Raw genomic sequence first — 57,671 nt, forward strand, 5'->3', positions numbered from 1 at the left:
CGAGATCGTTCGCTCAGAAAAAAAGCAAAGCGTGCAAAAAAGAGACTTTTTCTTCCCCTAAACAGGAATACGCAGACTATTGTCGACCTTTTCAGGGCCTCCAATCATTTCATCGTACGCAGATTGATGTTGTAACCAGGATTTTTTGATAGTTGCATCAGCCAAAGATTGTTTCACCTGCTCCACACTCAAAAAACGTTGAGGTCTGTTCTCAGCGTCAACCAAAAAGGCAACTCTGTCATCATAGTCTACCTGAGCCAAATAGATGCCCATTTCAACTGAATAGATCACAAGCTCGTTAATCACCACATCCTGACGGTTAAGGTGCTCCAGTCTGTGCATAATACAATCCTCATTAAAGTAACTTTATTACTCTACGAGGCAGGATTCAGTCTGGATTTATTTAGAAGTAGAAAGGACGACTAAAGTCGTCCTTTCTGTGGAGGGGTAATCAGAAATCGTATTTAGCACTAAACTGCACGCGATTTAGATCACCTTCGTCTCCTGACAGGATTTCGCGGGTAGCGTGACGCAGCTCTACACCGAACATCAACTTACTGGCTGCTTGATAGATAAGGTTGACTGCATAACTGCTGGTATTGTCTGTTACAGCTAAACCAGTTAATTGTGCGTCATTATCAATATGCTGAGCTGAATAAATCAGGCTTGAACGCCATTTATCGGCCCAGGCATGTTTATAAGCCAACGCATAACCCGTGACTTTAATCGCATCCAGTTTGCCTGCAGCGTCAAGCACTGCATCGTTGCTGGTGTTTAACCCTATATAACGCCCTAAACCTTCGCCACTATTAATAGTGAAACGAATATCGTCTGTGGCTGAGATATTGTATTTGCCTGACAAAGACACTGCATAACCATTAGTGCTGTCATCCAGACCAGCAGACTCAATAGACAGCTGGCGAGCCATCACAGCCAGCGCCACAGAACCCCAACTTGCTGCATGATGATATTTAACGACCACATCTGGCACTGAGTTATCGTCAGTTACTATACGGGCACCACCACCATTTGGAGTCACAGTTGTTTCAGGATTTTCCAACGCCACTTGCCAGCCGCCATTGGTATAACGGATCTGTGCTTGACGGTTGAAGATGGCACCATCCGTATTACCTACGAAATCCAGACTATCGGGTAAAGAAGCGACATCCATAAAGGTTGACCAGGTTTGTCCCATCAGCCAGTTCTCATAACTTAAAAAGGCATGGCGAATTTCCGGGGCATAACCATTACTAATACGTTCATCGCCAATAGGAGTCGACATCATGTCAAACTCGATCATGCCCGTCACCTTTTTACCATTATCTAAGGTTGTGGCCGTCTTAAAGAAGAAACGTGATTGGCGGGCATGAGTGTCGAATGTAGCGGACTCACCCTCTCCACCGACTGGCGTGAGGCTTGGAACATAAAAGTCACGGCCTATGCCTGTGGCAATTTGACCATCGGACGTATCTGTCCACATAGTGTCGAGTTTAATGTAACCACCATAAGTAAGTTCTGTGTCACCAAATGTCACTGCGGCCTGAGCCTGAGAGCAGAGCCCGGCTAAAGCTAAAGCGACTAAGCTGGCAAGAGTTTTTTTCGTCAGCATTGTTTTCTCCTGGTCCAAGTTAAAATGTTGTTATTGTCTGTACCACCGCTCAACTTTGGTTTGCTTTTGCCAAAGCGACAATTAGCCTTTAGTCGCAGATTGTTTTTTATTCAGTTGCAGCAAAGACGTCTGAGGTTGACTTGGCTAGACTAAGGTCTAATGTTGTTAGCAGCTTAAAAAAGGTAGAACAAGCACAGCCATAACAGGTGGTTGTCGCTATTGGACTAAGCCACCGAGCCTACAAGACAGGGGAATATTAAAATGAGTCACGCCCAGCTTTATCCGGTACCAGAGCACACCAAAGCAAAGACTTTGGTGACTAACGAACAGTATCTGGCGATGTACGAAGAGTCGGTGAATCAACCGGACCAATTTTGGGCTACACATGGCAAACGGATCAGTTGGTTTACTCCTTTTACCAAGGTAAAAGACACCAGCTTTGATTTAGGCAATGTGCATGTCAACTGGTTTAGCGATGGCAGCCTGAATGCGAGTTATAACTGTCTGGATCGCCATCTGCCAGAGAAAGCCAATCAGGTTGCGTATTATTGGGAAGGGGACGAGCCCGGCGTGCAAAAAGCCGTGACTTATCAGGAGCTATACGACGAGGTGTGTCAGCTTGCCAATGCAATGCGCACTTTAGGTGTGGGCAAAGGCGATCGGGTTACTATTTACTTGCCGATGATCCCGGCTGCAGTTGCCTCATTGTTGGCTTGCGCCCGTATTGGTGCTATTCACTCTGTCGTTTTTGCCGGATTTTCACCTGACGCTTTAGGCAGTCGTATTCAGGACTGTGATTCAAAATTAGTCATCACGTCCGATCAGGCCGCCCGTGGCAGCCGTCTAACTTATTTAAAAGACAATACAGATCAGGCATTAGCGCACTTGGGTGACGCTAACCCGGCTAAGCATGTGATAGTAGTTAAACATGTGGGTGAAAATATCGATTTTCATCAGGGCCGCGACTTGTGGTATCACGAAATTCTGGCAAAAGAGCCGAAGCACTCTGAACCTGAAGTCATGAACGCTGAAGATCCACTCTTTATTCTTTATACCTCAGGCTCAACCGGCAAACCTAAAGGTGTTCTGCACACGACAGGTGGTTATATGGTCTGGGCTTCGATGACACATCAGTATGTGTTCGACTATAAAGAAGGTGATATTTACTGGTGTGCCGCTGATATTGGCTGGGTCACAGGACACACTTATATAGTCTATGGCCCTCTGGCCAATGGCGCGACCAGTGTTTTATTTGAAGGCGTCCCCACTTACCCTAGTGTGAAACGTATTGCTCAGGTGGTTGATAAATACAAAGTAAATATCCTTTATACAGCGCCTACCGCTATTCGCGCTTTAATGGCGCACGGTACAGTGGCTGTAGACGGCGCTGATTTATCTTCACTCTCTATCTTAGGCAGTGTGGGTGAACCTATTAATCCGGAAGCCTGGAGCTGGTATCACGCCAGTTATGGCAAAAGCAACTGCCCTATTGTCGACACCTGGTGGCAAACAGAAACGGGCGGCATTTTAATTACCCCTCTGCCAGGAGCAACAGATTTAAAGCCTGGTTCTGCGACACGACCATTTTTTGGTGTCAAACCTGCGATTGTAACCAACGAAGGTGAATTGGTTGAAGGCGTGGCTGAAGGCAACCTGGTGATCCTGGACAGCTGGCCTGGTCAAATGCGTACTGTGTTTGGTGATCATGAACGTTTTGAACAGACGTACTTCAGCACCTATAAAGGTATGTATTTTACCGGCGATGGCGCTAAACGTGATGAAGACGGTTATTACTGGCTGACAGGCCGTGTCGATGACGTACTGAATATTTCAGGTCACCGTTTAGGCACAGCTGAAATAGAAAGTTGCCTGGTGGCTCATGATGCAATTGCAGAAGCCGCTGTAGTGGGTTATCCACATGACATCAAAGGCCAGGGTATTTATGTTTTTGTCGCCCCTCGTGTGGGAGTAGAGCCCAGTGACGAGCTGACTAAAGCAGTACGCGATTGGGTACGTCGTGAGATCTCCCCTATTGCTGCACCTGATATTATTCAATGGACCCCGAGCTTGCCAAAAACCCGTTCTGGTAAAATTATGCGCCGGATTCTGCGTAAAATTGCGGCCAACGAATACGATCAGTTAGGCGATATCTCGACTTTAGCCGATCCATCAGTTGTGGAACATTTGATCCAAAACAGATTAAACCGCTAATCTGTTGACAATAAGTTGCTAATGTTTAATTAATAGCAACAACACTTTAGCTGAACCCAGCCTATGCTTTTTAGCACAGGCTGGGTTAGGAGTTTTATATGGCAAAGTTAATTGTCGCAGATGACCATCCACTGTTTCGAAATGCACTGATCCATGCGATCAGTAATACCTTTGTGACCAAAGCTACTATAGAAACGGATAGCTTTGAGGCCACCTGTGAAGCCCTGCAGCAGCATCCGGATGCCGATCTGTTACTGCTGGATTTACATATGCCTGGTAACTGTGGTTTTTTGGGGCTGATCCAACTTCGTAAACAATACCCTACCCTGCCTATAGTCGTGATTTCAGCCAGTGACGATGTAGATGTGATCAAGCGCGTGATGGCTTTTGGTGCTTCCGCTTTTATCCCAAAATCGTCCCATCCTGCAGAAATTGGCAAAGCCTTAAGTGCGGTGATTGACGGAGAGCTCTGGGTTCCACCGGCCATTCGTAGTCAGGTGATGAACCAGCAACAACATCAGCCCGATTTAGATCTGGCCGCTAAGGTGGCGGAGCTCACCCCCCAACAATATAAAGTATTGTTTTATTTAACCGAAGGCTGGCTGAACAAACAGATTGCTTATGATCTACATATTTCTGAAGCGACTGTAAAAGCCCATATCACTGCTATATTCCGTAAGCTTGGCGTCACCAACAGAACACAAGTGGTGATCCAGGCCCAGCGTCTGCAACTGGAAGCCCCTGCTGACAAGACGCTGGTCGCTCAATAGTTTTTGAGCGACACCGGGTTCAACAGAAAGAACTCAAAACGCAACAGGCCTGATTATTCAGGAGTGTTGCTGTGGTGAGGTTGTTGGAACTCATCGATAAAAATCTGCCAGAACACTAAAAACAGCGCTGCCACCATAGGTCCTAACACAAAGCCGTTAATACCCATCAGGGTAATACCGCCTAACGTGGAAAACAGCACTAAATAGTCAGGCAGTTTAGTATCACGTCCAACCAGAATAGGTCGTAATATATTGTCAGCCAGACCAATGACTAAAGCTCCATAGGCCACCAGAATAGTAGCAATCACCCAATCACCTGTGGCATACCAATACAAAGAAACCGGCAACCAGACCAAAGCAGCACCTACCGCTGGCAATAACGACAAACATGCCATCACCACGCCCCACAAAATAGGTGCAGGCAAACCTAATAACCAAAAAATGAAGCCACCTAAAGCGCCCTGTACTATGGCTACCACCAGGTTGCCTTTGACTGTGGCACGGGTCACTTCAGCAAACTTAGCAAAAAGTATGCGTTCGCGCTCATCACCTAAAGGCAAAGCCTTGACCATTAACTCGACTAAACGAGGACCTTCACGCAGTAAGAAAAAACTCAGGTACAACATCAGACATAAGCTCAGGATAAAACCAAAAGTGTTTTGCCCAATGGCCAATGCCTCTTTTGCCAACAAGCGACTGGCCTCCACTGCACCTGAGGACATTTTTTCACGCAAGCCATCGGTTTGAATACCAAAGCGACTCAAAAACTCAGTGACTACCGGAAAAGCCTGACGTATAGCTTCAATAAAACCGTCCGGATTAATTTCACCACTTTCAATTTTTCCATAAAAGGCCACGCCTTCCTGAATAAAAGCGGCACCAATAGCAAGCACAGGCAGGATCACAACCAACATACAAAGCAGCAGAGTTAACAGAGCCGCTCTGTTGGGTTTATCTCCCATCAAACGTAAAATTTTGGTATGAACCGGATAAAAAATGACGGTCATGGCACAGGCCCAAAAAATACTGCCCCAAAAAGGTTCAAGCACCAAACCAAAAATCAGGGTCACAATGACCAACATCACTAAAAAAACCCGTTCTTCTAACTTAGCCAGCATAAAGCGCTCCATTGCTGTTTTTATTCTCTTTGGCTCATTTAATCACAAAGACGGCAAAGCACCTAGGGCGTGTTGACGTTTCGAGATTAAATTTTGTTCGTTCTGGCGCCGCCTTGAGCGCGAAAGGAGGAGCGAAGTTTAGTTATTCTAAATGAGCGACGAGTGACAAAGCTCAAGGCGCCGCCAGACGAACCCGAAGGGCAGCGCCTGGCCGGCCTTTCTGCTGCAAAAATAACCCTGAAACGTCAACACGCCCTAGAGACTGTATTACGAACGTTGATTTTTTAAATGATTAATACCAGCCCGCAGTGCCGCAGGTTTGATAGGTTTGGCTAAAAACAATAAACCCGCAGCTTTAGCCCGTAAGGCTAAATCAGGTTCTGGCGCTGCTGAGACTAAAATGCCAGGCACTTTGCCCCAGTACTGCTGCAGCTGTTGATACAATTCCAGACCATTTAGTCCCTGCCCCAATTGGAAGTCCAGAATCAATAAGTCTGGTTTAGCTAAGGCAGGAGCTTGCTCTAACAACTGCTCTGCACGGACATAACTCTTCACCTCCCCAAGCTGCCACTGCTCCAGTAATACCCGAAGTGCCGCCAGATTCGAGCTGTCATCGTCCACACAAAATACCTGCCATTGCGGTAAAACAGAGCTTTGAGTCTCTGCCACACTCTGCTCTGCTGCTATTGCCTGATCAGATGCCAGAGGCAAATACAAACTAAAAACGGTGCCTTTACCCACCACAGACCGAACCTCCAGTTTGTGGCCCAACAATTTGGTCATTCGTTGTACGACCGCAAGACCAAGGCCAACGCCCTGCTGCCCTCTGGCCGTGCTGTCGACTCGGTAAAAATCATCAAAAATACGTTTTAGTTCATGCTCTGCCACACCAGGGCCTGTATCCCATATTTGCAACAACAGCAGTGTCCCTCTTTTACGACAAGACACCAGAACCTGGCCAGATGGTGTGTATTTAATCGCATTACTTAAAATATTCTGCAGAATACGCCGCAGATAGGTCGCATCACTTTGCACTTGCCATTCGCCAAAATGAGTCCGAAGTTTCAGTTGCTTCTGATCAGCCAGCCAACTGAATTCATCTGCCAGCGGTTGCAAAATGCTGTTTAGCGCCACCACCTGAGTTTTTGGCTGTAAACGCCCGTCATCCAGCCGGGCTATATCCAGCAAAGTAGCAATAAGCTCCTCAGTGGCTTTCAGCGAATTATCTAACTGATGAATAATTTTTTGCTGACTTGTTTCTGCACTCTGATCCTGCAAAGCCGCAGTAAAAAGACGGGCAGCATTAAGCGGCTGTAAAATATCGTGGCTGGCTAAAGCCAGAAAACGGGTTTTTGATACATTGGCCGCTTCTGCCTCTGCCTTGGCTTGCAATAACTGCAACTCAGTCGCGCTGCGGCGTGTCACCTCTTCCACCAGTTCCTGATTCATTTCACTGATGCGCTGAGTCCGTTCCTGTACCCGCTGCTCCAGATGTTGTTTAGCCTCAGCCAATTGCTGCACAGCCCGCACATGTTCGGTAATGTCGGTAAAGCTGGTAACAAAACCCCCACCAGGTATTGGATTGCCACGCATTTCTATCACAGAGCCATCAGGCCTGACCCGCTGAAACACATGAGAAGTACCATTTTGCATATGAGCAATACGTTTGGCCACATGCTCTTCAGGTGCGCCTTCGCCAAAAAGTCCCCGCTCGGCGTTAAAGCGCACTATATCCGCCACAGGACGGCCAATACGGATCATGCCATCCGGGTAATCAAACATTTGCAGATAAGCTTTGTTCCAGGCCACCAGTTTCAAATCCCGGTCTACCACACTGACGCCCTGGCTTAAATGCTCCAGAGTTGAAAACAAAATTTTGCGGGAGAACTGGATCGCCTGAGTTGTATCATCAAACAGAGTAACAACATCTTCCAGCTCCAGTTGCCTGCCTTCTGTAGCAGCGCTCACCACGGCCAGCGCTGAAGCAGCACCTATCACCCCTGCCAGCTCCCGCTCAACAAAAGCAATAAGTTCAGGCCCTGCAATACTGTCTGTTAAGTCAAGGTCAGGAAAACGACGTTGGAATTCTGCCATAGCTTCGTTGCATCGTTGAGCCCCGATAAAACGTTCCAGCAGCATGGTAATATCGGCCCTGCGAACCCTTGCTCGCCTGACTGGTGTTTCTTTGTGTTCAAGTGGCAAGGTAGGTTTAACAAAAGCAGCAGCCTGCAGACGGTCTTTTAAATTCACGTTAACCAGCATGGAAAACAGCAGATAACAGGCCAGATTTAATCCTAAAGACCAGATCACGCCATGACTTAAGGTATCCAATTGCATACCAAACAGAGAGGTTGGTTTTAAAGCCTCAATACCAAATAAACCTTGTTGCAACACCGTCTGTTCAAGCACTCCTACAGCAGCCAATTGTGGCACCATCAGACAGAAAAACCACAAAGCAAAACCAACAGCCACTCCGGCGTAAACACCAAAGGCATTGCCGTGACGCCAATACAAACCACCGACAACGGCTGGAGCCAGCTGAATAGCCAAAGCAAAGGCTAATAATCCTGTTTCTGCCAATTCATAATTACGGGCAAATAAAGCGTAGTAGCCATACGCCAGTACCATCACCACAATAATCATGGTGCGGCGTACCAACAAAATCAGACCGCTGTAGTCTTTAATACGCTGACCATGGCCTGGACGACGTAAAATGGCGGGCATCACCACGTCATTACTGATCATGGTACTCAATGCCAGTGTAGAGATAATAATCATTGAAGTTGCTGCGGAAAAACCGCCAATAAACACCAGTACACTTAAAGTATGCCAACCGGATTTTTCCGGGATCAGCAATACAAAACTATCAGCCAGATGCTCCTGCCCTGGAAATAAATGCATGCCAGCCAAAGCAATGGGGATCACCACCAGTGTGACTAACAATAAGTAGCTGCTGTACCAGCGTTTGGCATGGCGTAAATGCCGGTGATCGACATTTTCGACAAAAGCGACATGAAACTGACGGGGAAGTAGAAAAATAGCCGTCATCGCCAGTAGTGTTTTAATAGCAAAAGAAAACCAGCTGTTATGTTGTGTGCTGTGTTGCAGGTGGCTGGCATGATCAACAAAGTCGCGGACTCCGACCTGATCAGGCAGTAGCAACCAATAGGCCATCAACGCCAGACAGAGCAGAGCAAATAACTTCACCACAGATTCGAAGGCAATAGCCACCATCACACCACGGTTTTGCTCCGTCAGTTGTACTTTGCGGGTGCCAAATAAAATAGCAAAGACAGTCATAGCCATAGCACTAAACCAGGCGGTGTCCTGCCACCAGGGCAGAGACTGATCAGATAAATCATGCCCCAGCAGCACCTGATAGGAACTGGCGACGGCTTTTAATTGCAAGGCAATATAGGGGATCACCACCACCAGACATAACAAGGCAGTGACTAAAGCAATGTTTTTACGTTTACCATAACGGGCACTGATAAAGTCAGTAATAGAAGCCACGTTTTGTTTTTTCGCCACATACAACAGCTTAAACAAAAACGGCTGAGCAAACAGAAACACCAGTACAGGTCCGAGATAAATCGGAATATAGTCCCAGCCCTGAGTCACAGCTGTACCTACAGCGCCGTAGTAGGTCCAGGAGGTGCAATACACAGCCAAAGCCAGGCTATACAGCAGCCCCCCATACTTTCGTAGTAGTTGATCGCCGGCATGGCGTTCGCCCCAGTTTGCGATAAAAAACAGTAAACCTACATACAACAAGGCCAATAAGGCGACTATCCAGGCTGACAAAGCGCACTCCCCTCTGATTTCTGAGGTTACTTTTGGCATAAAGCTGCAGAAAGTCAATGATCTGGCGTCTGAGGTTCGACTAAAGTCGGGCTATCGCTTCCCACACCTGCTGCTAGATTAAGCATGCTAGTCAACAGAATTTCTATAACAACCACAAAAAACAAACAACAAGAGGAAGACAACGATGGCATTTCAAAGCAATGAATTAGCCAAAGCCTATTGGCGGGAGAACGTCTCGCTGATGCTCAAACTGCTGGCGGTCTGGTTTACAGTATCCTTCGCTGCCGGGATTTTATTTGTAGACCAACTGAATATGGTGCAGTTTTTTGGCTTTAAGCTCGGATTTTGGTTCGCGCAGCAAGGCTCTATCTACACCTTCGTTCTGCTGATCTTTATTTACGTCATCAAGATGAATGCGCTTGATCGTAAATACGATGTCCACGAAGACTAAGGGGTAGATGATGGACTTACAGACTTTAACTTATTTAGTGGTCGGGGTGACTTTTGCCATCTATATTGGCATCGCCATCTGGGCTCGCGCAGGTTCAACACAGGAGTTCTACGTGGCTGGCGGCGGTGTATCGCCTTTAGCGAACGGTATGGCAACTGCTGCTGACTGGATGTCTGCCGCGTCATTTATCTCTATGGCCGGTTTAATTTCTTTTATGGGCTACGACGGTTCAGTGTATCTGATGGGCTGGACAGGTGGTTATGTGCTGCTGGCTTTATGTTTGGCCCCCTACCTGCGTAAGTTTGGTAAATTTACAGTACCTGACTTTATAGGTGACCGTTATTACTCTCAGACAGCTCGTACAGTGGCTGTTATTTGCGCCATCTTAATTTCCTTCACTTATGTGGCGGGTCAGATGCGTGGTGTAGGTGTAGTGTTCTCCCGTTTCCTTGAAGTAGATATCACTACTGGCGTTATCATCGGTATGGCCGTGGTATTTTTCTACGCTGTATTAGGTGGTATGAAAGGCATTACTTACACTCAGGTTGCTCAGTATTGTGTGCTGATTTTTGCTTACATGGTGCCGGCCATTTTCATTTCCATCATGATCACAGGTCATGTGTTCCCACAAACAGGTTTAGGTGCCACCTTGCTGGACGGCTCAGGTATGCACTTGCTTCAACGGCTGGACGGGCTTTCGGCTGAACTGGGTTTTGCTGCTTACACCGAAGGGACTAAATCCACAGCAGATATCTTTGCTATTACTGCTGCCTTAATGGTAGGTACAGCAGGTTTACCTCACGTTATCGTGCGTTTCTTCACAGTACCACGGGTAAAAGACGCCCGTATCTCTGCCGGCTGGGCCTTGATTTTCATCAGTATTTTGTACACAACTGCTCCAGCTATAGGTGCATTTGCCCGCTACAACATGATTGATACCATTAATGGTCCTGATGCTCAGGGTACTTTAATAGCAGAAGCTCCAACCTGGATCAAAAACTGGGAAAAAACCGGTCTGATTAAACATGAAGATAAAAACGGTGATGGTCGTATGTTCTACTCAGGTGATGAGCGCAACGAAATGACTATTGACCGTGACATCATGGTGTTAGCAAACCCGGAAATTGCTCAGTTACCCGATTGGGTGATTGCGCTGGTCGCCGCTGGTGGTATTGCAGCAGCATTATCTACAGCAGCAGGTTTGTTACTGGTGATCTCAACATCGATTTCGCACGATTTACTCAAACGAAATCTGATGCCCAATATCACGGATAAGCAGGAACTGTTAGCAGCACGCGGTGCAGCCGCTGTGGCTATAGTGATTGCAGGTTACCTGGGCATTAACCCGCCAGGTTTTGTCGCGGAGGTGGTGGCTTTTGCCTTCGGCTTAGCTGCGGCGAGTTTCTTCCCTGCTATTATTCTTGGTATTTTCTACAAGAAAATGAATAAGGAAGGAGCTATCGCCGGTATGTTGGCAGGTATCATTTTCACTGTGGGTTATATCCTGTACTTCAAGGGTATTTTCATCACCCCATTTGCTGAAAACAAACCTGAAAACTGGCTGTTTGGTATCTCTCCGGAAGGCATAGGTACAGTGGGTATGTTGGTGAACTTTGTGGTGGCCTATGCTGTCAGCAAATTCACTAAAGAAGTACCGCAGGATGTACAGGATATTGTTGAACAAATCCGTTTTCCAAAAGGTGCTGGTGAAGCTCAGTCTCACTAAGCTAACCTGGAAAAACAGACCCTGACAAGGCGTGGCAACACGCCTTGTTTTTTGACAAAGCAGGAAGGTTGTATGCAGGTTCAGGAAGTTGTGTCTTTTCTAAAGCAAACTCCCCCTTTTGACGATTTAGCCCCTCATGTGCTGGAGAGCGTTTGCAGGGATCTGAGTGTGGTGTACATTGCCTCTGGCGAACACTTGCTACCAGAACCTCAGTTGCTTCTGATCCGCTCCGGCTTATTTGCATTAAATACTGAACAACAACGTCTGACTCATTTACAAAGTGGCGATTTTTATGGCTACCAGTTACTGCTGACAGGCCTCGCTGACCCCGATACTATCCTTTGTGAAGAAGACGGACTGGTGTATTTTTTGCCCCAGCAGAGTTTTGATAAATTACGCCATCAATACAAAAACTTTGATTTGTTTTTCCAGCGCTTATTTAGCCGTCGTTTGCATTTGTATCAAAGCAATAAACAACAAAGTACCTCCACATTAAAAGTTGCAGACTTAGTGACCCGACGTAAAGTGTCGATTGCCAGCAGCAATACAGTGCAACAAGCCGCACTTCTGATGACAGAGCAACGGGTGTCTTGCCTGTTAATTGAGCAGGACGAACAGCTGGTAGGTATTCTGACCGACCGAGACTTACGTAGCAGAGTGGTGGCCAAAAGTTTACCAGCCTCTACGACTGTCAGCGAGGTCATGACCAAAACGCCACAAAGTATCGAAACAGACCGTTTTGCCTTCGAAGCCATTCAGCAAATGAGTCAATACAATATTCACCATTTACCAGTGGAACAGGATGGTAAAGCCATAGGGGTGTTAACCACCACAGATTTAATTCGCAGTCAGCAGGAACACCCTGTTTATCTGATCAGTCATATCCATCGTCAGCATCACTCTGAAGGTTTGAATGCCATTACACCTCAAGTGCAGCAACTGGCCATGCAGCTGGCAGAGCAACAAATTCCCTCCTATGAAGTCAGCAGTGTGCTCACCAGCATTATGGATGCTTTAGCACAAAGCTGGCTGCAGATCGCAGAACAACAACTGGGCCCTGCCCCTTGTGTCTACAGCTGGTTAGGCTTTGGCTCTCAGGCCAGACGGGATATGTTACCCAGCGCCGATCAGGACAATGCTCTGCTGCTGGAAAAAGAGCCTCTAGGTGCTGTAGCCGACTACTTTTCCGCTGTTGCAGAGATTGTCTGCAACGGCCTCGCCTCTTCAGGTCAGGCGCTTTGTGACGGCCATATTATGGCGTCCAACCCAGAATTACGATTAAGCCTTAAGGGCTGGTCGAATCGTTTTGCCAAATGGCTCAATACACCGGACCCGCAAGCGCTTTTAAGCAGCAGTATATTTTTTGATATGCGGCTTATTCATGGCAGTAAAGCCTTGTTTAATGTGCTGCAGCAGGACGTATTGGCGCGCTGTAAAAATAACGAATTGTTTTTATATCATCTGGCAAAAAATGCCACACAACGTCAGCCTCCTCTGGGCTTTTTTAAACACTTTTTATTAGAGCAGGATGGCAGGCAACGTAAAGGTCTGGATTTAAAAAAACGCGGTATCAGCCTGATCACAGATTTGGTTCGGGTGTATGCCTTATCTGCGGGTATCCATGCGGTCAATACCAGAGAGCGTTTAGCTTTATTGCAGCAACAGGCAGTACTGACTCAGCGCCAGCAACAAAATTTGCAGGGCGCTTTTGATGTACTGGCTCATTTACGCTGGCAGTTACAGGCAGAGGATCTGAAACGCGGCCGGCATTTATCTAATTTGCTGGATCCGTCCCAGTTAAACCTGCTGCAGCGCCATCAATTAAAAGACGCTTTTGCCGTGATCATTGACGAGCAGCAAGTGCTCAGACAACGTTTTTGCCGGGAAATTTAAATGTGGAACTGGCTGAGAAAACCAGTCGCTGTGCATCAGCGGGTATTGGATTATGAAAACGAGCACAGTATCGATAAACAATGCCTGGCCAGTAAAGCCAGTTATCTGGTGTTGGATTTTGAAACCACAGGCCTGGATGCAAAAAAACATCATATCGTCAGCGCTGGCTGGGTCAGGATTTCAGACTGCAGAATTCAGTTAAATTCGGCTGTGTATCAACTGGTGAAAAGCCCGGCTTCTGTCGGACAAAGTGCTGTGATCCATGGTCTTCATAACAGTCAGCTGCAACAAGGAATAGAGCTGGAGGAGTTATTAAGCCTTCTGCTACAGGAACTCAAAGGGTCAGTACTGGTGTCCCATCACAGCGCTTTAGAGCTGAACTTTTTAAAGCACAGCTGCCAGAACAGCTTTGGTCGCTCCCCGGCTTTTAAAGCAGTCGACACCTTAAAACTGGAGCTGTATAAAATGCAGCTCAAAGGTGGGCCTGTAGCACAAAATTCATTGAGTTTATCTGCCTGTCTGGCCCGCTATCATTTGCCTGAAGTGACAGAACATCACGCCTTATCCGACGCCTTTGGCTGTGCCCAATTATTACTGGCGCAGCTAAAAACCAGAGGAGCGTCCTGTACACTGGCGGAGCTTTTTCAACAAAGTCGTTAACTCGCGTAGAAGCACCCAAAAGCAGAAAAAAGGACGGGTGATTAGAATTTCAGGAACCAGAGCAGGCTGCACTCTGCTCTGGTGGGATTAAAAACTAATCACCCGGTTACACTCGTTGAACCTGAAGTTGCAGCTGCATTAACTGGTTGTTAATAGCTTACATTCAAGCGCGCACCATACATACGTGGGGGGTTAAAAGAGTTAAAGGTATAACCACCAGTTGCTCCCTGCCCCATCCAGTTTTTCACTATATTGTCACTTAAATTAGTGCCATAAAGCTCGACGTACCAGCTGCTGTCTGTTGGCGCAAATTTCACCGAAGCATTCACATTGGTATAGGCATCCTGGTAGTCGCCTATCACTTTGTTATCCAGATTACGTGGGGTGAAATACTGCTTGTCTTTCCAGCTTAACCCCAACCATGGTGTAACCACATAACCATCCATCTCAAAGTCATGGGACAGATTAACACCAACCGAATATTTAGGGGTGCGTGGCAAGCTGTGGCCCGTTACATCATAGATAGCCCGGCCTTTGATCTCCGGATCATCCCCCAGATACACAGGGGCACAAGCTTCAGCACCAAATTCAGCTCTGTAACCACAAAACCAGTTGTCGTTATAGGTTTTATAGGAGGTGATTTCACTGTCCAGCCAGGCCGCAAAACCTGAGAGACGGCCACCAGACCATGGGATAACTGTAAATTCCAGTTCCAGACCCTGAATATCAGCTTCACCAATATTTTCTGTTTTCCAGGCATTAACTATTTCACAGGCAGGGTTCCAGTCCGGACAAGCCTGGGCCGGAATATTCATACCCACAGCATGCATATCAGTGAAATGCATATCAGTGTATTTGGTCAGAAAGTACACAGCGCTGAAATTTAACCTCTGATCAAAATGATTGCCTTTGTAACCGACCTCAAAGTTTTTGGTGCGCTCTGGTTTGTAATCCAGGTAGCTGAAACGTTCTTCTGAATTTGTTAACTCAGGATCAGCACAAGGACGGCCACCACAGGTATCAAAGCGATCACCAAAACCACCAGGGCGGTAACCTGTAGCTACTGAGGTAAACAGCATCCGACGTTCATCAATGTCATACTGCAAACCTAAACGCCATGTACTGGCTGACCAGTCATTTTTGTAGGTATTGACTGTCATGCCTTCGTAGGCATCTTTACCTGCAAATGGACCCATATCAAAAGTCAGATCAGTACCGTTATGAGGGGCTGTCACACCTAAAGCACCCGGAGTGTAAGCGCCATTGTAATACCAGGTGCCCGCTGTCCAGCCGCCATAAGTAGCACCTGCATTGTCAGAGCGTTCATCCTGACTGTAACGATAACCTGCTGTTGCTGTTAGTTTGTCGGTCAGTAAAAAGTTAGCCTGAGTAAAAATAGCTTTAGAGTCAATCTGACGATCCGGCTGTTCATAAAACTGACCTACAGGTAAACCAAACTCTGCGCCGACCAGGTTATCCTGAGCAAAAGTAATGGCATTTTTTTCTTTTAACCAAAACAGGCCCGCTACGTAATTAAAACGGTCATAGCGTTGTTTTAGTTGTAACTCGTTGACATAAGAACGAAATTTGGAATCCAGCGTATAAGTGGCTCTGTCAACCACATGCTGCATACCCCAGTTACCCCACGGCTGCATAATACCCACGTCTTCTTCCAATGGATGCAAACCACCATCGTCGTCGTGATTCTGCGCCCTTTGCTGCACGGCATAGCCTAAGCGGTATTCCAGATTGGTGTGGTCATTCACCTGCCAGCCATATTTCAGCCGTACAGTGTCAATGCTCATATCAATCATGCCGGGCACGTTCACCAGAGCATACCACTGGCCTTTATCGCCACAGGAAAAACGTGTGCCCTCTACGGCTTCACAATCTTTCATACCCACTTCACCGGCACTACTATTCTGGTAATGCTCATAACCCAAGGTCAGGCTGTGATTGTCGGCAATAGCCCATAAACCGGTCAGACGCATGCCCCATTGATCCGAGTTGGTGTAATAGTCTTCCGGACCTATTTCTTTATTTAAACGCTGGTCGACATCAGGTAAACCGTCCGGAGTAAAGGAGCCGTCGCTTGTTTTGATGCCACGGTCTGTTAAATCTCGTTCCTGATCAATGTAACCGTCTCTTTTGTCGACCATCAAGGCCGCACGAAAGGCAAAAGTATCACTGACGCCAAAGTTATAGACACTGCGTAATTGTTTCGCGCTGTAGTTCCCCAACTGCACATTCGACCAGCCATAGTTTTCACCAAACTCAGGTTTAGCCGGGATCACGTTGACCACACCAGCCGTAGAGTTACGGCCAAATAAAGTGCCCTGAGCACCACGCAAGACTTCCACTTGTTCTAAGTCGAACATCAAGGCCAAAGACCCCTGAGGACGGGGTGAATAGATGCCATCAATATGCACACCTACAGCAGGATCACCAATTTCAGTGAAGTTGGTGGAAGTCACACCCCTAATACCTATTTGCACTCCCGAGTCTGCTGCCGATAAACCAAATTCAATATTGGGCATCATGCCGGTTAAATCGGATAACGACTTGACGTTTTCTCTGACCAGAGTCTCAGGATCCAGTGCTGTCACAGCCAAAGGTGTTTTCATTAAATTAGTGACATCGCGGGTTGCGGTCACATTAATCACTTCTAAAGTTTCTCTTTCTACCTCTTTTTCCTCGATGACACCGCTGTCATTTTGTGCCAAAACAAATAATGGGCTGGCTCCCAAAAGTGCGGCCGAAATGGCCAGACTCAGTTGTGCCCTTTTGATCCTGCTCTTGTTGCAACCGCTAAGTAATCCAGACATGGTTTTAGTCTCTTCTATTTTTGTATGTATGCCTTTGGTCAATGGTGACAGATACTGCAGACTGTCTTTTCACACCAAAGCTGTTCTTTTTGTCCCTGCGAAGTCGAAATCACTATCACAAATTCCGAACTCGAATGTTACTTTGTACCATCAAGTTTAAAAAGTAAACATTATTTGATGAAAAAACAGTTCGATATAGTATCTAATTCTAGACAAGCATCTCTTTATTGCTTATTAATATGTTACCAAGTAACAAGAACCCTTTGCACTTATGCGTACTTTGTATTGCCTCTGCCTTTCGTTTTTACTGCTCCAGCCTGTCTGGGCACAGCCATTGGCTTTATTACCTTATCCAAAACAGCTGAAACTGCACCAGGGTGAGTTTGTGTTTACTAATCAATTCAAGGTGCAACTCCCCGCTGGGCAACCGGAATTAAAAACCGCGGTGAAGCGATTTATTCAGCAAAGCGCTATTACTACCCACCTGGATTTCACAGCTCACAGCGAAGCGCAGCTGTTGATCCGGCTGGATTTGGCGAAAACAACTACGGCAAAGCAAACGGAAGCCTACCAACTGAAGATAAGCAGCAAGCAAATCCAGCTCAGTGCCCGTCATGCCACAGGCATAAAACATGGCCTGCACAGTCTGCAGCAGCTTATTCGACGTCAATCGGACAAGACTGTGCTGCCCGCCCTGCACATTGAAGATGAACCCCGGTTTAGCTGGCGGGGTTTATTGCTCGACCCCGCCAGACGTTTTTTACCTCTGACTGATATCAAACGTCAGTTGGATCTGATGGCGGCGGTAAAACTTAATGTGCTGCATTTGCACTTAACAGATGATCAGGGCTGGCGCTTTGAATCCAAAGTATTCCCAAAGCTGCAGCAAGTGGGCGGCAAAGACGGTTATTACACTCAGGATGAATTACGTGAACTGGTGTTGTATGCCAAAGAACGTGGCATACGAGTGGTGCCTGAAATAGATGTACCGGGCCATACCACGGCTTTGGGTCTGGCCTATCCGGAGTTAATGACAGCTCCGGCTCCCACTGCTGCTGAAATTCACTGGGGTGTGCATCCGGCGGTGTTAGATCCATCCAATGACCAAGTCTATGTTTTCTTACAACAACTTCTCTCTGAAGTAGCAGAGGTATTTCCGGACCCTTACCTGCATATAGGGGGCGATGAAGTGCTGCCGGATCGCTGGCAACAAAACCCAGAGGTTCAGGCCTTTATGCAACAGCAAAAGCTGACTGATGTGGGCGCTTTGCAGGCCTATTTTAATCGTCGTGTTGAGCTCATAGTAAAGAGCCTGGGCAAGACTATGATTGGCTGGGACGAAGTACTGGATGATGAGCTGCCTGACTCTGTGGTGGTGCAATCCTGGCGTGGTACTGAGTCTTTATTTCAAGCCGCCGAAAAAGGTCATGCCGCCATTTTATCAACAGGCTTTTATCTGGATCAGCCACAAAGCGCAGCTTTCCATTATCGCAATGACCCCTTGCCTGATGCTGTTTTAGCACCAGAGCCTAAGCAGATAAAAAGCTGGTCTGGCTGGAATTTCCAGTTTGAACGTAAAAGAGGCTCGCCAGTCACAGGTACTTTGTATCTGCTGCAGTTCATATCTGGCTCAGAGCGTGCTTTTATTCAGTTTCCAGACAAAATGCTGATTGAAGCCCAAGCTGTGAAAGTAAACTCGGGCCAAACAAACTTTCAGTTTGATAGCTGGATGGGACCAGTCAAAGCCCAGCTGCAGCTGACTAACACTGTTCAGGGTAAATTTGTTGTAGGCAATGCGCCTTATCAGCTAACAGGCAAAGCTTTAGCAAAATCAGAGCAGCGATCTTTACCATTCAACTTTGGCAGAACACTGAGTACCCAGGCGCAACAACAGATTTTAGGTGGCGAAATCGCTTTATGGGGCGAATTGATCACGCCAGAACTTATAGATATTCGCTTATGGCCTAACGGTTTTGCTGTCGCTGAGCGGCTGTGGTCAGCAAAAAGCCGCGACGATGAGCAGGATTTTTACCAGCGTATGGAACTGGTGCAACTATGGGCCCAGGACTTTATCGGTTTAAAAAGCCGGCAACAACAAATTCAGGGCTTTAAGCAACTGGTACCCTCATCCCATCTGGCCGATTTGCTGACGCTGGCTGAAACTCTGGAGCCTGCCCATTATTACCACCGTTTGCATGAAAAATCTGTGGCAGGGCTTTACCATCAGCAGGCTCCGCTTAATCAACTGGTGGATTTTTTGCCGGCAGAGCACAAAACCATGCGCCAGTTTGAGCAGGATCTTGTGTTGTGGCTGCAGCAGAAAAAGCCTGAACAACTCAGGCAGCTGCACGATAAGCTTCGCCACTGGCAACTGGCCGCGCAACGTCTTGTAAAAGCACCAGAGATAACAGCAAGCCCCTTATTTCAGCAGATCGAAGACTTATGTCAGGCGGGTTTGGACTTATCGACCAGTATTGACGCTCAGCAACCACTTTCTTTGGCAAAGCTGCAAAAGATCGAACTACAACTGGATAAAGCAGAAGCTATACAGCAGGAGATGATAATAGCGCTGCACAGAGCCATCACGACTTTGCTTCAGGCAACGGCAGCAGTGCACTACTAATCAAAAGGTGAAGCAACAATAGGCCATATAGGGCGGCTTAGTTTTTTATAAGCATTACGTGTCGGATCGCTGGGGTAAGGTGCTCCGGCATCCACATAAATAATATGCGACGCCAAAGGGGCAAAACCCTGATAAAAATGGTTGGTTGATTTGATCAGCAACACTTTGTAATGGCTGGGTTCAATGCCTAAAGCCCGGAATAAACTGGGATCAAAAGACTGGCATCTGTTGCTGTTGAGGATCACCTCAATACCATCAAAGCTTATCAAGGCGCAATCGCCCATAGGCACCAGACTGTCAGCAAAGTCTTGTTGTGCATCGGCTTTTAATCGCAGCACTTTGACCCTTTTATCTATTGGATCTCCTGCTGTGGCACAACTTTTACCACCAAAACGCAGGTCGATGTCAGATCCTTCACCAGCAGCAAAACAGAGTTTGACTGCCATCGGATCCCAGATAGTCCCCACAGCCACTTGCTGCATCTGACGTCTGATCACCTGATGCAAAATTAAAGTGCCGTCCCCCGCCACACCACCACCAGGGTTATCCCAAACATCGGCCAGCACCAAAGTACCCTGCAGTTGTCCGGCTTGATCCAAAGCTGTAGCTATATCATAAAATTGCGGTAAGGTTTGACCGCGATAGGAAAACAGCTCTAACCCTAACTGCCGTGCCAAAGCCTCGCCCTGTTGTGCGTCGTTATTTGTGATCACCAGCAGTTTAGAGCCCATATCCGGCACATCACCGGCCATAAAACCGTGGATCACCGAAATAGACAAGGCCTGTTGGTCTTGTTCCAACTGGCAAATTTTTTCAATAAAAGACTTCATAGGTTCATGACTGGTGGGCAATACATCAATCATGCGGCAATCAAAACAGCTCATTACAGGTTTAATATCGCCCCGGGCTGCGGCTACAGCTAAGTAAACCAGCTCTCGGGCTCTGGCCATAAAATCCAGATGAGGAAATTCTTTAAAGGCAATCAGCAAGTCGGCCGAGGCTAAACGTAAGTCAGTCAGATGACTATGGGGGTCCAGTGTTGCACCAACAATGGCGTCCGGCCCCACTATTGAGCGCACTCTGCTTAACAAGTCGCCTTCACAATCATCATAGCCCTGAGCCACCATAGCACCATGCAGACCCAATATAACCAATTGCACTGGCATAGCGGCTTCGAGCTGGGACAAAATTTCATCGCGTAAGTGCTCGTATGACAAACGGTTTAACAAACCGCCAGGTTCAGCCCAGGCGCAGCTTCCTTCAATCACCTCCACAGCCGAATGCTGCTGCGCATATTCGCGACACGCAACCAAAGGTGCGCTGCATAAGGTGGGTGTTGCAGGATGCTGGCCGGGCGCAGCATAAAAACTTTGGTAAAAACTCACTAAGTCGGTGTACATAGGAGAGAAAGTATTGGTTTCTGTCGCCAGCGACGCCGTAAAAATACGCATAAAGCCTCTGTTACTTAAGGTGACTTAAGATTGCCGGGAAAATGGAGAAGAACTGCTTTTTTCCACAAATTCAGAGCCTGAAAGCTCAGGCAGTCCTTCCCGCTGTCTGGTGATCCTGTCCAAGCCTTGTTGCCTGCTCACTGCTGATGGCTTGCTGAGCAGACTGACAATACAAGCCAGGCTTAAAGACACGGCCATTGCTGGTAAACAAGGATTGCCCCAAAACGCCAACCAGTAAGGGTGATTTAAAATCACAATTGAAGTAAACACAGCACCACACAAAGCGGCTAAAGCGCCTTGCCAGCTCAATCGCAACCAGAAGCGCCCCAGCACCGCAATAACAAAGATGCCAGACATTAAAGTCGCAATCATGCCAGTGATATAACGTATTAAATCATTCGACATCAGCGCCAGCAGCAAGGCCAATACAGACACCATCATCACAGCGATGCGGGAATATAAAATCGCGGACTCCGCTTTTGGCATACGCCCTGTGACCGTCTGATATAAATCACGGATCAATACAGAGACTGCGGCAATAGAGTCAGAGCTGGCCGAGGATAAAGTGGCAGATAAGCCAGCCAGCAGCACCAGCATGGCAAAGACTGCAGGCAAGGTCATCACAGCTACAGTGGTAAAAGCAAACTGATGATTGGTTAAGTCAGGGGCCAGAATTCGGGCTGAAATACCAATCAAAGCTGGCAAAGCAGCAAACAGCAGATATAAAACTCCGGCAAACACAAATGAGCGCCGCACACTTTGTACACTGCGTCCTGAATAAATACGCTGTCGGAATGAAGGTGTGGCCAGCACACCAACGGCCACTACGGCAGCTAACGAAATGGCAGGTAACAGTTCCATTTGTTTCATCTGCCCTTTTTGCTGAGCCGTAATCACACTTTGCCAAACCTGGTTCAGGCCACCAACGGCTTCCAGGGCAAAATAACTCATCAGTAAAAAACCGCTGAACAGCACTATCGCCATCAGGCTGTCAGTCCAGACTACGGCTTTATAGCCACCTATCATTACATAGAAGGTAAAAGCTAAAGCAATTAATAATTTGGCATAGAACATATCAATGCCAGTGGCCCAGGATAAATACAAAGCACCACCAATAATATGAGCGCCCAACCAGCCTAAAGACGCGAGGAAAATCAGTACTGCGCTGCCATTTTTCACCCAGGTATTAGCGCCGACGTAATAACTCAGCTCTTCGCTCATGGTCATAAAACGCATTTGCCGCAACGGCGCAAACCACCAGGCGGTTAATAAAATACCAACAGCACCACCTATGCCATACAGCATGCCACTCCAGCCATGGGTATAAGCAAAACCCACAGCGCCCATACTGGTGCCTGTGCCAATCATGGTAGCCACTGTGGTCCCAAAGGTCAGGCCACCTGATACTTTGCGCCCTGCCAGTAAAAAATCTTCGCTGCTCTGTTGGCGACGGGAGACCAGATAACTGATGCCAATCATGATCAGCAGATATAACGCAAATCCCGCTAAGAAATATCTGCTGTCCATCTTAGCTCCGGTCTTTGCGATAGCAGGTTAAATCCACTTCCACTTTGCAATCGACCACTAAGTCGGTTACTGCACACACCCTGGCTGGTGGCGCGTCAGCAAACACCTGACGGAACACCTGATTAAAGCTGCTGAAATAACGTGCGTCGGTCAGATAGACTTTGACATGCACCACATCAGCCAGCTCATAACCTGCACTGTGCATAATGTCGATGCAGTTTTGGATAGCAAGTTTTGATTGCTCCACTATGCCACCTTCCACCACTTCACCATCACGCATAGGGGTCTGGCCTGACACATACAACCAGCCACCCGCTTCAACCGCTTTGGCAAAAGGTAAGCGCTGGCCTCCTGTGCCTGTGCTTTCGTCAATACCGTATCGCTTAATCGTCATATTTTGTTACTTCCGCTGTTCATCACACTGTTAATCACCCAGAGGCTGACGTTCATCGCCACCACGGCTACTGTCGAGCGACAATTTCACCCGGCGTAATTTATCCCGTGATTTGCGTTTATTCAGCTTGGCCACTTCAGTGGCCAGCACATCAATAATGGCCAGCATGGCGTAACGTGAGGCTGAGGGTTTGTAGATAAAATCGGTTTCAGGAGCCTGCAAGCCCAGTACTATGTCGGCGTTGTTAGCCAAAGCAGAACCCGGTTTGGTAATAGCTATCACCTTGGCGCCGTACTGGCGGGCAATAGCTGCTGAATCAATAATTTCACCTGTGTTGCCTGTCAGTGAAATAGCCACCATCACATCCTGTGGCTCGACCGCAGCTGCCACCATGCGGGTTAATAAACCATCCTGATAACTGCAGACCGGCATACCAAAACGGAATAAACGGTATTGCAACTCTTGTGAACCAATGGACGAGCCACCACCCATACCTATACAAAAAATCATTCTGGCATTTTGTAAATAACTGACCGCCAGTTTAATGTCTGCTTCAACCAGCAATTTACGGCTTAAATCCAGGGTGTTTTTAATAGCTTCGTACACGCCCTGAATACCATCCAGATCCGGAGTCTCTTCGACAAAACGTTGCCCTACAGCTAAAGACTGCGCCAGCTTCACTTTGAGTTGCCGCACATCTTTACAATCCACAGTGCGGGCAAAACGGGTGACTGTGGCCTGGCTGACACCAGCCTGCTCAGATAATTTTGCAATACTCATTTCGGTGGCAGCTTTTACATTGTCGAGGATCAACTGTGCCACCCGCTGCTCCGACTCACTCATCTCAACAAAACGTTCAGAGATCCGCGATAACACATCAATTTCATAACTCATATTTTTATCCCGACCACTTTAATTCAGAGGCTTTTGTTCTGGCGAAACAGTTACTATGTAACGCCACAAAAAGTAACAAAATACCGAACAATGAAGTTACTTTGTACCAAATTAAAATGAAAGTAAATATCAATATGGCGCTATTACAGTAATTTACCCGCAATGCTATAGTGAAAAAATTACATAACTTACAGGTGAATGTTATGAAGTACCAAAGTATCAAGCATAAATCAGCCAGTCCCTTGCCTCAATCAAACGGGCTAAATCTATTGCAACAAGATATATGTCTGCCTGCTGCAGTGCTGAAACAGCAAGCCATCCAACACAACCTGAACTGGATGCAAAGCTTTGCTAATCAAAGCCAAGTGCTGCTGGCGCCTCATGGTAAAACCAGCATGACGCCCTGGTTATTTCAGCAACAACTTGCAGCAGGTGCATGGGGCTTAACAGTAGCGACAGCCTATCAGGCGCAAATTGCTGCCGATGCAGGAGCCAGTCATATTATTCTTGCCAATCAATTGGTGGGTAAAGCCAATATGGCGGTAGTAGCAAAGCTGCTGCAGCAAGGGACTGAGCTCTTTGTCTGTGTCGACCATCCGGCTCAGGTACAAGCGCTGTCGGATTTTTTCCAGCCGCTGCAGTTGGATTTAGCACTGCTGATCGAGCTTGGTGTACAAGGTGGCCGTTGTGGTTGCCGCACAGAAAAAGACGTGATGGCTTTGGCGCATCAGATCAACACCTTACCTGCAGTTCAACTGGCAGGAATTGAGTTTTATGAAGGCGTCATTAAAGGGCCTGAACCTGAACAGGCGGTCCGGCACTTGGTCAGACAAGCAGCACAGCTGATGCACCACTTTATAAAACACCAGTTGCTGCAACATGCCACGCAACTCGTCAGCGGCGCAGGTTCAGTCTGGTATGACGTAGTGGCCGAAGAGCTAAAAGCAGCAGCTTTGCCGGAGCAGGTCAAACTGGTGTTAAGGCCAGGTTGTTACATCAGTCACGACCAGGGGATTTATCAGCAAGCGCAAAAGCAGGTACTGGCACGCAGCAGTCTTGCTTGTTCGCTTGGAGAGGATTTACACAATGCGCTGGAACTGGCGGTTTATGTAAAGTCTCTGCCAGAACCTGGCCTTGCAGTCCTGGGTTTTGGCAAAAGAGACGCGGCTTTTGATGCGGGTTTGCCTCAAGCCGTAGCTTTGTATCGGGACGGAGCTTTAATTACAACATCATTGCAAAACTGCGAAACTATCAAAGTGATGGACCAACATGCGTTCTGGCGCTATGACGAAACAGTTCAACCACAGATTGGCGATATAGTGCTTCTGAGCACGTCACATCCTTGCTTAACTTTTGATAAGTGGCGAACTTTGTGGTTGGTCGACGAGAACTATAACTTGCTGGAAGAGGTGGATACGTTTTTTTAATACAAAAAAGCCAGTCATTTACGACTGGCTTTTTATCTAAAGCTACAGCTTATAAAGAGTGTTTGGACAACACACCTGGCTTGAAGCTGTCGACACTGATAGAACTGAAACGTAATTCGTTCATGCGAACCAGTTGCTTAGCTTCATCTGCAGTAATCACATTGATCTCCAAGGCTTTAGCAATCAGCTGCTCCATTGGAATTTTACGTGGTACTGTGCCTTGTTTTTGTGCGGCGTAAATCTTCTTCATGACTGGCTGAGCCTGATGCACAGCAATAAAGGCAGATTCCATTAAACCTGTTGGGTCGTCATCGCCTTCACCAATAAAACACAAGTGAGTTAAACGGTCACGAATAACACCAGGTTTTAACAGCGCATCAGAAATGTCCTGAGTCACCGCATCGGCTGGCATTTTGTAACCAATACCAAAAGGGAATACCAGAGTTTTTAATAAACGGGCAACCACAGCACTTGGGAAGTTCTGGAAGAAACCTGAAAAAGCTTTGCCAATTTCAAACAGGTTACGTTCGATGGAGTAACGTACAAAAGGTAAGTCTGCCACCTGACGGCCATTGTCTTCATAAAACTTAAGTACAGCAGAGGCGATATACAAGTGGCTTAACACGTCGCCTAAACGGGCCGACAGCATTTCTTTACGTTTTAAATCACCACCTAACATCAGCATGGAAAAATCAGCACTTAAGGCCAAAGCACGGCTCATACGGCTTAACTGTTTGTAATATTTAGCTGTTTCGCCAGAGACAGGGCTGGAGTTAAAGCAACCCAGCGTTACACCCTGCCACAAGGCACCAAAAGTATTACCTAAGGCAAAACCAATATGCTTGATCAGCAGGCTGTCGAATTGCTGTAAACCTTCTTCCGCATTTGGATTCGCTGCAGCTTCTAACTCCTGCAATACATAGGGGTGACAACGGGTTGCACCCTGACCAAAAATCATCAGGTTACGGGTTAAGATATTGGCACCTTCTACAGTGATAGAAATAGGAATACCCATATAACCGTGCGCCAGATAGTTTTTTGGACCGACCTGAATAGCGCGGCCTGAGTGAATATCAAAAGCGTCGTTTAACAAAGTACGGGACATTTCCGTCATATGGTACTTAGCAATAGCCGTCACTACTGAAGGACTCAGGTTTAAGTCGATAGCACCGGCAGTCATCACCCGCATCGCTTCTAAGCTGTAGGTATAAGCACCAATACGGCCTAAACTTTCCTGCACACCTTCAAACTTGCCAATGGCCATACCAAACTGCTGACGCACATAAGAATAAGCACCTGTCATACGGGTGGCTAAATGGCCTGTGGCTGTCGCCAGAGCAGGCAGGGAAATACCACGGCCTGCTGACAAACATTCCACCAGCATACGCCAGCCGCGGCCTGCGTAATCCGGGCCACCTATGATCCAGTCGATAGGAATAAATACGTCTTTACCGTAAGTCGTACCATTCATAAAGGCCATATTCATTGGAAAATGACGGTCACCAATTTCAACACCTTCATGGCTGGTTGGGATCAAAGCACAAGTGATACCCAATTCAGTTTTTGCGCCTAACAGGTTTTCAGGGTCATACAGCTTAAAGGCGAGACCTAATACAGTCGCCACTGGTGCCAGCGTGATATAACGCTTATCCCAGTTCAGGCGGATACCTAATACTTCCTGACCTTCAAACTGGCCTTTACAAATCACGCCTGTATCCGGAATACCACCTGCATCAGAACCAGCTTCCGGGCCTGTTAAAGCAAAACAAGGCACTTCTTTACCAGCAGCTAAGCCTGGCAACCAACGGTCTTTTTGCTCTTGGGTACCGTAGTGCATTAAAAGCTCACCCGGCCCTAAAGAGTTGGGCACCATCACGGTCACTGCAGCAGTTAAGCTGCGGGTGGCAATGCGGGACACAATAGTTGAGTTAGCAATAGCTGAGAACTCGCGGCCACCGTAGCTTTTTGGAATAATCATCGCAAAAAAGCCGTTGTCCTTGATGTATTGCCATACTTCAGGCGGTAAATCACGTTGTTCCTGCACAATTTTGTAGTCATCCAGCATCTTCAGCAAGGTGTCTACTTCATTGTCCATAAAGGCTTGCTCTTCTGCAGACAATTGTGCTTTTGGAATAGCGTGCAGCTTTTTCCAGTCTGGTTTACCCTGGAATAAGTCACCATCCCACCATACATCGCCCGCTTCCATCGCTTCGCGTTCAGTGTCAGACAGTGGCGGTAAAATTTTCTTAAAAATACCAAACACAGGTTTGGTAATAAGGTTACGTCGAATGTCAGCTACACCGAGCACAACAATCAACACCACCAGCAGCAGGATCAAAATTGACATATAAAGGTCCTTTCCAAAAAGATTAGTGAGTTTGACCGGATAAAGTTAAAGGTGACGCAATACCAGCGGCTAAATAAGGGATCAGCCTGTGGATCACGCCTTCTATTTCTACATTTTCATTAAAATCTGCCGCTGCAATCTCCTGTAAAGCCTGATTGGATGCCATGGTAAACACCACAGTGCCGAGGGAAAAATGCAAACGCCAGAAGATTTCACTGGCTGGTAAATCAGGGCAAGCCTGCTGCACCAGCAACACAAATTTATCCAGAGTACGGCCATAATGATGATTAAAAAACCAGCGCAAGTGGCCCTGTACATCGGTATAACCCCGGCCTAGCAATTGCAGAAACATGCGGGTGCCGTGATGCTGAACTTTATTTAATTCCAGCAAAGGTTTGATAAACACCGACAGCACTGCTGTTAAATCATTTTGTTTCTGACAGGCCAGTAACTGGCTGAACTCCTGATCCAATCGTGGCATTAACACCGATAAATAGCGTTGCAATACCGACTGGATCAGCTCTTTCTTTGAACCAAAATGATAGTTTACAGCCGCCAGATTCACTTGTGCCATACCGGTAATTTGCCGAAGTGAGGTATCAGCAAAACCGGTAGAAGCAAAAAGCTGCTCAGCGGCATCCAGAATTTTGTCCTGAGTTGTTGTTTTATTAACCATAGCCCTGACTAAATTAAAACACTTGTTTGAAATGTACGTTTGAAAAAAAACACTGTCAAGCAAGCAAGAGATAAAAAGGCCAATCTGGTCAGATGAGCGGCAAAGATCACCTAAAATTTACAAGAGTCCAACATATTAACCGCAAATTTAGCCCCTTAAAGGTGCAAAAACTGTTGCTTACAGATTGGTTAAAAAAAGCGCTTGACATCAATGACGGGATCAGACAATTTTGAGGCATCCAAAAGCCACTCAATCAATAGGAGAGTAAAATGCAACGTTGTGCTGCTAACCCAAACAGCTACTACTGCTCTACCTATTACCTTTCCGAGTGGTTCAATAATTAGAACAACTTCTGCCATAGCCAGAAGTGTGTTCGTTTGGCCCCTGTTTTACAGCCATCACTAACACCCTACTTACTTGCATGCTGACAGTATTTTTCAGGCCTTGATCCGTCTGTTTTTTGCTGTCGCTGCCTTATTTGCTGCGCTTCTTGCTCTGGCACGCCCTTTTTTTATTCGAAAAAAACAGATTGCCAAAAGGCAACATCAACACCAGAGGAAGCAAAATGTCACAACATAAAAAAATGAAGCTCAGTAAAATTGGATTAGCAACCTTGTGTGCGCTGTTTGGCGTATCACAAGGCTATGCACAACAGGCTGAAGCAACAGAGCAAAATAACGAAGCAAACATAGAAAAAATTGAAGTTACAGGTTCACGTCTTAAAGGTGTGGACATGGAAGGCGCCAACCCGCTGCAAATATTCAGCCGGGATGATTTAGCAAGAAAAGGCTATGATAGTGTCAGCGCCTTTTTACGGGATTTACCTCAAGCCTCAAGCGCTGGTACCTTCACTGAAAACGGTGGTGTTGCAGGCAATGACGGCACACCGGCAGGCGCAGCAGGTGTCAGTTTACGGGGTTTAGGTTCAAGCTCCACTCTGGTTCTGGTGAACGGCCGTCGTGTCGCAGTAGATTCATTCACCAATGGTTTTGACTCTTTTGTCAACGTCAATGCCATTCCAATGTCAGCACTGGAGCGGGTTGAAATTCTGACTGACGGCGCTTCATCCGTCTATGGCTCAGACGCTATAGCTGGTGTGATTAACTTTATTCTGCGTAAAGACTACGAAGGTCAGGAACTTACTGCCTCTTACGGTGATGACACGGCAAGCAGCGATTTCCGTAAATACAACCTGACCTATACAGGTGGTTTCAGCACCGCCAACAGCAATACCACAGTGGTGATCGACTACTTTGATAAGGACGCACTGTTTAACTCAGACCGCCCTATCGACGTCACTTTTAAGTCCAATACCCGCGTCACCATAGACGGCAACGATTACGCCGAGCCTTGGTGTGGCACTGCGACCAGCAACGGCGGTACGCGTTGTTCGTACGACTATGTCAACGAGCGCGCTATCCAGCCGGACAGTAAAACAATAGGTGCAACGCTGAATCATATCTATCGCCTTAGCAATGACCGCGAGTTTTTTGCTGAAGCTATGCTGCAACAAAATACAGGTTCAGCCTACGATTCAGCCGCAGCTTTTGATGTGCGTGTAGCAGGAAACTCAGCTTTTGTACCTCAATGGGCCGCAGATCTTGATGCAGAAGATGGCGAAATCAATCAAATCCGGATTCGTTCGCGTTTTCCAGAGCGCCGTATTCAGGACTATGACAGCCAAAGCTACAGATTATTGGCAGGCTTACGTGGTGAACTGGGCGACTGGTCATGGGAAACGGCAGCAAGCTACGGCAAAACAGACAATGAAATTACGCATGTCCAGGGTTATATGGGCAGAGACAAAGTTGCTGACGCCCTGGCTAACGGTAGCTTCAACCCTTTTAACCTCGGCCGAGACAACTCAGCCTCTGTGATTGCAGGATTACGTGAAATTGCACCACGTATCGGTGAGTCAGATGTTTATTCCGTAGACTTCAACTTCTCGGGCATGTTGTTTGACGATATCAGCGCAGTATTTGGTGGTGAATTCCGTGGTGAAGAAATTTCCGACAACCCGGCTGAAGTGGCGCAAAGCGGTGGCATTTTTGCGTTAGGTGCCAGTGATGCAGCAGCAGATCGCACTCAATATGCACTTTACAGCGAGTTTAATATCCCGCTGACTGAGAAACTGGATGCTATTGCAGCTTTACGTTACGACCATTACAGCGATTTTGGTGGTGCCGTCAATCCGAAGCTGTCATTACGTTACCGTGCTACTGAAGATTTAATCTTACGCAGCTCCTGGAGTACAGGCTTCCGTGCACCTTCTTTGTCACAATTAGGCGCTGGTACTTCGTTAACAGCCAACTATATCGACTGTGGTTCTGGTCAGCCATTTGATGCACTCTGCGGTGATTTTGGTACTACCACAGGTGAACTGGAATTTGATCAGGAAACCTTAGGTAATAAAAATCTGGATGCAGAAAGTTCAGAAGCCATCAATATTGGCGCTTCCTGGAACCTGACCGATGACTTGCAGTTCACTATCGATTACTGGCATTACAGCCATGAAGATATTGTTGATGTAGACGCTAACACGACGTTACGCGCCTGTATCGCAGGTTCTGCACCTGTGGTTGATGACGAGGCCGATCTGAACGGTGAATTTGGTTGTGTGATTGATGCAGGTAACGACTTAACCTTCTTACGCACAGGCTTCTTTAACGTAGGCAGCCAGGAAACGGACGGGGTCGACTTTAAACTGAACTACAAATTGGCCACCAGCAATGCAGGTGATTTTAAGTTCACTGTCGCTGGTACCCGCACTTTATCTTATGAGCGTCAAATCACTGCAGATAGTCCGGCTGAAGATTTGTTAGGCAAACTCAGTGGTGCAGCTGAAATCGCCCGCCCTGAATTTGTCGCAGATGCCGGCACTGAATGGCGCTTAGAGAACTGGAATGCCAGCATTGGCGCGCATTACATCAGTTCCTTAGGTGATGGTGACTTTAAGTTTGACAATGAAACTGTCGACTCATGGCTGACTTATAACGCCAGTCTGGGCTATGACATTACAGATAATCAGAGCGTTTTACTGAGTATCCGTAACCTGACAGACAAAGAGCCACCTTATGCCTCATCGCCCACTAATGGTTACGCCAGCTCAGTACACGACTGGTTAGGCCGTCACTGGACTTTGCGTTATTCAGTGAAATTCTAAGTTTTCTTCTACCTGGATGGAGTTAAGGGCCTGCGCTTATGCAGTGCCCTGTTTTTTTCCGGTTATTTCTGACAGCAAGCTTCGGCTTGCTGCTTCCTGCCGCAAACTTTGCACTGTATAACGGAAGATCCTGTGCCACTCTATCCACCAGCATTATAATGAGAACTATTCTTGTTAAATGATTTAAGTAGATAAATGATGGGCTTTCGTGTTGTTGTTTCTTTGGTCAGCCTGCTGGCCTTGCCTGCTGTTGCTTCAGATAAATTAATCCAATACATCGAATATATAGGGGCTGATTACAGTGCTGCTGTAGTGGATGGCACTATTGTAAGCGCCGCTGAATATGCCGAAATGCAGGAGTTTTCGTCGCTGATTGCCGAAGAAGTCACCACAGCACCCACAGCCTTACAACAGCAATCCGCTCAGTTAAAACAGCTGATTGCTGACAAAGCAGACGAGCAGGATATTCAGGCCTTAACTGCAGCTATGCGACAAAATGTCATTTCAGCTATGCCTTCCATTCCAGTGCCCAAACAAAGTCCGGATCTCAAACGAGGTGAAGCTTTATTTGCTGCCAATTGCGCGGCTTGTCATGGCGCTACAGCTAAAGGTGATGGCCCGGCTGGCGCACAACTGGACCCAGCCCCCACCAATTTCCATGAAGTGGAACGTTATCAGGCCCGTAGTGTTTATGGTTTATTTAATACTATCAGCTTAGGTGTGGCGGATACGGGCATGGCTTCTTTTGCTTTTTTAGATGAACAAAGCCGCTGGGATCTGGCGTTTTATGTCGGTCATATTGCCAGTAAAGAGCTGAATACCAGCACAGTGCCGGATGCACTGATTGAAAGCTCAGCGGTAAAAGACTTATTAACCGCGACACCTAAAGATGTGATTCAGCTTTACCCTGACTTTGGTGAAGCCCTGATGAGTGAGTTTCGCAGTCACCCGGAGCGTTTTTTCCAGGCCAAAAGTAAAAATCCACTAGTGATAGCGCAGCAAAAATTACAACTCTCGGCTGATTTATTCAGCCAAAACCCACAAGCTGCTTACGATCAGGCCGTATCAGCTTATCTGGATGGTTTTGAACTGGTAGAAAACCCTTTAGGCACAATCAACGCCCCACTTCGCGACCAAATTGAACACAGCATGATGGGGCTACGTCAGTTACTGAAAGACCCGAAACAAAAAGCTGCGGTTGCACCTCGTATCGCTGAAATCCAAATACTATTAAAGCAAGCTCAGGCTGAACTGTCAGACACTCAATTAAGTGGCATGAATGTGTTTTTAGCCGCACTATTAATTTTATTACGTGAAGGTTTAGAGGCCTTATTAGTCGTGGCCGCTATTTATAGCGTTGCGGTAAAAACCGACAAAGCAGCGCTGCGTCAGACTGTACATATTGGCTGGATCAGCGCTTTGGTTTTAGGGGCTGCCACCTGGTTTATTGCAAGCTATGTCATTGATATATCGGGTGCGTCCCGTGAACTGACTGAAGGCTACACAGCACTGATTGCAGCCGTTATTCTGTTTTATATGGGCTTTTGGATGCACAGTAAAACCAGCGCCAAAGAGTGGAGCCACTTTATTCAGAGCACAGTACAAAACGCAGTGTCAGGCGGTGCTTATTTTGGTTTAGGTCTGGTGGTGTTTTTAGCGGTATACCGTGAAGCCTTTGAAACTATCCTGTTTTATCAGGCCTTATGGTTACAGGGCGGCGAACAGGCAGAGCAAAGTTTTATCGCTGGTATAGCTTCGGCTCTGGTGTTGTTAGCTATTGTAGCTGTGGCTATGTTTAAATTCGCACTGAAGTTGCCTCTGAAAACCTTCTTTGGCAGCACAGCGCTGCTGATGCTGGTTCTGGCTATAGTGATGGCGGGCAAAGGCATAGCAGCACTTCAGGAAGCTGGTACTTTAGCTGTGAGCCAGTTGAACCTGCCTACCATCAGTTGGTTAGGCTTTTACCCTAATACTCAGGGTGTGTTGGTACAAACGGCCCTGCTGCTGATCGCTTTGGTGTATCTGGTTCGCAGTCGTAAAGGTTAAGTTTGATCACTGAATGTAAAAAAGCCGCTTCATGAAGCGGCTTTTCTGATGAATCTTACAAAGAATACTGCGCCATACATTCCACTTCCACTTTAGCACCCAGCGCCAGACCGCTGGAGGCAAAAGCGCTTCTGGCTGGCAAAGGAGTTTTCATATACTGAAGATAGACAGTGTTGGCCGCTGGCCAGTCTTTAATATCTGCCAGCATTAAAGTGCATTTAAACACCGCATCAAAACCGAGTTTATGCTCTTGTAACACAGAACCAATATTCTGCATTGTTTGTTGCATCTGGCTTTCGATACTGGTTCCATTGAGCACCATAGTGCCGGGGAAATTGCCCAACTGCCCGGACAGATACAAAACGCCGTTCACGGCGCGCGCATTGCTGAACGGCAAGCGACTATCATCGCCTCTGTATACAAAACGGCCATTTTTAATCACATGAGCTATCTGACGACTATTGCTGATGGCATCCGCAGGGTTCGCCGACAGGATCATTAAGTTCGCTTTTTTCCCTGGTTCGATGCTGCCCACCTGCTCCGCTATACCTATGGCTTCTGCACCATGTAAAGTCGCAGCCTGAATAGCTTGCAGTGGCGTTAGTCCGGCTTGTTCAACCAATAACTGCATTTCCTGGTGCACCATAGGGTAATCCAGCCCTGCTTTATCACTTAGAAAATCTGTGCCTGCAACAATTTTAATACCATGCTGATGCGCTAACTTTGTGAATAATAGTCCATGCTGGTAGATGGTGGCAGCGTTAAGATTGCGTTGTTGCAGTTGATGAAAAATAGTTAAAGTGGCATCCAGCATGGTGCCCTGTTGCTTCATTTGTGTCAGTAAGCTTTGATAACTGGCAGGCTCAAAAGACGCCTTTTTAACCTCTGCGGACACAGGTAAGTCTTTGCGCCGCCAGTTTTCGTAAGAGGAAATAACAGTAGCGGCTAAATCAGGCGCATGAGAAATCACTTCTACCCCGGCTTGCACTGCATCATCAGGTTTAGCAGGCCCAACATAAGCATGAGCCCATACTTTTACGCCATGTTTTTTCGCCGCAGCCGAAAGTTTTGGCATCAGATCCGCAGGTACTTTGGCATAAATTTTAATACCTGTTGCGCCAGTCCCTAAGGTACGTAACATCAAGGCATCAAAGTCTGTCTGAGCATTCACCGAACGCATCCAGTCGGTATCCCCAGGGGTTTTGCCCCTGGCAGAAGCTACAGTTCTGGGATCGCTGAAAAATTCTTGCCCACCAATAATGACCGAATAATAAATATCAGGCGACTGAATTAAATCCAGCTCAGCCTGACGCTTTAAGCCTGTCAGCACCCGTACATCACCGCCCATATCCCGAACTGAAGTCACGCCACCTCTTAACAAGGCACTCAAGCGTTTTTGTGTGGCCGAAGCGTTATCGCCGCCTTCTGGTTCAGTGGCATGATGCACATGAGCATCGATCAGTCCTGGCAACAGATACAAACCTTTCATATCCAGCACTGTACCGTCAGCCGGACGTTTTTTACTGCCGGTTGCATACACAGCGCTGATGCTGTCTCCATCCAGTACCACAGTCTGACCCGGCTTGAGCTGTAAATTTTTTACATCCACCAGTGTGATATTTTCTAACAACACAGGCTGCGCACAGACAACAAAACTAAACAGGCTAAACAGCAGTGCAACAGGACGGGAACATGGAGTGCGCATATTTTTCTCTTTATTGTTATTTTTATGATGTGCTTAACTCTGGTTATACCTAAACTGCCCCAAAGCAACCAGTCACAGCAGTAAAACCTGACGCTAAAATTCCGCCTTTGAACGCATTTGTTACGGAATGCACTCTGGAGAAAGCCCAGAGGCAAATAAAAAGGCTGCTAAGAAGGCAGCCTTGATGCAAAAACTGATTTATCTCTCCAGCACTATACGGTAACGGGCTTTGCCACTTTCCAAATGCGCTATGGCCTCGTTGATTTGATCAAACTTAAAAGTCTCAACAACTGGCTTAATGTCATGTTGCACGGCAAAATCCAGCATTTTCTTAATGGTTGCAGGGCTGCCAACAGGTGAACCTGAGACAGAACGCTGCGCCATAATCAGACTAAATACGTTCAGATCCAAGGGTTCCAAAGTGGCTCCAACAAAATGCAGACGGCCTTTAGGCTTAAGAGTGGACAGGTACAAATTCCAGTCCAGTTTTACATTGACCGTCGTTAAAATAAAATCAAAACGCCCGGCAGCTGCAGCTATGTCATCGGCATCTCTGGAATTAATGCAGTGATGTGCGCCTAATTCTTTGGCTTCGGCGGTTTTGCTTTCGCTGGAGGTAAAAGCTGTGACTTCACAACCAAAAGCCCGTAAAAACTGCAACGCTATATGGCCTAAACCACCTATGCCTATCACAGCCACTTTGTCGGTCGCTTTGACATCAAACTGCAGCATAGGGTTAAACACCGTAATACCACCACAAAACAAAGGGCCAGCAGTTTTTGCATCCATACCTTCAGGCAAAGCCACCACACTGGCTGCATTAGCCCGTACTTTGTCAGCAAAACCACCGTGGCGACCGACAATAGTGCCTTGGGCCGAAGCACATAAATTATGATCGCCGCTGCCACAACTGCTGCACACCTGACAATACCCCGAATGCCAGCCCAGCCCTACCACCTGCCCGGCTTTTAAATGACTGACATCGGCACCTACAGCGGCAATACGGCCAACAACTTCGTGGCCAGCCACTAAGGGATAAGACGACATGCCCCATTCGTTATTGATCATGGATAAATCAGAGTGGCAAATACCACAATAATCCACATCAATTTCAACATCCTGTCGCCCTAAAGAGCCCGGATCGAACTCAATCACAGATAAAGGCGAGTGAGGTTTTAATGCTGCATAAGCTTTGATCATAGGAATTCCTGTAAAAAAGAAAGATGAAGTGAAACAGCTACGCCAAGAGTATTGGTCAGGATCAACAAAGTTACAGTGCAGTTGACCGCATAAGGCCATCTGTTTAATCACTTTCTGCAGATCCTGTTGCTTTAGCCGAAGATAACGCCCTCTTGTTGAGTGTTTTTTATACAGCAAGCACTGTTTCTTCCGGTCGATTCAGGTATAATCCGCGCACTTTTTTTCCGGCCCTTTTACTTTGCAGGATTTACATGACAGTCGAAACCTTTGACCCATCACAAACCACCACACTGGAAACTCCAGTGAAAAGTCTGACAGCACAGGCGCAAGCCAATGGCTCAGGCGCAAAAATCGGGTTTGTAAGTTTAGGTTGCCCAAAAAACCTGGTGGACTCAGAGCGTATTCTGACTCAGTTAAAAACTGAAGGTTATCAAATAGTTCCAAGCTATGACGATGCAGCTTTAGTGATAGTCAATACCTGTGGTTTTATCGACAGCGCGGTGCAGGAATCTTTAGACACCATAGGCGAAGCTTTGGCTGAAAACGGCAAAGTGATAGTCACAGGCTGTTTAGGTGCCCGTGAAGATGAAATCCGTGAAGTACACCCTAATGTATTAGGTATCACAGGCCCTCATGCCTATGAAAACGTACTAAAGCAGGTGCATGAGTTTGTGCCTAAGCCAAAATACGACCCGTTTTTGCAATTGGTGCCGGATCACGGCATTAAATTAACACCTAAACATTACGCCTACTTAAAAATTTCTGAAGGCTGTAACCACCGCTGTACTTTCTGCATTATCCCGTCGATGCGTGGCGACTTAGTCAGCCGTCCAATTGGCGAAGTGCTGGATGAAGCTGGCCGTTTACAAAAAGCCGGCGTCAAAGAGCTGTTGATTATTTCTCAGGACACCAGCGCTTATGGTGTGGATGTAAAACACCGCACTGGTTTCTGGAATGGTCAGCCGGTCAAAACCTCTATGTTGTCTTTATGTGAAGCCTTAGCCGATTTAGGCATTTGGGTTCGCTTGCATTATGTGTATCCGTACCCGCATGTGGATGATGTAATTCCTTTGATGGCGCAAGGTAAGTTATTGCCTTATCTGGATATTCCATTCCAGCATGCCAGCCCGCGTATTCTAAAGCTGATGAAACGCCCTGGTCAGTCTGACCGTGTATTAGAGCGTATCAAAAAATGGCGTGAAATCTGCCCTGAACTGACGATACGTTCTACCTTTATCGTTGGCTTCCCTGGCGAGACAGAAGAAGAGTTCCAGGAATTATTAAACTGGCTGGAAGAAGCTCAGTTAGACCGCGTAGGCTGCTTTAAATACAGCCCGGTCGAAGGCGCTAAAGCCAACGATTTGCCAGATCAAATTGCGGAAGAAGTCAAAGATGAACGGTACCACCGCTTTATGGAAACTCAGCAACGCATCAGCGCCGCTCGTTTACAAGCCAAAATTGGTCGCACTATTAAAGTGCTCATTGACGAAGTAGACGACGAAGGCGCCATTGGCCGCAGCTTCGCTGATGCTCCTGAAATTGACGGTGCTGTGTATTTAAACGGCGAAACGTCATTAAAACCAGGCGATTTGGTGGATGTAGTGATTGAAGAAGCGGACGAATACGACTTATGGGGCAGCTTAGTCGAATAAGTGAGCTGAGTAAGTTGCAGCTATTGTTTCAGTAGATAAAAAAAACGGCCTTCAGTTATATACAGTAACCTAAAGTGTGTATAACGTGTACAAAGGCAGAGAAATCTGCCTTTTTCTTGTCAAATATTTATCTCAGATATACAGTGGTTTCAATGTATGACATGTACAAAGAAAGCATAACTTGGCGTCAGTAAAAGTCAGAGCAACGATCGTAGAAGACAACACAGGCATCAAAAGCCAGCTCCCTATTTTGCTCACAGAGCAAGGAGAGTTGAGTGTAGTAACTGATTACTTGCTTATATTAGAGGCTGACGGTGTGAGTAACTCTGTCATGAATGGTTTTCTTCAAGCTGTTTCCTTGTTGTTGGATTATATGGAAGCAAATAGAGGACTGTTTGAAGATCCGAAGTTGCTCTTTCAGACCTTTTCTAAGCGTTTATATACAGGAACGATTGGCGAGGATGGGATTGACCCTTCTGGTTTGTATTGGGTTCCAAGTTCAACCAGTAACGTCAATAAGCATATTCATCGACTGACGGCATTCACCGATTGGCTGGCAGACAAGCAAGGCACTGCGCCGATGAATCCATTGCGTGATGCTACCCCGCATGAGAAACGATTAAATTACGCCGCATGGTTTCGGAAAAACCAGAATGATTTTCTGGGTCATATCGCAGATAAAACCATCAACAAAACAATCCGTAAGGCGCGAACCATCAAAGGCCGCACGCCGCTCACTAAAACCGAAGATGACGCTATCGCTTTTCCTGAAAAACATTGGGAAGATTTTTATCTGAATGGCATTGGTGGTGCGAAAGATCCGCGAGTGGCACTCAGGGATAAGCTAATACTGCTACTCATGCACGGTGGTGGGTTACGTGAAAGTGAGGCATTAACGCTTTGGGTGACAGATGTATTTGAAGATCCCTATACTGCAGACAACGCTGTTGTTCGAATTTACAACGAAATCAATGGCAAAGCCCCTAATGGTTGGCGCGGCCGTTCTGGTCCCTCCAACAGAGAGGCATATTTAAAAGAGCAGTATGCTCGCATACCACGCCAACGTATGAAAGGCACTGCTTATCTTGGTTGGAAGAACCGAGTAGTTGATCATAAAGATAACTACATACAAGTTCAGTGGTTTCCAACCGACTATAGCAAAGTGTTTATGTCGCTTTGGAAAAATTATCAAAAGTACCGCGCCAGTATCGACTGTCACCATCCTTATGCGTTTATTTCTTTTCATCACAGCGCCATAGGTAAGCCTTACACGATATCCGCTTTCCATGACAACTACGCCAATGGCTTAAAGCGCATAGGCTTAGAGCCGCAAAAAGCGGAAGGTCTAGATCCTCACGGGCATCGACATAATTACGGCAGACGATTAGAGCGTTCAGGGCTGAATCCTTTAGTCATCCGCCGTTGTATGCACCACAAATCACTAGAGTCTCAAGTTCCCTATACGGGCAAAGGACAACAAGAAATCTCTGATGAACTGACCAAAGCCACACTGCAATTGGCAAACCCTGAATCGAAAGCCAAAGCCCTTGACTGGAAAACGCTTGTAGAAGATGGCTTTGATGATATCGACCCACAAGGTTACTTCACTGGCAAGCATCCAAAATTGAGAGGCAAATAATGGCAAAAAAACAAGATGGACGTTCATCAGATTTAACTTTCTCTTGGATGCTCACCACACTTGGAGTCGAGTGGCAGCAATGGCAGGAACTAGCAGCAGAGTGGATGGCGATACAAACTAACGGTATTGATGAAAAACAGCAGGCTTTATCACGTTTTTTTGAATCATATCTTTTTGAATACGCATCTTACGCAGTCGATTTACCGCTATTTTTTAAAGGTTACAAAGGGCATCTTTGCTCTAGCAAAGAGTTAGAGAAAGTTACTCGGATAAAAGTCAATAGCTCCAAAAAAATTCAAAAATGCGTCAATTACTCGACTAGTTTAATTGATTTTGTTATTAAAAAGGCCTTCTCCGAAGAAGATGATCACGACAACCTTGTCCCGCTAGTTCAAAACCCACTAAGTAAAATATCACTACAAGATGGCTTAACCGAGACCGTCCGTATTCCCTTGCCATATCGCTACATTCAGGGCTTGCGCCAAATCTTATGCCCGCTTCCTGATAAAATCGAACTCAACGTCATAGGAAAAGAACTCAAGCAAGGTGAAGCCTTGCTTCCTGCTTATCACTACCGTCATTTTAAACACTGGATGTGGGCTCAGCGGCAGCCAGGGGGCGACTGGTTTTACGTTGAGCCAGAGCTGATTGATAAATCTGACCCTGACTGCGTGTGGCGCACCAAACAAGTGAACCGCAACGTTGACGGCGAAGGGATGAAGAAAATTACCCTTCATCAAATCTGGTCTCCTACGAAAGCGATGGTGATTTTCATGAAACTTCATCTGCCACTTCGCACTTATCAGGTGCGTATGTTGGACTGTGGTGAAGCAGATACATGGCGCTACGAGCAAGGACAGTGGAAGTTTAACGACAAGCATGATTTTGTGCTTGGAAGTGAAAAGCGCCCGTTCAGAAAGGGGGTCTTTCGCCGCATCCACGACACCATGACAGGGCTGTCTTCAACAGGTCTTTACATCAACACTAACAAGACCGCCGACCAAAACAAAGATGAACTAGAGCAGGGATATGTCATTCCTTGGCAGAACGAGGAAGTGCTTTACTGGCTAGAAAAGCTGCGTAACTGGCAAGAAAAGTACAATCCGATTACAAAACCCACCGACTGCACCACACTGCTTGTAAAGCACATTGGTAAGCAAAAATCCAACAAACAGCTAGAAAACATGGGCGAAATTGCCTTTCTGTTTCGTGATGCTTCAGCAAAAGGCGAAGACAGATATAAGCCAATTTCAGGCAATTCAAACTTAGCGCTTTTCTGGTATCAACTGTTACTTGAATTGGAAAACCAGCTGGCAGAACGAGGTGACACACTGGAGAACGGCGATCGTTTGAAACTGGTTACAGATTATCCAGAAGGTGCAGGACAAAGTGTTAAGGTTGCCACGCTCTTTCCATTACATAGCTTGCGTGTATCGCTGATTACAGCGTACACGATGGATACACAATTGCCACTGCCTGTCATATCTAAACTATTGGCTGGTCATACGCGCCTGTTGATGACGATTTACTACAACAAAATAACACCTTCGGTCATGGCAGAAAAGATGGGCGAAGCACATGATGCGCTAGATGCAAAATCGAAACAATCGGTGCGTAACTTCCTCAAAGATGCCTCGATGGAGCAAATACAATGCAAGATGGTGTATCACAACCAAGACAGCATCGAGTCGGTACTGGTCAATCGCAATCCCATTGGTTGGGAGGAGCGTTCATATGGCTTGTGCTTGGTCGGTGGCAACACAGTGAAATCTGATGAGGTCAGTACCCTTGGTGGGTGCTGGAATGGTGGTGAGTTGATTAGAGACGGAAATGTGGCCCATAATCGCATCTACGACAGCGTGCCACATGGCCCCGAAAACTGCATTCGTTGCCGTTGGTTTATCACCGAAGCTCGCTACCTACCTGCACTCAATGCCCAGTTCAATCAACTGAGCTACAAAGCGCATCAAGCCGCCAATCTATCAGTTGAAATTGAAGGTGAACTGGAAGCCCTGAAAGACGAACAGTTCTTCTGTGAAGAACAAGACGGGCCGTTTATCAAGCAAAATGAATTGCAGGCACTACAGCGCCGTTATGAAAAGCAACAAGTTGAAGCCGATGAATACGCCAAAGACTGGGTAGCCTGCTTTGAACTTATTAACAAAATCATTCGTGTCGAGGAAACAAGGGGTGAAAGCGACACCAAAGATAAGCTGATTGCGGTTGGCTCCGAGAAAGATGTCATTCATGCCTTGAAGTTTGTCGAGACCGATTCGGAATTGCTGCATCTATCCCTTCTTTGTGAAGATGCAGAATTTTATCCCGACTTACAGGACGAATTGCGTAAAACTCCTGCCATTCAAAAACGATCCATACAACTTAGTCGCGTACTAATAAAAAAAGGCTTTGAGCCGATTTTCATGGAGATGGACGATAAGCAACAGCTTATTGCGGCAAACGCCATGATGCGTCAAATGGCAAAAATCGCTGACCCAGATGATAAATTGGAAGGATATCGAAAAGTTGCCAACTACATTGAGGCGGGTGCATACCTTGAAGATAACAACCTGCTTCGTGCTGGCATGACAGCAATCACAGACAAGGCGCTATACCTCGGAAACCTTATTCAACCAGCGCTATTGGAGGACTAATGGATATCAATATCGACGTCATACTGGCTGATTTAAAAGACGGCAAAGTGCCTAGAACTCAGCAAAATCTAGATAAACTCAACGATATCCTAAAAACCTATGCTGAATCAGGTCAGCGCGATTTCTCCATCACGCAAATGGGGCGTGTATCGGCAGCAGAAGGTGGCCCTGGCTATGAAGCGTTACGGGCAACAAGAAACGGCCACTATCGAACCCTAATTGAAGCGTGGGCACAAAAGTGTAAAACCAACACAAAAAAGCCGTTATCGCCAACCTCTCGCTCTAAGTCTGTCCCGCAGGATTACAAGCTCCTGGAGCGTATTCCAGACCCTGCGGTACGCGCTTTGTTTGGTCAAATAATTGCTGAGCGCAATCGTTACCGTAATGAGGTCAACCTACTCAAACAACATGCGAACATCACCATCGATAAGCGTCCTGTACGTCAGTTTGACGCGAGCGCAGAGCCAAGCATTGAATTTTTGCCCTCGTTATCCGGCATATTGACGGAATCCGAGAAGAAAGCATTAGCCTACGCCATTTCTGATGAGTGCATGGAAAAGAATGATTGGCAAACCACACAGGCAGGACAAGTCAAAGATATGGAATATAACGCAGAAGTCTTTCCACGAGGCTTTGTCACAGGACTTCGTAAGGTATTAGGTGAGGTAGACAGCTAATGGCAAGCTGTCAAAAAGAGGCGCAACAAAAGCTCGAAGCATTTGAAGTATGGCAAGCAACCCAGTCTGACGATGACTTTAAGTAAATTATATTTAGAGGCCAGCTAAATCGCATGGAAGTGATAAAAGGTATTAGCTGCGGCAAGTCTGCAATTAACCACAACTCTGCTTTCAGAAAGGCGATCACTACACAACATCATGCAGGGAAAGATATTTACATATTATATAATATTGTAAGCCCTTAACTTGATAGTAGTATCAACAAGGATTACACCTTGTACTTTGTGGTTCTTGTGCTTGTGTTTAACATACGCATTATTAGTGTATTTAGCTTCGAGTTTCGTATTCTCAAGTAAGGTTTGTACGTACTCCTCGTAGCTATTTATTTTCCTGGCTGTGGAGTTTTCAGCACTAAAATAGTTCAATAGTTTCGTTGTATATTCTTCATTAACTTCGTAAAGGCTATTGTTTCGAGTAAGAACAAGATACACTCTGAACGTAGACGAGAGCTCATTAAATACTGATTCTGAGACCTGCAGAACAATTGCTTTGTTTAGCTTATTATCTAATTTAAACTTGTCCATATAGCAGTTCAAAGCTAAGGGATTGTGCGTAAAAGAAATGATTTTGAGAAAGTCATCATCAGATATACCTAAGTCTCGGTAAATCAGATAGGTAACCAACATTCTTAACTTCCAGTATAATTCACTTACGTAATCTGTAGTGAGTTTCTCTATTTCACCATGAGCAGCCCTATCTCTGACTTCCTTAATTGGATGTAGGTCACTATTTGACAGAAATACCTCTGTAACATGCTTACCTATGTGATTTAGGTACTTCTTAACTTTTTGAATAAAGGTCGCATTAGAATTATTAGGGAAGACTTTTCTAAGCACGTCAACGTCTCTTAGATTAGCCAGAATTCCTTTCGAAAAAGTTTTGACCAGATCTTCATCGGCAGCTATCAAGGCTGAGATTTTATGTGTTAGCTCGGTATACTCACCTTGAGCAAGCTTGGTATCAAGGTCCAGTTCCTCTACTTTGTGGCTGCAATACTTGTCGAGAATCGCGGCATAGAGCATGGTTTCATACTCTAAAACGCCATTGAAATTGTATAACGGTATTGTTCGTGACCAGATATTCTCAAATTCAAACGTGTTTCTTTCAAAGTATGACTCACAAATTTTTACGAAGTGTTCTCTCAAGTGTTTGACCAGCATGAAGCTGTTCGGATGTGATAGGTCATGTACAGAAGTGTCTTTTACTGTTGGAATGTATAACGTCCCTCTATTTTCACCATCTGACACTTCGATTTTTGACACTTTAATTGGAAAACCGGTAATCCAAGTGAAAAGGTTTTGCGATTTATAAAGGTAATTTTCTATTTCGTTGAATGTTAGGGCTTTTTCAAATTCAAAAAACCAGAGCAATGGAGCTTGTGAACGTAAAACCATCTTTGGCTGGAGTGTTAGCTAATCGATAGCATTGATGCAATCCAATTTTGATGACTTGGTCTTCTTTCAATACAGTAGCTTCCAATGGTTCTATAGTAACATTTCCAGTCAGGTCGCCATTTTGTTCTAGGCTTCTAGAAATTTCATTGTTGAAATACGCCGCTAGTTCAGGGAACGTGAAATATACTTTTTTTAGCTTGGTTATTTCTGCTTTCCCGGAATATACATATCGAAACAACCTTGATGATTGAGTTTCAGAATTAATAGCACCAGATAAAAGATACTTTGGGGTTAGCTGTTCTGCAAAATCCTCTACCTGAATAGCATCATCATTATGTCCATAAAAATAAAAATGCTTACTGACATGAGATAACAAAGGAATCTGACCGTACTTAATATTAAGTTTACAGTACTCACCTTCTGTAATTCGAACATTTAATTCTAAGTCTTCAGCTAGTAGTAGCTCCAAAATTTCACCAGATATCCAGCCATACACAGGCATATATTACCGAACTTAGTGTCTTTAGCCATCCATTTCCGAGAGTAACTTTAGTGGGCAACGATTTTTGGGTATCACATTGTAAGTTGGAATACGTATTGTTATCTGTACTTGTCTAATTTAGAAAAAGTAGGTCAGCGCAGCCGTCCGCTATGACTTATATAACTGGATGATTCCTGATGCTGGTGGGTCAATGAAAGTACAACGGGTGGTAAGAAGCAATTAATCGTAGTGGTAAATTAGGACGACGATTTGCACTCTAGTTTTTTGACCAAAATCAGCAAGTAACATGATTAGTCATTTAGTAATAAAAAAACGTACACACCAATATACATAGTGTGTACGTTTAAACATAAAACCCTAGAGTATGAAAACCTTGGCCATCCACTCACTCACTCGCAAATAGACATGATTTTTACTCTATACTCCAATTTGGCCGTTTTTTTATTTTTTGCTTGGCTTTGGGTTCGCGAAAGCCATTAAGTACCATCAGCACCAAATACAATTCGGTTTCGTCCATCCGCTTTGGCCTGATACATAGCATCATCAGCGTCTTTCAGCAATTCGGTCAAATCACGCAGCGCATCCACACAACTGGTGCCACCCACACTAACCGTCAGTTTCACAGGTCGGGCTTCTATTTCCCAGGCATGATGAGCAATACGATCACATAAACGCTGACCAATAAAAGCTGCTTGTTCGACACTGGTATTGGGCATCAGTACCGCAAATTCTTCACCGCCCAGCCGCCCTATTAAATCAGAGGTACGTAACCCTACTTTGAGTAAATCTGCTACTTTTTTCAGCGCAAGATCGCCAATCGCATGACCCCATCTGTCGTTGATTAACTTGAAATGGTCCAGATCTATCATCAGCACCACCACACTATGCTGCTGGCGTCTGCTGTTTAACAAGGTCTGATTGGCTCTTTTCAAAAATTCACGACGGTTCAGTAACTGAGTTAAATCATCCAGTTCGGTCAGCCGCAAAAGCTGATTTTCGGTAAGAGAAAATGACAAAAGTGGCAACATAAAACCAGTACCAGTGGTTAACAATACATGACCAAGCAATACCCATTGCAGGCTGGGTAAAACGAAAGCTTTGTAATCTTCACCAATTAAAGGCATCACCAGCAGAAACTGCAGTAGCATTAACGCAGAGTGCAACGCAAAAAATAGTTGCAGCACATACACAGGAAAAACCGGGGTTAAACGGGCTTTTTTTAACAGCACCACCGCATAAATAAATACCACGGCGATACTTAAAGAGGTTAACGCAGTTGAGGCATTATTAACCTGATACAACATGCTTAACAGCAGCAGGTACAAAGTAAGCAATAAAGCCGCTTGTTGTCTGGAACGGGCGCTCAGTTGCCCCCTTAAAAACAACACTAAACCAGTCACCACTAATGCCGGTGACAATAAGAATAACAAGTCAGCCAGCAGGTAAGTCAGCAAGGGCTGGTCGATATAAGCTCTGGCACCCGCAGCACAACCGCCGGCCACAAACACAAAACAAGCGATGGACCAGACTAAAAAACTTTTATCATGGCGGCGCAACAGATACACCATAGCCAGATAAAGGCCAATCATCAGATTAACCAGCAGGGTTAACAGCATCAGTGTGGGTAAATGCAGTTCAAATCCATGAAAATTAATAACTAATTACTCCATAGTTCCATTCTTGTTGCAGTATAGCCCTTGTAGTTCCCATCACACAAACAGCTTAAACCGGCGTTTTATACCGTCTAACTCTCATTGTTTAATTGGATCTCTTCATCAATAGAGGGTAATCGTGGCACAGGCAATACCCCGTCCAGTTCAATCAGGCGTTCACTTAATTGCGCCACTCTTTGGGTTAAACCAAAAATAATTTTGTCTTTAATGGCTGAGCGAACTCTGTCAGGTAAACGCTGGAAACTATCGCTGTCTATTTTCATCAGCACCATATCGGTTTCAGCTATGACTGTTGCACTGCGCGGTTCATTGCAAATAAAACCCACTTCCCCAACAAACTGGCTGGGCAAAAGCTGCCCTATCTGATGCTGGCGATGATAAACCAGAGCTTGTCCCGATAAAATAATATAAAAAAACGGCTCGTAGCCCCCTTCTTTAATCAACGCCTTGCCCTGATTACAGACTTCAAAAGCTTTTGGCATTTGCAACACCAATTCTCTGTCAGCAGGTTGCAGATCTTTAAACAGCGGCAGCCTGGCCAAAATTTCCATCAATCTTAATTTATTGCTATAGCTCATGCTTTACTCCTTGTTCTTTTCCATTGAACCCACGCTGGCGGACAAGCCCTGATAACGTTGTGGCGCATCGCGGCTTTCCCGCTCCAACTGACGTTGCAGCTCTTCCCTGCTTTGTTTTAGCAGTTGAATGTAGCTCTTTTCATCCTGCTGTTCACGCACCAACTGCATTTTATCAAGCAGTTGATAGTTGGCCGCTCTGAACCTGTCTGCGAGTTCTTTGGCTTCATATTGCCCCATTCCCAATACAGACAACACATCCCTGCCCTGGCGCAAAGAGGCTTCAAAGAGTTCACGCTCTATATGCTGCACTCCCATCTGGCGCAGCTGATACATATGCGCCACATCTTTGGCTCTGGCCATCAGGGTTAAATGAGGGAAATGCTGTTTTGCGCTAGCGACTATGGCATTGATAGCCTGCGCATCGTCCACTGCAATCACTAATACTTTAGCCCCTGCAGCACCAGCCGCTTCCAATACGTCCATGCGACTTGCGTCGCCGTAGTACACCTTGAAACCAAATTTGGTCATGGTTTGAATTGTGTCTGAATCGTGGTCCAGCACTGTAGGCACTATGCCATTGGATAACAACAAACGGCCTAAAATCTGACCATAACGGCCAAAACCAGCAATAATCACTGGGCTTTCGCTGTTCTCAACGTCACTGTCCTGCTGCTGTACCTGATTGTGTTGACGGGCAGCCCAGGCATCCTGCAGTTTCATCAGCAAAGGTGATACCGCAATAGATAAAGCAATCACTAAATTCAGCATTGCACCTTCAGTGCCGGTTAACAGCGCTCCTGCTGTAGCCAAAGCCGCCAACACAAAAGCAAATTCACTGCCTTGCCCCAGCAATACTGCGTAAATGAAACGCTCAGGCCCGGCAATTTTCAACACAGTAGCCACGCCATACAACAGCAGCAACTTTAAACCAACAAACAGCAGCAATAACAGACTGATCAGCTGCCATTGTGAGCTTAGCAACTGCATATTGATGCTGGCGCCAATAGTGATAAAAAACAAGCCTAAAAACAGGCCTTTAAAAGGTTCTAAGTCGGCTTCTAACTGATGACGAAACTCTGAGCTTGCCAGCAGTACTCCGGCAATAAAAGCACCTAAACCAGCCGACACACCAACAGCCGTCATCAGCTCCATCACACCAATGACCAGCAATAAAGCCAGGCCTACAAATAACTCACGGGAGCCATAATGGGCAACCCAGTGCAGCAAGTAACCTATCAGATAACGACCGGTTAAAATAACAGCCACTACAGCAGCCAATGCAGGCAGAGCTTTAAATTCAGCAGTGCCTTCTGAAGGCGCTATTAAGCTCACCCCAATCAGTAATGGAATAGCCACCATGTCCTGCAATAACAAAGCACCAAATACCGACTGCCCTGTGTGCGTGCCCATCAAATTGCGATCTTTCATCAGTTGCACCGCCACAGCGGTAGAAGATAAAGCCAAAGCTAAACCTATAAAAACCGACAACGCATAGGACAAGCCTAAAAAGGTGGTCGCTATGGCGATCCCTGAAGCACAGACCACAAACTGCAAGGTGCCGAATAAAAATACTCTGTGCCGCATAGCCCAGAGCTTTTTCGCATCCAATTCCAGCCCTATGCTAAATAACATCAACACTACGCCCAGCTCTGCCAGCAGTTTAATATCATCGGTGTTACTGGCTACCGCCAAACCTGAAGGGCCTAAAGCAATGCCTGCCAACAAATAGCCAAGGACCACACCTAAACCAAAACGTTTGGCTAAAGGCACCACCAGCACCATAGCGGCCAGGTAAATCATCAGATAAGTAAGCACATTAAGATGCATGAGGAGTCCTGTGGTTCTCGTTCGCTAAAGCCAGTTGCTCCAGGCCCTGGCGAAATAACTCAGCGGCTTGAGTTGCGACTGCGGCGTCTGTTAATTCAGGCAACATTAACGGCTGTTGCCACCTCATACCACAAGACAAGGCCAACTGGCGCAAAGGGGTAAACATGCTTTGCAGATAACAAGGGTCCAATTCATGATGACTGGCTACAGCATGAGTAACCAGCCAAAAGCTTTTCCCCTGCAGAGACATTACAGCTTCGCCCGTATCGTTTTTGCCATAAGCCCAGCCATACTGAAACACTTTATGCAGGTACTGCACTAACAAAGCGGGCGGTAAGCCGCACTGCATAGGGTAATGCAGAACAATGGCACTGCTGCTTTGCAGCATTTTTCTTTCCAGGGCTACATCAATGTAAAAATCCGGATACAACTGATACAACTCGCGCAGCTCCAGACCGGGCCAATGCTGCACAGCATTCAGTATTATTTGTTCCAGTCGTGCATGGTGAGCATAAGGATGCGCATATAACAAGCTGATCATAACTGGCTGATTGTCCTTTAAAAGCAGTGATTACAGTGTTTATGAGTGCAGCTGATGTAGCAAGTTGAATCCATGACTTAGGTATATTTTTTTTATGGAGTGACTAAAGCCAACCCGACCTTGTTCCTATAACATTTACTGTTTACAAAAAATAAACATGGCGTTACCTTATTAAGGTCCAATCAGGACTATTCAATTCAAATAAGGAAAATTGAGATGAAAACGATCTTCGCTATTCTTGCGCTGCTGGCGTTAACTGTCAGTCACAATCTTTACGCTGCTCATGTGGAATGTGTGATCAGTGGTACACCTACTCAACAAACTTATACTGCACACTTCTGCTCCAGCCAAATCAATTCACAGCCAGGTGTTTACTTCCGTTTAGTGGCAGATAAACCAGTAGCAGAAGTGACATGGAATTACGGCGCACAACCTCAAGGCAACTGGAGTTGTGGCAGCAAGAACCAATGCAGCGTAACTTATCCGGGCGGCCCAGAAAACCACGGTTTCTCAGAAGCCACAGCCTGCGTCACCCGAGTGCTGTATACAGACAACACCTGGGAAAATGTCAGCCTCTGCGCCACAGGCACCTTCTACGGCCAGGCTGTGTTTTAAGCCGTCAGGCACTGATCATCGCCGTATCATGGCGTCCGGCGATGATCAAAAGTTTCACAACTAAATAGCCCGCTGTAAGCAACAATGCAAAACTGATCCACTCCAACAATTGAAATCTGATCCACTTGTTTTCTCAATAATACCTAATAGATCATCTTCCTTTACATTGTTTCAATCCACGCGCCCTGTGCGGGACGCGACGCGAGTGCTGGTGCGGCGGTCAACCAAGAGCTAACAACGGAGCTTCATGCTCTGTATTTCTAAGTTGTCTGGTCGGCGGTGAACTAGTCAACAATACGGTTTTGGCCGCTGTAGTATTTCTAAGTTGCCTGTTCGGCAGTGAACCAGGGAACTGTTCCGAAACTTCCGGATTAACTTTTCTAAGCTGCCTGTTCGGCAGTGAACGCAATATGGCGAGTCGGCCACTGAGTTTGTGCTTTCTAAGCTGCCTGTTCGGCAGTGAACAACGTCGCCCCGCAGAATGAACGACCCGCTTTTTTCTAAGCTGCCTGTTCGGCAGTGAACGGTGTCTGCTCAGCGATACGACGGTCTATTGTTTTCTAAGCTGCCTGTTCGGCAGTGAACTCAGGAATTGTGCCTGATAAAGATTCGGCTATTTTCTAAGCTGCCTGTTCGGCAGTGAACGCATGAAACCAACTTAATAGGCGCCAGAAACATTTCTAAGCTGCCTGTTCGGCAGTGAACGGCTAGTCGTTCCAATCGTGGCGACAATACCATTTCTAAGCTGCCTGTTCGGCAGTGAACTGAAAGACCTGATGACCAGTGCCGCTGATTTTTTTCTAAGCTGCCTGTTCGGCAGTGAACGAAGTGATACACGGAAACGCCCTTACGCTTCATTTCTAAGCTGCCTGTTCGGCAGTGAACTTGTGCTGATTCGACACATACATCAGCTTCAATTTCTAAGCTGCCTGTTCGGCAGTGAACAACTTACCCGCCAGATAGTCTTTCCCCTTAGGTTTCTAAGCTGCCTGTTCGGCAGTGAACAAGCCGATTACTGTTGTTCACCCTGGCGAAGATTTCTAAGCTGCCTGTTCGGCAGTGAACTTATCGGCATCATCGGTATATCAGCTGCTTATTTTCTAAGCTGCCTGTTCGGCAGTGAACGAGGTACGGTTAGATCCGGCAATTGTGATTCGTTTCTAAGCTGCCTGTTCGGCAGTGAACGATTCCGGCACAGGCTTGCCGCACCAGTTGCATTTCTAAGCTGCCTGTTCGGCAGTGAACCGTATAAAAAGCAATTATGTTAGTCAGTGCCTTTTCTAAGCTGCCTGTTCGGCAGTGAACATGGCCTTGATATTCAGCGCGCTTGCTTTCAATTTCTAAGCTGCCTGTTCGGCAGTGAACTTAAAGCGTCTCGTAAACCGTCAACGTCAACATTTCTAAGCTGCCTGTTCGGCAGTGAACTTGTCTCAATTGAAAGGCCCGTCACTGATGACTTTCTAAGCTGCCTGTTCGGCAGTGAACACGGAGTTATTTTCTGTGCTTATGGTCCTACTTTTCTAAGCTGCCTGTTCGGCAGTGAACATATGCCTAACGACTGGTATCGCGCTCAGGAATTTCTAAGCTGCCTGTTCGGCAGTGAACCAAGTGTTCGGTGCAGAAGTGTTTAAAGTCTTTTTCTAAGCTGCCTGTTCGGCAGTGAACCAATGGCACTTTCAACAGCCCTGCGCCACTCATTTCTAAGCTGCCTGTTCGGCAGTGAACCCTGACAGCTAAGCGCCCAATTACTTGGGTTTTTTCTAAGCTGCCTGTTCGGCAGTGAACTTCTAACCAGCCCATCAGCGCCTATGGTTTTTTTCTAAGCTGCCTGTTCGGCAGTGAACGCGGTGTTGTTTCGGGCAGCATGGCAGCGATATTTCTAAGCTGCCTGTTCGGCAGTGAACGCTGTATGGCTGAGGCCATTAAGGCCAGTGGTTTTCTAAGCTGCCTGTTCGGCAGTGAACGGCTTATATCCTGGGAACGGATTGACGCTGCATTTCTAAGCTGCCTGTTCGGCAGTGAACCCGGAAGCCAGCAAAGACTTTACGAATGTCCGTTTCTAAGCTGCCTGTTCGGCAGTGAACTAAGCGTGAATTCCGTTAAATGTGTGGCCGTTTTTCTAAGCTGCCTGTTCGGCAGTGAACTTTGAAATTCCACTATCTATTGAAGATAGTTTTTTCTAAGCTGCCTGTTCGGCAGTGAACTGAATACTGGCAGCGGCTTTTTCGTCGTTGCTTTTCTAAGCTGCCTGTTCGGCAGTGAACTTAACCAAACTCTATTGAATGGCACATTCTCTTTTCTAAGCTGCCTGTTCGGCAGTGAACGGCGATATCTTCTATGACCAGGTTAGGTTCGCTTTCTAAGCTGCCTGTTCGGCAGTGAACATGAAGCTGCCCCAGCTCATTGTTGCTGCACTCTTTCTAAGCTGCCTGTTCGGCAGTGAACATTGTGGCGACTGCAGCCCCTTTTCAGGTCAATTTCTAAGCTGCCTGTTCGGCAGTGAACTAGTTACTCAAGTTGCCAGCTTTACACCTTCCTTTCTAAGCTGCCTGTTCGGCAGTGAACTTGAAAAATGAATCTTCGGTATTTGTGATTCTTTTCTAAGCTGCCTGTTCGGCAGTGAACAAATATGGCCCTGTTTTACCGTCTGGCGTGGATTTCTAAGCTGCCTGTTCGGCAGTGAACAATGGAAAAATGGCAAAGATTGACCAACACCATTTCTAAGCTGCCTGTTCGGCAGTGAACAGTTAAAAAGCCCATGTCGGTTTCATCAGCCTTTTCTAAGCTGCCTGTTCGGCAGTGAACTAAAACCGCAGTGAGTTGTCACGGAATAATGATTTCTAAGCTGCCTGTTCGGCAGTGAACAAATGCAGCAACACAATGACGGCAAAAACACATTTCTAAGCTGCCTGTTCGGCAGTGAACAAAATGAGTTGTTAGCTGTTTAGGAAACCAAAGTTTCTAAGCTGCCTGTTCGGCAGTGAACGCAAAATCAAAGCCTGTTACAGCATTTAACCTTTTCTAAGCTGCCTGTTCGGCAGTGAACACCTGTTAAACCAGTAGCAATTACATTGGTCTTTTCTAAGCTGCCTGTTCGGCAGTGAACGTGGTGAAAGGGGCGCGCCTGGCGGTGACTCATTTCTAAGCTGCCTGTTCGGCAGTGAACTGTAACTAAAAATACGTCATAACCTTTGTGGCTTTCTAAGCTGCCTGTTCGGCAGTGAACTACCATCAAGAGCTCTTACATCGTCAATACTTTTTCTAAGCTGCCTGTTCGGCAGTGAACCAGATCAACCAAATCACCTGCAGCGCTTTTGTTTTCTAAGCTGCCTGTTCGGCAGTGAACAGGCCCGTGTGGGCTACACACTGGCAATATTTTTTCTAAGCTGCCTGTTCGGCAGTGAACTTCTGAGGCATCAACTCGTTCACCATGGCGCTTTTCTAAGCTGCCTGTTCGGCAGTGAACTAGTAAAACGTGACATTGGTTTTTTCCTTCTGTTTCTAAGCTGCCTGTTCGGCAGTGAACTCATGCTCAGCGCATTCGCTTGAATGGTGGGTTTTCTAAGCTGCCTGTTCGGCAGTGAACATTTTTTATCTCAACCAGCTGACCTTCGAGCCTTTCTAAGCTGCCTGTTCGGCAGTGAACGCCAATGGCTTCGCGTATGCCCGTTCTGTCCATTTCTAAGCTGCCTGTTCGGCAGTGAACTATTTTCAGTTTATTGGTTTGGTGTTTGTTATTTTCTAAGCTGCCTGTTCGGCAGTGAACAGGGACATTAGAGTAAACTCCTGAATAGATAGTTTCTAAGCTGCCTGTTCGGCAGTGAACAACGGCGCTATAACTTCGTTTAAATCCTGTATTTTCTAAGCTGCCTGTTCGGCAGTGAACACCAGAAATTAAGCACAGAGCCTATCCGATACTTTCTAAGCTGCCTGTTCGGCAGTGAACACTATTCGGTTAGAGATGAGTTCCCTAATCTATTTCTAAGCTGCCTGTTCGGCAGTGAACTCTGTGCTAGCAAACGTGCCGTCACCGTTGTATTTCTAAGCTGCCTGTTCGGCAGTGAACGATACGTTATTTGATCGCATGGGCGGTAAATTTTTCTAAGCTGCCTGTTCGGCAGTGAACCGCAATAAAAGCGGATTTCGTAAACATACTATTTTCTAAGCTGCCTGTTCGGCAGTGAACAATACAGCGCCGTAATCTTCAAAGCGGCGACATTTCTAAGCTGCCTGTTCGGCAGTGAACCAATACCGACTACATGCAGTTGTGCGCTGGCTTTTCTAAGCTGCCTGTTCGGCAGTGAACTTTGAGTTGCCACCAGCGGCGTGGTAGCTTCTCTTTCTAAGCTGCCTGTTCGGCAGTGAACTGTTTGTGTGACAGCGGTCAGCACCGGTATTGTTTCTAAGCTGCCTGTTCGGCAGTGAACAGCGAAGATAATTAATTTAGGAGTTTGAGTATTTTCTAAGCTGCCTGTTCGGCAGTGAACTAAATGCTTGAGCCATAATTATTTCTCCAACGTTTCTAAGCTGCCTGTTCGGCAGTGAACCAATTCATATGTGCGATAAAGATTTTGTCTATTTTCTAAGCTGCCTGTTCGGCAGTGAACATCCTACCACTGTCAGCTTTGTATCTGGCGTATTTCTAAGCTGCCTGTTCGGCAGTGAACGCTATCGAGCCGAGCCACAAGATTGTCCGCACTTTCTAAGCTGCCTGTTCGGCAGTGAACAGACTCGGCCAACGTGAACCAAATCACCAGTATTTCTAAGCTGCCTGTTCGGCAGTGAACATTTTGCGAACCAAGAGATGGTGTTCAGGTTCTTTCTAAGCTGCCTGTTCGGCAGTGAACTGCTGGCATCAACATTCCTGCAAGCCTGACTTTTTCTAAGCTGCCTGTTCGGCAGTGAACGTGGACTGCACAAACGATCAGCAATACAGCGGTTTCTAAGCTGCCTGTTCGGCAGTGAACTAGATGTTATTGAGCTTTCATCAATGGGCGAATTTCTAAGCTGCCTGTTCGGCAGTGAACTGTACCTGATGCTAAACGCTATAGCATCAGGCTTTCTAAGCTGCCTGTTCGGCAGTGAACGGTATTTGATTTTTTAATTCGTAGATCTAGGTTTTCTAAGCTGCCTGTTCGGCAGTGAACAAGGATTGCTTGGTTGATTCATGTGGTTCTCCTTTCTAAGCTGCCTGTTCGGCAGTGAACTTTCAGGCTTAGTTAGCTGCATAGCGTCAGAATTTCTAAGCTGCCTGTTCGGCAGTGAACTTGTCAGATATGGACGCATTAGGATTGTCACTTTTCTAAGCTGCCTGTTCGGCAGTGAACCTATTCAGGCTAAGTAAAATCTTATTCGTGGATTTCTAAGCTGCCTGTTCGGCAGTGAACGCCTATTGTGGCGCTTATTCTTTGGATATGGTTTTCTAAGCTGCCTGTTCGGCAGTGAACTGATTGTCGGGCCTTCTGGTATCGTCTGCTTATTTCTAAGCTGCCTGTTCGGCAGTGAACTTCCGCCCGGCAGTACAGTTGCAGGAACTGGTTTTCTAAGCTGCCTGTTCGGCAGTGAACTGCTGGCATCAACATTCCTGCAAGCCTGACTTTTTCTAAGCTGCCTGTTCGGCAGTGAACTTTCAGGCTTAGTTAGCTGCATAGCGTCAGAATTTCTAAGCTGCCTGTTCGGCAGTGAACATTAAAGCCGAGGGTAAAGTTTGGCAGCGCATTTTCTAAGCTGCCTGTTCGGCAGTGAACAAATAGCGGCGAATGCTTCACCAACGCTCATTTTTTCTAAGCTGCCTGTTCGGCAGTGAACTATGGGATTTGGTATGGCAGTTGGTCGATTGCTTTCTAAGCTGCCTGTTCGGCAGTGAACTTCGCTTGCTCCTAGCTTTGCGGCTCTGTATTTTTCTAAGCTGCCTGTTCGGCAGTGAACTTAAGCGTAAATTACTGGGTGTTGGTTCCCCTTTTCTAAGCTGCCTGTTCGGCAGTGAACAAGATGCTGAAGAAATAAAGTCGTTAATGTCTTTTCTAAGCTGCCTGTTCGGCAGTGAACTATTGCACCAGTTCGGCATATTCAGGAAAGCTTTTCTAAGCTGCCTGTTCGGCAGTGAACTCGCTGTTGGTTTTCTGGTGGCAGTTGCTGCATTTCTAAGCTGCCTGTTCGGCAGTGAACAGAAACAGCAATGAAGCTTTGCGTTCTGTTTGTTTCTAAGCTGCCTGTTCGGCAGTGAACCGCATGAGTGCGCCAGAGTTTACCGCAGCCGGTTTCTAAGCTGCCTGTTCGGCAGTGAACGTCACGTAGGCGTTAAAGTCTATTTACTTGGTTTTCTAAGCTGCCTGTTCGGCAGTGAACGGGTGACGCTGATCACGCAGTTCGCCTATCCCTTTCTAAGCTGCCTGTTCGGCAGTGAACGTTACTGTGATAGTGCGGACTTCCACTGGCTTTTTCTAAGCTGCCTGTTCGGCAGTGAACATGACCAAGCCGGAGATAGACCGAAAGTTGGCTTTCTAAGCTGCCTGTTCGGCAGTGAACGGTGACGTTTTCGCACGCCCACCAGTCCAGTTTTTCTAAGCTGCCTGTTCGGCAGTGAACTACAGTTCAGACGCTGGCCACCAAATGAGCCATTTCTAAGCTGCCTGTTCGGCAGTGAACCTGCAGTGCATTCTCAGACTGGTGCTGTTATTTTTCTAAGCTGCCTGTTCGGCAGTGAACCGGTAAATACGCCGGCAGATTTCTTCCATCTTTTTCTAAGCTGCCTGTTCGGCAGTGAACGTGACGCTAGAAACCTTGTGCAAAACGTTGGATTTCTAAGCTGCCTGTTCGGCAGTGAACCAGGTGCATCCGGAGTTTATAAACATCGGTCATTTCTAAGCTGCCTGTTCGGCAGTGAACGGTCTAATTCATCACTGTAGTACATCAAACTATTTCTAAGCTGCCTGTTCGGCAGTGAACCAGGGCTAACCTCTGCACTAGGCCCACAATCGTTTCTAAGCTGCCTGTTCGGCAGTGAACTGTCAGTTGATGGTGATGCTGTTGCGCTGACTTTTCTAAGCTGCCTGTTCGGCAGTGAACTGTGCATTCATCAAGAAGGTCTTGAGCAGACATTTCTAAGCTGCCTGTTCGGCAGTGAACAGGCGCTGCAACAAAGTTACGCCAATGATTGATTTCTAAGCTGCCTGTTCGGCAGTGAACATCGATTCTAAACGAGTGGCGTCTAAGTCATATTTCTAAGCTGCCTGTTCGGCAGTGAACGCTATTCTGCTTTATTCTTTCGCGTAAGGGATTTTCTAAGCTGCCTGTTCGGCAGTGAACGATCCAACAAAGCTAGGCGGTGTTCGCCATCATT

34 protein-coding genes and 1 CRISPR repeat array (1 of these 35 running past the window's edge) are annotated in these 57,671 nt (G+C 46.5%); of the genes, 15 read left to right on the forward strand and 19 right to left on the reverse strand.

Annotation, left to right across the window (positions count from 1 at the left end):
* Positions 1-57: 57 nt before the first annotated feature.
* Both RHEIN_RS09465 and RHEIN_RS09470 read right to left on the reverse strand, forming a co-directional pair.
* Positions 58-342 (reverse strand): DUF6482 family protein, encoded by a 285-nt coding sequence (locus RHEIN_RS09465; protein WP_008898752.1) that lies wholly within the window; start codon positions 340-342, stop codon positions 58-60.
* Positions 343-451: 109 nt separating this feature from the next.
* Positions 452-1,609, reverse strand: a complete 1,158-nt coding sequence (locus RHEIN_RS09470) for a DcaP family trimeric outer membrane transporter (protein ID WP_008898753.1) — start codon at positions 1,607-1,609, stop codon at positions 452-454.
* A gap of 261 nt (positions 1,610-1,870) precedes the next feature.
* On the opposite strand from RHEIN_RS09470, the gene acs reads away from it, so the two are divergent.
* Together acs and RHEIN_RS09480 are read left to right on the forward strand one after the other, a co-directional pair.
* Positions 1,871-3,820: an acetate--CoA ligase gene (acs, locus tag RHEIN_RS09475; RefSeq protein WP_008898754.1), complete on the forward strand. Its 1,950-nt coding sequence runs from the start codon at positions 1,871-1,873 to the stop codon at positions 3,818-3,820.
* 98 nt (positions 3,821-3,918) lie between these two features.
* Positions 3,919-4,590: a response regulator transcription factor gene (locus RHEIN_RS09480; protein WP_008898755.1), complete on the forward strand. Its 672-nt coding sequence runs from the start codon at positions 3,919-3,921 to the stop codon at positions 4,588-4,590.
* A 53-nt stretch (positions 4,591-4,643) separates the two neighbouring features.
* On the opposite strand, the gene RHEIN_RS09485 is transcribed toward RHEIN_RS09480, so the two are convergent.
* Positions 4,644-5,708: an AI-2E family transporter gene (locus RHEIN_RS09485; RefSeq protein ID WP_008898756.1), complete on the reverse strand. Its 1,065-nt coding sequence runs from the start codon at positions 5,706-5,708 to the stop codon at positions 4,644-4,646.
* Between the two features lie 267 nt (positions 5,709-5,975).
* Positions 5,976-9,512 carry a hybrid sensor histidine kinase/response regulator gene (locus RHEIN_RS09490; protein ID WP_008898757.1) on the reverse strand — a complete coding sequence of 1,179 codons (3,537 nt, stop codon included), beginning with the start codon at positions 9,510-9,512 and terminating at the stop codon, positions 5,976-5,978.
* Positions 9,513-9,696: 184 nt separating this feature from the next.
* Between RHEIN_RS09490 and RHEIN_RS09495 the strand changes: the two genes are divergently transcribed.
* The 4 genes from RHEIN_RS09495 to RHEIN_RS09510 all read left to right on the forward strand — a co-directional run bounded on the left by RHEIN_RS09495 (position 9,697) and on the right by RHEIN_RS09510 (position 14,242).
* Positions 9,697-9,963 carry a DUF4212 domain-containing protein gene (locus tag RHEIN_RS09495; protein ID WP_008898758.1) on the forward strand — a complete coding sequence of 89 codons (267 nt, stop codon included), beginning with the start codon at positions 9,697-9,699 and terminating at the stop codon, positions 9,961-9,963.
* 10 nt (positions 9,964-9,973) lie between these two features.
* On the forward strand, positions 9,974-11,689 hold the full coding sequence (locus RHEIN_RS09500; RefSeq protein WP_008898759.1) for a sodium:solute symporter family protein: 1,716 nt from the start codon (positions 9,974-9,976) through the stop codon (positions 11,687-11,689).
* Between the two features lie 72 nt (positions 11,690-11,761).
* Positions 11,762-13,582: a putative nucleotidyltransferase substrate binding domain-containing protein gene (locus RHEIN_RS09505; RefSeq protein ID WP_008898760.1), complete on the forward strand. Its 1,821-nt coding sequence runs from the start codon at positions 11,762-11,764 to the stop codon at positions 13,580-13,582.
* On the forward strand, positions 13,583-14,242 hold the full coding sequence (locus RHEIN_RS09510; RefSeq protein WP_008898761.1) for a 3'-5' exonuclease: 660 nt from the start codon (positions 13,583-13,585) through the stop codon (positions 14,240-14,242).
* A 149-nt stretch (positions 14,243-14,391) separates the two neighbouring features.
* Here the strand turns inward: RHEIN_RS09510 and RHEIN_RS09515 are convergent, their stop codons facing one another.
* A complete protein-coding gene (locus RHEIN_RS09515) occupies positions 14,392-17,067 on the reverse strand; it encodes a TonB-dependent receptor (protein WP_008898762.1) in 2,676 nt (891 codons plus the stop codon).
* Between the two features lie 271 nt (positions 17,068-17,338).
* Here RHEIN_RS09515 and RHEIN_RS09520 point away from each other — a divergent pair, with 271 nt between their 5' ends.
* Positions 17,339-19,690 carry a beta-N-acetylhexosaminidase gene (locus RHEIN_RS09520; RefSeq protein WP_008898763.1) on the forward strand — a complete coding sequence of 784 codons (2,352 nt, stop codon included), beginning with the start codon at positions 17,339-17,341 and terminating at the stop codon, positions 19,688-19,690.
* On the opposite strand, the gene RHEIN_RS09525 is transcribed toward RHEIN_RS09520, so the two are convergent.
* From RHEIN_RS09525 to RHEIN_RS09540, 4 genes are read right to left on the reverse strand one after another with little or no spacing between them, the layout of a single operon-like run.
* On the reverse strand, positions 19,687-21,141 hold the full coding sequence (locus tag RHEIN_RS09525) for a M81 family metallopeptidase (protein WP_008898764.1): 1,455 nt from the start codon (positions 21,139-21,141) through the stop codon (positions 19,687-19,689). The two genes, RHEIN_RS09520 and RHEIN_RS09525, sit on opposite strands and share 4 nt — an antisense overlap.
* A gap of 24 nt (positions 21,142-21,165) precedes the next feature.
* Entirely contained in the window at positions 21,166-22,668 is a 1,503-nt protein-coding gene (locus RHEIN_RS09530) for a sodium:solute symporter family protein (protein ID WP_008898765.1), read from the reverse strand.
* A 1-nt stretch (position 22,669) separates the two neighbouring features.
* Positions 22,670-23,062, reverse strand: a complete 393-nt coding sequence (locus RHEIN_RS09535) for a RidA family protein (protein WP_008898766.1) — start codon at positions 23,060-23,062, stop codon at positions 22,670-22,672.
* Positions 23,063-23,092: 30 nt separating this feature from the next.
* Complete coding sequence (locus tag RHEIN_RS09540) at positions 23,093-23,956, reverse strand: MurR/RpiR family transcriptional regulator (protein WP_008898767.1); 864 nt, start codon at positions 23,954-23,956, stop codon at positions 23,093-23,095.
* A 203-nt stretch (positions 23,957-24,159) separates the two neighbouring features.
* Between RHEIN_RS09540 and RHEIN_RS09545 the strand changes: the two genes are divergently transcribed.
* Positions 24,160-25,383, forward strand: a complete 1,224-nt coding sequence (locus RHEIN_RS09545) for an amino acid deaminase (RefSeq protein ID WP_008898768.1) — start codon at positions 24,160-24,162, stop codon at positions 25,381-25,383.
* 49 nt (positions 25,384-25,432) lie between these two features.
* Here RHEIN_RS09545 and RHEIN_RS09550 read toward each other — a convergent pair whose 3' ends face one another.
* Positions 25,433-27,730 carry an acyl-CoA dehydrogenase gene (locus RHEIN_RS09550; RefSeq protein WP_008898769.1) on the reverse strand — a complete coding sequence of 766 codons (2,298 nt, stop codon included), beginning with the start codon at positions 27,728-27,730 and terminating at the stop codon, positions 25,433-25,435.
* 22 nt (positions 27,731-27,752) lie between these two features.
* A complete protein-coding gene (locus RHEIN_RS09555) occupies positions 27,753-28,406 on the reverse strand; it encodes a TetR/AcrR family transcriptional regulator (protein WP_008898770.1) in 654 nt (217 codons plus the stop codon).
* Positions 28,407-28,971: 565 nt separating this feature from the next.
* On the opposite strand from RHEIN_RS09555, the gene RHEIN_RS09560 reads away from it, so the two are divergent.
* Both RHEIN_RS09560 and RHEIN_RS09565 read left to right on the forward strand, forming a co-directional pair.
* Positions 28,972-31,569 (forward strand): TonB-dependent receptor plug domain-containing protein, encoded by a 2,598-nt coding sequence (locus RHEIN_RS09560; protein WP_008898771.1) that lies wholly within the window; start codon positions 28,972-28,974, stop codon positions 31,567-31,569.
* Between the two features lie 195 nt (positions 31,570-31,764).
* Positions 31,765-33,615 carry an FTR1 family protein gene (locus RHEIN_RS09565; RefSeq protein WP_008898772.1) on the forward strand — a complete coding sequence of 617 codons (1,851 nt, stop codon included), beginning with the start codon at positions 31,765-31,767 and terminating at the stop codon, positions 33,613-33,615.
* Positions 33,616-33,670: 55 nt separating this feature from the next.
* Here RHEIN_RS09565 and RHEIN_RS21140 read toward each other — a convergent pair whose 3' ends face one another.
* A complete protein-coding gene (locus tag RHEIN_RS21140) occupies positions 33,671-35,320 on the reverse strand; it encodes an amidohydrolase family protein (RefSeq protein WP_008898773.1) in 1,650 nt (549 codons plus the stop codon).
* 198 nt (positions 35,321-35,518) lie between these two features.
* Positions 35,519-36,520, reverse strand: coding sequence for an NADPH-dependent aldehyde reductase Ahr (gene ahr / locus RHEIN_RS09575; RefSeq protein ID WP_008898774.1), 1,002 nt, complete (start codon positions 36,518-36,520; stop codon positions 35,519-35,521).
* Positions 36,521-36,771: 251 nt separating this feature from the next.
* Here ahr and rimO point away from each other — a divergent pair, with 251 nt between their 5' ends.
* The 4 genes from rimO to gmtX all read left to right on the forward strand — a co-directional run bounded on the left by rimO (position 36,772) and on the right by gmtX (position 43,139).
* Positions 36,772-38,172, forward strand: coding sequence for a 30S ribosomal protein S12 methylthiotransferase RimO (gene rimO, locus RHEIN_RS09580; protein ID WP_008898775.1), 1,401 nt, complete (start codon positions 36,772-36,774; stop codon positions 38,170-38,172).
* A gap of 181 nt (positions 38,173-38,353) precedes the next feature.
* On the forward strand, positions 38,354-39,811 hold the full coding sequence (gene gmtY, locus RHEIN_RS09585) for a gamma-mobile-trio recombinase GmtY (RefSeq protein ID WP_040554897.1): 1,458 nt from the start codon (positions 38,354-38,356) through the stop codon (positions 39,809-39,811).
* Positions 39,811-42,462 carry a gamma-mobile-trio integrase GmtZ gene (gmtZ, locus tag RHEIN_RS09590; protein ID WP_008898777.1) on the forward strand — a complete coding sequence of 884 codons (2,652 nt, stop codon included), beginning with the start codon at positions 39,811-39,813 and terminating at the stop codon, positions 42,460-42,462. Before gmtY ends, gmtZ begins: the two co-directional genes overlap by 1 nt.
* Complete coding sequence (gene gmtX / locus RHEIN_RS09595) at positions 42,462-43,139, forward strand: gamma-mobile-trio protein GmtX (RefSeq protein ID WP_008898778.1); 678 nt, start codon at positions 42,462-42,464, stop codon at positions 43,137-43,139. The genes gmtZ and gmtX overlap by 1 nt, the downstream gene beginning before the upstream one ends.
* Before the next feature lie 221 nt (positions 43,140-43,360).
* Here the strand turns inward: gmtX and RHEIN_RS09605 are convergent, their stop codons facing one another.
* From RHEIN_RS09605 to RHEIN_RS09630, 6 genes are all read right to left on the reverse strand, one after another.
* Positions 43,361-44,593 carry a hypothetical protein gene (locus RHEIN_RS09605; protein WP_008898779.1) on the reverse strand — a complete coding sequence of 411 codons (1,233 nt, stop codon included), beginning with the start codon at positions 44,591-44,593 and terminating at the stop codon, positions 43,361-43,363.
* Positions 44,553-45,095, reverse strand: a complete 543-nt coding sequence (locus tag RHEIN_RS09610) for a hypothetical protein (RefSeq protein WP_008898780.1) — start codon at positions 45,093-45,095, stop codon at positions 44,553-44,555. The genes RHEIN_RS09605 and RHEIN_RS09610 overlap by 41 nt, the downstream gene beginning before the upstream one ends.
* Positions 45,096-45,571: 476 nt before the next feature.
* A complete protein-coding gene (locus RHEIN_RS09615; protein WP_008898781.1) occupies positions 45,572-46,711 on the reverse strand; it encodes a GGDEF domain-containing protein in 1,140 nt (379 codons plus the stop codon).
* Positions 46,712-46,839: 128 nt separating this feature from the next.
* Positions 46,840-47,346, reverse strand: a complete 507-nt coding sequence (locus tag RHEIN_RS09620) for a cyclic nucleotide-binding domain-containing protein (protein WP_008898782.1) — start codon at positions 47,344-47,346, stop codon at positions 46,840-46,842.
* 3 nt (positions 47,347-47,349) lie between these two features.
* Positions 47,350-49,173 carry a cation:proton antiporter domain-containing protein gene (locus RHEIN_RS09625; RefSeq protein ID WP_008898783.1) on the reverse strand — a complete coding sequence of 608 codons (1,824 nt, stop codon included), beginning with the start codon at positions 49,171-49,173 and terminating at the stop codon, positions 47,350-47,352.
* Positions 49,163-49,714: an NAD(P)H-dependent oxidoreductase gene (locus RHEIN_RS09630; RefSeq protein WP_008898784.1), complete on the reverse strand. Its 552-nt coding sequence runs from the start codon at positions 49,712-49,714 to the stop codon at positions 49,163-49,165. Before RHEIN_RS09630 ends, RHEIN_RS09625 begins: the two co-directional genes overlap by 11 nt.
* Positions 49,715-49,930: 216 nt before the next feature.
* On the opposite strand from RHEIN_RS09630, the gene RHEIN_RS09635 reads away from it, so the two are divergent.
* Positions 49,931-50,329 carry a hypothetical protein gene (locus tag RHEIN_RS09635; RefSeq protein ID WP_008898785.1) on the forward strand — a complete coding sequence of 133 codons (399 nt, stop codon included), beginning with the start codon at positions 49,931-49,933 and terminating at the stop codon, positions 50,327-50,329.
* 257 nt (positions 50,330-50,586) lie between these two features.
* Positions 50,587-57,671: direct repeats of the CRISPR family, unit length 28 nt; unit sequence TTTCTAAGCTGCCTGTTCGGCAGTGAAC; it runs 2,785 nt beyond the window's last position.

Source organism: Rheinheimera sp. A13L, assembly GCF_000217935.1.
GTDB lineage: Bacteria > Pseudomonadota > Gammaproteobacteria > Enterobacterales > Alteromonadaceae > Pararheinheimera.

Excerpts from the sequence above, each read along its gene's own strand:
- RHEIN_RS09465 (WP_008898752.1), bottom strand. The coding sequence starts at position 342 with ATGCACAGACTGGAGCACCTTAACCGTCAGGATGTGGTGATTAACGAG.
- RHEIN_RS09470 (WP_008898753.1), bottom strand. The coding sequence starts at position 1,609 with ATGCTGACGAAAAAAACTCTTGCCAGCTTAGTCGCTTTAGCTTTAGCC.
- acs (WP_008898754.1), top strand. The coding sequence starts at position 1,871 with ATGAGTCACGCCCAGCTTTATCCGGTACCAGAGCACACCAAAGCAAAG.
- RHEIN_RS09480 (WP_008898755.1), top strand. The coding sequence starts at position 3,919 with ATGGCAAAGTTAATTGTCGCAGATGACCATCCACTGTTTCGAAATGCA.
- RHEIN_RS09485 (WP_008898756.1), bottom strand. The coding sequence starts at position 5,708 with ATGCTGGCTAAGTTAGAAGAACGGGTTTTTTTAGTGATGTTGGTCATT.
- RHEIN_RS09495 (WP_008898758.1), top strand. The coding sequence starts at position 9,697 with ATGGCATTTCAAAGCAATGAATTAGCCAAAGCCTATTGGCGGGAGAAC.
- RHEIN_RS09500 (WP_008898759.1), top strand. The coding sequence starts at position 9,974 with ATGGACTTACAGACTTTAACTTATTTAGTGGTCGGGGTGACTTTTGCC.
- RHEIN_RS09505 (WP_008898760.1), top strand. The coding sequence starts at position 11,762 with ATGCAGGTTCAGGAAGTTGTGTCTTTTCTAAAGCAAACTCCCCCTTTT.
- RHEIN_RS09510 (WP_008898761.1), top strand. The coding sequence starts at position 13,583 with ATGTGGAACTGGCTGAGAAAACCAGTCGCTGTGCATCAGCGGGTATTG.
- RHEIN_RS09515 (WP_008898762.1), bottom strand. The coding sequence starts at position 17,067 with ATGTCTGGATTACTTAGCGGTTGCAACAAGAGCAGGATCAAAAGGGCA.
- RHEIN_RS09520 (WP_008898763.1), top strand. The coding sequence starts at position 17,339 with ATGCGTACTTTGTATTGCCTCTGCCTTTCGTTTTTACTGCTCCAGCCT.
- RHEIN_RS09525 (WP_008898764.1), bottom strand. The coding sequence starts at position 21,141 with ATGCGTATTTTTACGGCGTCGCTGGCGACAGAAACCAATACTTTCTCT.
- RHEIN_RS09530 (WP_008898765.1), bottom strand. The coding sequence starts at position 22,668 with ATGGACAGCAGATATTTCTTAGCGGGATTTGCGTTATATCTGCTGATC.
- RHEIN_RS09535 (WP_008898766.1), bottom strand. The coding sequence starts at position 23,062 with ATGACGATTAAGCGATACGGTATTGACGAAAGCACAGGCACAGGAGGC.
- RHEIN_RS09540 (WP_008898767.1), bottom strand. The coding sequence starts at position 23,956 with ATGAGTTATGAAATTGATGTGTTATCGCGGATCTCTGAACGTTTTGTT.
- RHEIN_RS09545 (WP_008898768.1), top strand. The coding sequence starts at position 24,160 with ATGAAGTACCAAAGTATCAAGCATAAATCAGCCAGTCCCTTGCCTCAA.
- RHEIN_RS09550 (WP_008898769.1), bottom strand. The coding sequence starts at position 27,730 with ATGTCAATTTTGATCCTGCTGCTGGTGGTGTTGATTGTTGTGCTCGGT.
- RHEIN_RS09555 (WP_008898770.1), bottom strand. The coding sequence starts at position 28,406 with ATGGTTAATAAAACAACAACTCAGGACAAAATTCTGGATGCCGCTGAG.
- RHEIN_RS09560 (WP_008898771.1), top strand. The coding sequence starts at position 28,972 with ATGTCACAACATAAAAAAATGAAGCTCAGTAAAATTGGATTAGCAACC.
- RHEIN_RS09565 (WP_008898772.1), top strand. The coding sequence starts at position 31,765 with ATGATGGGCTTTCGTGTTGTTGTTTCTTTGGTCAGCCTGCTGGCCTTG.
- RHEIN_RS21140 (WP_008898773.1), bottom strand. The coding sequence starts at position 35,320 with ATGCGCACTCCATGTTCCCGTCCTGTTGCACTGCTGTTTAGCCTGTTT.
- ahr (WP_008898774.1), bottom strand. The coding sequence starts at position 36,520 with ATGATCAAAGCTTATGCAGCATTAAAACCTCACTCGCCTTTATCTGTG.
- rimO (WP_008898775.1), top strand. The coding sequence starts at position 36,772 with ATGACAGTCGAAACCTTTGACCCATCACAAACCACCACACTGGAAACT.
- gmtZ (WP_008898777.1), top strand. The coding sequence starts at position 39,811 with ATGGCAAAAAAACAAGATGGACGTTCATCAGATTTAACTTTCTCTTGG.
- gmtX (WP_008898778.1), top strand. The coding sequence starts at position 42,462 with ATGGATATCAATATCGACGTCATACTGGCTGATTTAAAAGACGGCAAA.
- RHEIN_RS09605 (WP_008898779.1), bottom strand. The coding sequence starts at position 44,593 with ATGGTTTTACGTTCACAAGCTCCATTGCTCTGGTTTTTTGAATTTGAA.
- RHEIN_RS09610 (WP_008898780.1), bottom strand. The coding sequence starts at position 45,095 with ATGCCTGTGTATGGCTGGATATCTGGTGAAATTTTGGAGCTACTACTA.
- RHEIN_RS09615 (WP_008898781.1), bottom strand. The coding sequence starts at position 46,711 with ATGCTGTTAACCCTGCTGGTTAATCTGATGATTGGCCTTTATCTGGCT.
- RHEIN_RS09620 (WP_008898782.1), bottom strand. The coding sequence starts at position 47,346 with ATGAGCTATAGCAATAAATTAAGATTGATGGAAATTTTGGCCAGGCTG.
- RHEIN_RS09625 (WP_008898783.1), bottom strand. The coding sequence starts at position 49,173 with ATGCATCTTAATGTGCTTACTTATCTGATGATTTACCTGGCCGCTATG.
- RHEIN_RS09630 (WP_008898784.1), bottom strand. The coding sequence starts at position 49,714 with ATGATCAGCTTGTTATATGCGCATCCTTATGCTCACCATGCACGACTG.
- RHEIN_RS09635 (WP_008898785.1), top strand. The coding sequence starts at position 49,931 with ATGAAAACGATCTTCGCTATTCTTGCGCTGCTGGCGTTAACTGTCAGT.